Annotated in this window: 55 protein-coding genes (2 of these 55 running past the window's edge); 38 read left to right on the forward strand and 17 right to left on the reverse strand. The window is 46.5% G+C overall.

Annotated features, from left to right (window positions below; all coding sequences use genetic code 11):
• The 4 genes from GPK49_RS07480 to rpmH all read right to left on the reverse strand — a co-directional run.
• Window positions 1-668, reverse strand: partial view of a YidC/Oxa1 family membrane protein insertase gene (locus tag GPK49_RS07480; protein WP_016407220.1) — the 5' portion only. The gene continues 370 nt to the left of window position 1, outside the view; only the first 668 of its 1,038 coding nucleotides appear in the window; its start codon is at window positions 666-668; its stop codon lies beyond the left edge, outside the window.
• 48 nt (window positions 669-716) lie between these two features.
• On the reverse strand, window positions 717-986 hold the full coding sequence (yidD, locus tag GPK49_RS07485) for a membrane protein insertion efficiency factor YidD (RefSeq protein ID WP_016407221.1): 270 nt from the start codon (window positions 984-986) through the stop codon (window positions 717-719).
• Complete coding sequence (gene rnpA, locus GPK49_RS07490) at window positions 983-1,396, reverse strand: ribonuclease P protein component (protein WP_215677217.1); 414 nt, start codon at window positions 1,394-1,396, stop codon at window positions 983-985. The genes yidD and rnpA overlap by 4 nt, the downstream gene beginning before the upstream one ends.
• A 95-nt stretch (window positions 1,397-1,491) precedes the next feature.
• A complete protein-coding gene (gene rpmH, locus GPK49_RS07495; RefSeq protein WP_118581535.1) occupies window positions 1,492-1,626 on the reverse strand; it encodes a 50S ribosomal protein L34 in 135 nt (44 codons plus the stop codon).
• Window positions 1,627-2,222: 596 nt separating this feature from the next.
• On the opposite strand from rpmH, the gene dnaA reads away from it, so the two are divergent.
• The 21 genes from dnaA to GPK49_RS07600 all read left to right on the forward strand — a co-directional run bounded on the left by dnaA (window position 2,223) and on the right by GPK49_RS07600 (window position 27,411).
• Entirely contained in the window at window positions 2,223-3,551 is a 1,329-nt protein-coding gene (dnaA, locus tag GPK49_RS07500; protein ID WP_016407223.1) for a chromosomal replication initiator protein DnaA, read from the forward strand.
• Between the two features lie 646 nt (window positions 3,552-4,197).
• Entirely contained in the window at window positions 4,198-5,301 is a 1,104-nt protein-coding gene (gene dnaN / locus GPK49_RS07505; protein ID WP_215677225.1) for a DNA polymerase III subunit beta, read from the forward strand.
• A 15-nt stretch (window positions 5,302-5,316) separates the two neighbouring features.
• Entirely contained in the window at window positions 5,317-5,535 is a 219-nt protein-coding gene (locus GPK49_RS07510) for an RNA-binding S4 domain-containing protein (protein WP_016407225.1), read from the forward strand.
• 70 nt (window positions 5,536-5,605) lie between these two features.
• Window positions 5,606-6,040 (forward strand): hypothetical protein, encoded by a 435-nt coding sequence (locus GPK49_RS07515; protein WP_016407226.1) that lies wholly within the window; start codon window positions 5,606-5,608, stop codon window positions 6,038-6,040.
• A 31-nt stretch (window positions 6,041-6,071) separates the two neighbouring features.
• Window positions 6,072-7,169, forward strand: coding sequence for a DNA replication/repair protein RecF (gene recF / locus GPK49_RS07520; RefSeq protein WP_215677227.1), 1,098 nt, complete (start codon window positions 6,072-6,074; stop codon window positions 7,167-7,169).
• 308 nt (window positions 7,170-7,477) lie between these two features.
• A complete protein-coding gene (gene gyrB, locus GPK49_RS07525; protein WP_016407228.1) occupies window positions 7,478-9,379 on the forward strand; it encodes a DNA topoisomerase (ATP-hydrolyzing) subunit B in 1,902 nt (633 codons plus the stop codon).
• A 312-nt stretch (window positions 9,380-9,691) separates the two neighbouring features.
• Window positions 9,692-12,184, forward strand: a complete 2,493-nt coding sequence (gene gyrA / locus GPK49_RS07530) for a DNA gyrase subunit A (protein ID WP_016407229.1) — start codon at window positions 9,692-9,694, stop codon at window positions 12,182-12,184.
• Between the two features lie 84 nt (window positions 12,185-12,268).
• Window positions 12,269-12,976 (forward strand): ion transporter, encoded by a 708-nt coding sequence (locus GPK49_RS07535; protein WP_016407230.1) that lies wholly within the window; start codon window positions 12,269-12,271, stop codon window positions 12,974-12,976.
• 28 nt (window positions 12,977-13,004) lie between these two features.
• The gene (locus GPK49_RS07540) at window positions 13,005-14,138 is read left to right on the forward strand and encodes a hypothetical protein (RefSeq protein ID WP_215677230.1); all 1,134 of its coding nucleotides are present in this window, start codon (window positions 13,005-13,007) and stop codon (window positions 14,136-14,138) included.
• The gene (locus tag GPK49_RS07545; RefSeq protein ID WP_215677232.1) at window positions 14,138-14,974 is read left to right on the forward strand and encodes a TPM domain-containing protein; all 837 of its coding nucleotides are present in this window, start codon (window positions 14,138-14,140) and stop codon (window positions 14,972-14,974) included. Before GPK49_RS07540 ends, GPK49_RS07545 begins: the two co-directional genes overlap by 1 nt.
• A 79-nt stretch (window positions 14,975-15,053) precedes the next feature.
• On the forward strand, window positions 15,054-15,398 hold the full coding sequence (locus GPK49_RS07550; RefSeq protein ID WP_118581466.1) for a hypothetical protein: 345 nt from the start codon (window positions 15,054-15,056) through the stop codon (window positions 15,396-15,398).
• Between the two features lie 290 nt (window positions 15,399-15,688).
• A complete protein-coding gene (locus GPK49_RS07555) occupies window positions 15,689-16,420 on the forward strand; it encodes a FadR/GntR family transcriptional regulator (protein ID WP_016407234.1) in 732 nt (243 codons plus the stop codon).
• Between the two features lie 315 nt (window positions 16,421-16,735).
• On the forward strand, window positions 16,736-18,436 hold the full coding sequence (gene argS / locus GPK49_RS07560; protein WP_118581460.1) for an arginine--tRNA ligase: 1,701 nt from the start codon (window positions 16,736-16,738) through the stop codon (window positions 18,434-18,436).
• 138 nt (window positions 18,437-18,574) lie between these two features.
• Complete coding sequence (locus tag GPK49_RS07565) at window positions 18,575-19,540, forward strand: YegS/Rv2252/BmrU family lipid kinase (RefSeq protein WP_016407236.1); 966 nt, start codon at window positions 18,575-18,577, stop codon at window positions 19,538-19,540.
• 203 nt (window positions 19,541-19,743) lie between these two features.
• Window positions 19,744-20,517 carry a ParA family protein gene (locus tag GPK49_RS07570; protein WP_016407237.1) on the forward strand — a complete coding sequence of 258 codons (774 nt, stop codon included), beginning with the start codon at window positions 19,744-19,746 and terminating at the stop codon, window positions 20,515-20,517.
• Window position 20,518: 1 nt separating this feature from the next.
• Window positions 20,519-21,406, forward strand: a complete 888-nt coding sequence (locus GPK49_RS07575) for a ParB/RepB/Spo0J family partition protein (protein ID WP_215677234.1) — start codon at window positions 20,519-20,521, stop codon at window positions 21,404-21,406.
• Window positions 21,407-21,418: 12 nt separating this feature from the next.
• Window positions 21,419-22,333: a DUF4446 family protein gene (locus GPK49_RS07580; protein ID WP_118581451.1), complete on the forward strand. Its 915-nt coding sequence runs from the start codon at window positions 21,419-21,421 to the stop codon at window positions 22,331-22,333.
• Between the two features lie 207 nt (window positions 22,334-22,540).
• The gene (locus tag GPK49_RS07585) at window positions 22,541-23,347 is read left to right on the forward strand and encodes a Cof-type HAD-IIB family hydrolase (protein WP_215677236.1); all 807 of its coding nucleotides are present in this window, start codon (window positions 22,541-22,543) and stop codon (window positions 23,345-23,347) included.
• Window positions 23,348-24,142: 795 nt separating this feature from the next.
• Entirely contained in the window at window positions 24,143-25,438 is a 1,296-nt protein-coding gene (gene serS / locus GPK49_RS07590) for a serine--tRNA ligase (protein WP_118581449.1), read from the forward strand.
• A gap of 105 nt (window positions 25,439-25,543) precedes the next feature.
• Complete coding sequence (locus GPK49_RS07595) at window positions 25,544-26,389, forward strand: NgoPII family restriction endonuclease (RefSeq protein WP_215677238.1); 846 nt, start codon at window positions 25,544-25,546, stop codon at window positions 26,387-26,389.
• Window positions 26,390-26,400: 11 nt separating this feature from the next.
• On the forward strand, window positions 26,401-27,411 hold the full coding sequence (locus tag GPK49_RS07600) for a DNA cytosine methyltransferase (protein ID WP_215677240.1): 1,011 nt from the start codon (window positions 26,401-26,403) through the stop codon (window positions 27,409-27,411).
• A gap of 47 nt (window positions 27,412-27,458) precedes the next feature.
• Here the strand turns inward: GPK49_RS07600 and GPK49_RS07605 are convergent, their stop codons facing one another.
• Window positions 27,459-28,301 carry a stalk domain-containing protein gene (locus GPK49_RS07605; RefSeq protein WP_215677242.1) on the reverse strand — a complete coding sequence of 281 codons (843 nt, stop codon included), beginning with the start codon at window positions 28,299-28,301 and terminating at the stop codon, window positions 27,459-27,461.
• Window positions 28,302-28,455: 154 nt separating this feature from the next.
• Window positions 28,456-29,880, reverse strand: a complete 1,425-nt coding sequence (gene hydG / locus GPK49_RS07610) for a [FeFe] hydrogenase H-cluster radical SAM maturase HydG (RefSeq protein WP_016407245.1) — start codon at window positions 29,878-29,880, stop codon at window positions 28,456-28,458.
• 131 nt (window positions 29,881-30,011) lie between these two features.
• Between hydG and GPK49_RS07615 the strand changes: the two genes are divergently transcribed.
• From GPK49_RS07615 to GPK49_RS07625, 3 genes are all read left to right on the forward strand, one after another.
• A complete protein-coding gene (locus GPK49_RS07615; RefSeq protein ID WP_215677244.1) occupies window positions 30,012-30,236 on the forward strand; it encodes a hypothetical protein in 225 nt (74 codons plus the stop codon).
• 160 nt (window positions 30,237-30,396) lie between these two features.
• The gene (locus GPK49_RS07620; RefSeq protein WP_016407246.1) at window positions 30,397-31,206 is read left to right on the forward strand and encodes a substrate-binding periplasmic protein; all 810 of its coding nucleotides are present in this window, start codon (window positions 30,397-30,399) and stop codon (window positions 31,204-31,206) included.
• Complete coding sequence (locus tag GPK49_RS07625) at window positions 31,196-33,361, forward strand: ATP-binding protein (RefSeq protein ID WP_215677247.1); 2,166 nt, start codon at window positions 31,196-31,198, stop codon at window positions 33,359-33,361. The genes GPK49_RS07620 and GPK49_RS07625 overlap by 11 nt, the downstream gene beginning before the upstream one ends.
• A 173-nt stretch (window positions 33,362-33,534) precedes the next feature.
• On the opposite strand, the gene GPK49_RS07630 is transcribed toward GPK49_RS07625, so the two are convergent.
• A complete protein-coding gene (locus GPK49_RS07630; RefSeq protein ID WP_215677249.1) occupies window positions 33,535-34,416 on the reverse strand; it encodes a LysR family transcriptional regulator in 882 nt (293 codons plus the stop codon).
• Window positions 34,417-34,630: 214 nt separating this feature from the next.
• Between GPK49_RS07630 and aroE (GPK49_RS07635) the strand changes: the two genes are divergently transcribed.
• From aroE (GPK49_RS07635) to spoIIID, 8 genes are all read left to right on the forward strand, one after another.
• Window positions 34,631-35,497 carry a shikimate dehydrogenase gene (gene aroE, locus GPK49_RS07635; protein ID WP_215677251.1) on the forward strand — a complete coding sequence of 289 codons (867 nt, stop codon included), beginning with the start codon at window positions 34,631-34,633 and terminating at the stop codon, window positions 35,495-35,497.
• Between the two features lie 39 nt (window positions 35,498-35,536).
• Complete coding sequence (locus tag GPK49_RS07640; RefSeq protein ID WP_215677253.1) at window positions 35,537-36,739, forward strand: MFS transporter; 1,203 nt, start codon at window positions 35,537-35,539, stop codon at window positions 36,737-36,739.
• 59 nt (window positions 36,740-36,798) lie between these two features.
• Window positions 36,799-37,584 carry a shikimate kinase gene (locus GPK49_RS07645; protein ID WP_215677255.1) on the forward strand — a complete coding sequence of 262 codons (786 nt, stop codon included), beginning with the start codon at window positions 36,799-36,801 and terminating at the stop codon, window positions 37,582-37,584.
• A gap of 46 nt (window positions 37,585-37,630) precedes the next feature.
• Window positions 37,631-38,479 (forward strand): sugar phosphate isomerase/epimerase family protein, encoded by an 849-nt coding sequence (locus tag GPK49_RS07650; RefSeq protein WP_118581427.1) that lies wholly within the window; start codon window positions 37,631-37,633, stop codon window positions 38,477-38,479.
• A 15-nt stretch (window positions 38,480-38,494) separates the two neighbouring features.
• Window positions 38,495-38,782 (forward strand): putative quinol monooxygenase, encoded by a 288-nt coding sequence (locus GPK49_RS07655; protein WP_215677257.1) that lies wholly within the window; start codon window positions 38,495-38,497, stop codon window positions 38,780-38,782.
• Between the two features lie 74 nt (window positions 38,783-38,856).
• Window positions 38,857-40,782, forward strand: a complete 1,926-nt coding sequence (locus GPK49_RS07660; protein WP_215677259.1) for an oxidoreductase — start codon at window positions 38,857-38,859, stop codon at window positions 40,780-40,782.
• 31 nt (window positions 40,783-40,813) lie between these two features.
• Entirely contained in the window at window positions 40,814-41,686 is an 873-nt protein-coding gene (gene aroE / locus GPK49_RS07665) for a shikimate dehydrogenase (protein WP_215677261.1), read from the forward strand.
• Between the two features lie 408 nt (window positions 41,687-42,094).
• Window positions 42,095-42,352, forward strand: coding sequence for a sporulation transcriptional regulator SpoIIID (spoIIID, locus tag GPK49_RS07670; RefSeq protein WP_016407256.1), 258 nt, complete (start codon window positions 42,095-42,097; stop codon window positions 42,350-42,352).
• 43 nt (window positions 42,353-42,395) lie between these two features.
• Here the strand turns inward: spoIIID and GPK49_RS07675 are convergent, their stop codons facing one another.
• Window positions 42,396-43,040 (reverse strand): Crp/Fnr family transcriptional regulator, encoded by a 645-nt coding sequence (locus GPK49_RS07675; protein ID WP_016407257.1) that lies wholly within the window; start codon window positions 43,038-43,040, stop codon window positions 42,396-42,398.
• Between the two features lie 140 nt (window positions 43,041-43,180).
• Here GPK49_RS07675 and GPK49_RS07680 point away from each other — a divergent pair, with 140 nt between their 5' ends.
• Complete coding sequence (locus tag GPK49_RS07680; RefSeq protein ID WP_215677263.1) at window positions 43,181-45,715, forward strand: FAD-dependent oxidoreductase; 2,535 nt, start codon at window positions 43,181-43,183, stop codon at window positions 45,713-45,715.
• 47 nt (window positions 45,716-45,762) lie between these two features.
• Here GPK49_RS07680 and GPK49_RS07685 read toward each other — a convergent pair whose 3' ends face one another.
• From GPK49_RS07685 to GPK49_RS07695, 3 genes are read right to left on the reverse strand one after another with little or no spacing between them, the layout of a single operon-like run.
• Window positions 45,763-46,383: a heavy metal-binding domain-containing protein gene (locus GPK49_RS07685; protein WP_215677266.1), complete on the reverse strand. Its 621-nt coding sequence runs from the start codon at window positions 46,381-46,383 to the stop codon at window positions 45,763-45,765.
• Window positions 46,384-46,405: 22 nt separating this feature from the next.
• On the reverse strand, window positions 46,406-46,651 hold the full coding sequence (locus GPK49_RS07690; RefSeq protein WP_215677268.1) for a TFIIB-type zinc finger domain-containing protein: 246 nt from the start codon (window positions 46,649-46,651) through the stop codon (window positions 46,406-46,408).
• A 30-nt stretch (window positions 46,652-46,681) separates the two neighbouring features.
• The gene (locus GPK49_RS07695) at window positions 46,682-47,938 is read right to left on the reverse strand and encodes an ABC transporter substrate-binding protein (RefSeq protein ID WP_318283875.1); all 1,257 of its coding nucleotides are present in this window, start codon (window positions 47,936-47,938) and stop codon (window positions 46,682-46,684) included.
• A 264-nt stretch (window positions 47,939-48,202) separates the two neighbouring features.
• On the opposite strand from GPK49_RS07695, the gene thyA reads away from it, so the two are divergent.
• Together thyA and GPK49_RS07705 are read left to right on the forward strand one after the other, a co-directional pair.
• Window positions 48,203-49,033, forward strand: a complete 831-nt coding sequence (thyA, locus tag GPK49_RS07700) for a thymidylate synthase (protein WP_215677270.1) — start codon at window positions 48,203-48,205, stop codon at window positions 49,031-49,033.
• Window positions 49,034-49,054: 21 nt separating this feature from the next.
• The gene (locus tag GPK49_RS07705) at window positions 49,055-49,543 is read left to right on the forward strand and encodes a dihydrofolate reductase (RefSeq protein WP_215677271.1); all 489 of its coding nucleotides are present in this window, start codon (window positions 49,055-49,057) and stop codon (window positions 49,541-49,543) included.
• Window positions 49,544-49,766: 223 nt separating this feature from the next.
• Here the strand turns inward: GPK49_RS07705 and GPK49_RS07710 are convergent, their stop codons facing one another.
• From GPK49_RS07710 to nifJ, 5 genes are all read right to left on the reverse strand, one after another.
• Window positions 49,767-50,423: a hypothetical protein gene (locus GPK49_RS07710; protein WP_016407288.1), complete on the reverse strand. Its 657-nt coding sequence runs from the start codon at window positions 50,421-50,423 to the stop codon at window positions 49,767-49,769.
• Window positions 50,424-50,624: 201 nt separating this feature from the next.
• Window positions 50,625-50,927, reverse strand: a complete 303-nt coding sequence (locus GPK49_RS07715) for a DUF3784 domain-containing protein (protein WP_016407289.1) — start codon at window positions 50,925-50,927, stop codon at window positions 50,625-50,627.
• Between the two features lie 9 nt (window positions 50,928-50,936).
• Window positions 50,937-51,143: a helix-turn-helix transcriptional regulator gene (locus tag GPK49_RS07720; protein ID WP_118581362.1), complete on the reverse strand. Its 207-nt coding sequence runs from the start codon at window positions 51,141-51,143 to the stop codon at window positions 50,937-50,939.
• Window positions 51,140-51,469, reverse strand: a complete 330-nt coding sequence (locus GPK49_RS07725; protein WP_016407291.1) for a DUF6442 family protein — start codon at window positions 51,467-51,469, stop codon at window positions 51,140-51,142. Before GPK49_RS07725 ends, GPK49_RS07720 begins: the two co-directional genes overlap by 4 nt.
• Window positions 51,470-51,707: 238 nt before the next feature.
• Window positions 51,708-55,241, reverse strand: a complete 3,534-nt coding sequence (gene nifJ / locus GPK49_RS07730) for a pyruvate:ferredoxin (flavodoxin) oxidoreductase (protein ID WP_016407292.1) — start codon at window positions 55,239-55,241, stop codon at window positions 51,708-51,710.
• Between the two features lie 311 nt (window positions 55,242-55,552).
• Between nifJ and GPK49_RS07735 the strand changes: the two genes are divergently transcribed.
• Complete coding sequence (locus GPK49_RS07735) at window positions 55,553-56,482, forward strand: hypothetical protein (RefSeq protein ID WP_215677272.1); 930 nt, start codon at window positions 55,553-55,555, stop codon at window positions 56,480-56,482.
• Between the two features lie 79 nt (window positions 56,483-56,561).
• On the opposite strand, the gene GPK49_RS07740 is transcribed toward GPK49_RS07735, so the two are convergent.
• The gene (locus GPK49_RS07740) at window positions 56,562-56,840 is read right to left on the reverse strand and encodes a helix-turn-helix domain-containing protein (protein ID WP_277118986.1); all 279 of its coding nucleotides are present in this window, start codon (window positions 56,838-56,840) and stop codon (window positions 56,562-56,564) included.
• A 194-nt stretch (window positions 56,841-57,034) separates the two neighbouring features.
• Here GPK49_RS07740 and GPK49_RS07745 point away from each other — a divergent pair, with 194 nt between their 5' ends.
• Together GPK49_RS07745 and GPK49_RS07750 are read left to right on the forward strand one after the other, a co-directional pair.
• Window positions 57,035-57,229, forward strand: coding sequence for a hypothetical protein (locus tag GPK49_RS07745; protein ID WP_215677274.1), 195 nt, complete (start codon window positions 57,035-57,037; stop codon window positions 57,227-57,229).
• Window positions 57,230-57,240: 11 nt separating this feature from the next.
• Window positions 57,241-57,671: the 5' portion of a hypothetical protein gene (locus GPK49_RS07750; protein WP_215677275.1), read on the forward strand. Its footprint extends 298 nt past the window's final position; the window shows 431 of its 729 coding nt (coding positions 1-431); it begins with the start codon at window positions 57,241-57,243; its stop codon lies beyond the right edge, outside the window.

Genomic DNA, 57,671 nt, shown 5'->3' on the forward strand with positions numbered 1-57,671 from the left:
GCATCGCCGAGGTTTTGCAGGATAACATTCCAATCATCCGGCTTCAGATAGTTAACCAGCATAACCACCTCATTGACCTGCCTCATATCAATGCCATCCTTGATGATAGCAACATTCTTATAGGCATTGGCAAATTCCTGTGCGTAGGGATGGAATACCTCCATTCTCAAGGAAACGGGGATATTTACGATTGCATTTGCAATATCGGTATAATTATGACCGATAACGTCTACATAAACATAGGCATTCTGGAACAGATAGAACAGTGCATACAGAATCGGCAGCTGAATGAGCATCGGCAGACAGCCGCTGACCATGCTTACGCCGTTTTTCTTCTGAAATTCCTGCATTTCAAAAGCCATGCGCTGCTGTGACATCTGATCTGTTTTGCCTTCATATTTCTTCCTGATCTTCATCAGCTCAGGCTGCAGTGCCTGCATTTTAAAAGAAGACTTCTGCTGCTTCACCATCAGAGGAAACAGGATCAGTTTCACGATTAAAGTAAAGATAATAATTGCCAGACCCAAAGAGCCTGCGCTTGTGTTGCTGTGCAAAAGTTCAAACAGCAAATTATACACTTTCCCCATCAGATCGGCGAATGGTCCGACAATCTTACCGGGCTGTCTTACGGAAGGCAATGCTTCCAGCAAATAGGGTAAATAGGACATTTTTTCCTCCTTCAACAAACAATACGAGATCTTCGCCCCGAAGGACAGTTATTTTTCTTTCTTCTCAGGCACGGGATCATAGCCGCCCGCATGGAAGGGGTGGCATTTCAACAGTCTCTTAATGGCCAGATATGTGCCCTTTATCGGCCCAAACCGTGTGATGGCAATATACGCGTACTGGGAGCAGGTAGGGGTGAATCTACAGTTTTTTCCCAGATGCGGCGATATTGCTGCCTGATAGAAACGAATCATCAGCAGAAAGAGCTTCTGAAAAAATAAGGAAACCAGATTTACAAGAGAGATGATTTTCTCCTTCATTGTGTCCCTTCTTCCTTCTCTTCCTTTCTGCCTGCTTCTGATTTTTCCTGACGGTCCTTTCTTTCAGACGCGCTCAGCAGAAGCTGTTGTTTTTTGAAAAGATGCCGCAGGGAACGGCACACCTCATGATAGGACGCAGCAGCGCAGGAAACACGGGCAATGACAACAAAATCATAGCCGGACTTCACTTCCTCCTCCATGCTGCAGTAGCTTTCCCGAATCAGGCGTGTCACATGAGAGCGCACCACGCTCTTGCCCACCTTTTTGCTGACGGAAATCCCCAGCCTGTTGTGGTCATGTGTTCCGTTTTTTACCATATATAATACCAAATGGCGGTTGGCGATGGATTTGCCCTTCTGATATACATGGCGAAACTGAAAATTCTTCTTTAAAGATTCTGTAAACTGCATCACGCAACCCCCCTTTACGGCCGCCGAAAAATTTCTCCATCATGAACAAAAGGCCACACGAAATACGCTGCGGCCTTAAATACACATGAAAAAAATTATGCGGATAATACTTTTCTACCTTTTCTTCTTCTTGCAGCAAGCACTTTTCTGCCGTTTGCTGTTCTCATTCTTTTTCTGAAGCCATGTTCTCTGCTTCTCTGTTTTTTCTTAGGCTGGAATGTCATTTTCATGGTTGTTGCACCTCCTTCAATTTCCGGGTTCTGCTCACCCTTTTTATGAGCACTGCCCCTATTATAGTAAAAAAAGCATGGCACGTCAAGAAAAAATTTTTCAGAAAAGCCCTGTATTCTGCGGATTTGTCCACATTTCCACAGGAATTTCATAAAAAATTTTCGACAGAAAAGGTATATTTAGATTTTTTCAAAAAAGTTTTACTATATCTTGTATACAATATCTGTTTCTGATTTTTTTGGACAAGTTTTTCATTGAACCTGTGGATAACTTTTGCTATACTAAAGACAATCACGCCCTTCTGTATATTTCCACAGGATTCACAGCAACCAGATTATGTTATCCACAGCTTGTGTATAACTTTGTTGATAACTTTTTCTTTTTTGTAAAAAAACTGTGGACTTTCCGTTCGGTAAATTATAGGATAAGCCTGAAAAAGACAGGCTTTGCAGCATTGTGAATTCTGTGCAGAAGGAAAAGAAAGGAAGCTGTGTATAACATTGAAAAAAAAGAGGGTTTTCCCCGTTTTTCACAGGGATATCCCCTCTATCTGTGGATAAGCAGCAGGAAAAAAATAAAAAGAGGAGGTCATTGCATGGAACTGGAACAGATTTGGGAAGAAGCACTCAAAATGATTGAAGAAGAAACCTCTCCTGTCAGCTTCGCAACCTGGATTCAGCCGATTGTCCCCTGTGGCATTATCGGGAATAAAATTATTTTGCAGGTAAAGGAATCCTTTCTCAAGGAGATCATTGAAAAACGGCACCTGCCGCTGATTCGCACTGCGATTAAAATGGTAACAAAAAACGAATATGACATCATGATTACGACGGAGGAGGAGCAGAAGGCAGGCAATCTCCATAACCTCGCGGCGGAAAAGCCCGCAGAAAATGAGCTTGCAAGAAACCTGAACCCGAAATATGTATTCGATTCCTTTGTTGTCGGCAACAGCAACCGTATGGCGCATGCCGCATCCCTTGCCGTTGCGGAATCTCCGGCACAGGCGTATAATCCCCTGTTTTTATACGGCAATTCCGGGCTTGGCAAAACGCACCTGATGCACTCCATCGGGCATTTTATTCTGGATCGTAATCCACAGGCGAAGGTGCTGTATGTCACAAGCGAAACCTTCACAAATGAGCTGATTAATTCCATCCAGAACAATAAAAACGAGGAATTTCGGAATAAATACCGCAATATCGACGTGCTGATGATTGACGATATTCAGTTTATTTCCAAAAAGGAAGGGACACAGGAGGAATTTTTCCATACCTTTAATGCGCTTTATGAATCGAATAAACAAATTATCATTTCCTCCGACCGTCCGCCGAAGGAGATTAAGACACTGGAGGACAGACTGCGCAGCCGTTTTGAATGGGGTCTGATTGCAGATGTACAGCCGCCGGATTATGAGACAAGAATCGCGATTTTGAAGAAAAAAGCGGAGCGAGATAACCTGACCGTGCCGGATGATGTAATGGCGTATATTGCGAAGAATATCGCATCGAATATCCGAGAGCTGGAGGGTGCTTTAACCAGAATTGTTGCCTTTGCAACGCTGACAAATCAGGATATCTCCATTGCACTGGCGGAGAACAGCTTAAAGGATATCTTCAGTGAAAATTCCGCGACACCATTGACACCGGAGCTGATTCAGCAGGTGGTAGCGGAATATTATAACATTCGTGTGGAGGATATTCAGGGGAGTAAAAAGCCGAAGAATATCGCATTTCCGAGACAGGTATCAATGTATCTTTGCCGGAAGCTATTGGATATTTCCCTGCCGAAGATTGGCGAGAGCTTTGGCGGCAGGGATCATACAACGGTGATTTATGCCATCTCAAAGATTGAGAAGCAGCTGGAGAGTGACGAGGGCTTACAAAAAACCGTCCATGCGTTAGAGAAGGAAATCAAGGAATCGTAAAAGCTTTCCTTAGGGACGCTGTCCCTAAGAACCCTGGCAGGGGAATCATTCCCCTGCACCCCGATTTGCAGAAACTATCGTTTCTGCGGAATAAATAAATAAGAATAAAACGCCATAGGCAAATAATTCCTCAGGGACTCCGTCCCTAAGAACCCTGCTAAGGGGGTAACCCCCTTAGAACCCTATACTTTCACAAAACTGCGTTTTGTGAAGGGAGATAAATAGGAATAAAACGCCGTAGGCAAATGGGGTTCCAAGGGAATCATTCCCTTGGTGGGGTTTGGGGCAACGCCCCATAAAAAGCGCCTTCCAAGCGTGTTTTTGAAGGGTAGGTACGGAACGTACCGTAGGGAAACTTTTCACAAGTGAAAAAAGTTTCCCCAAAAAGAAATTCATCCACAATCATACTGTTAGCCGACTATGGACAACCTGTGGATAAATAAACGAAAAATCAACGTATTGTGGAAAACGTGGATAACCGAAGCTGTTGTTTTAAGTTGTCCACAGGGTTTTCCAAATATGGTTTTCCCTGTCGTTTCGGGCTAAAGCGGAGTTTTCCACAACTTCACAGCCCCTACTACTACGACTACGGATCAAATCTTTTATATCTTACTTACACATGTGAACAAAGGAGTTGTACACAACCATGAAATTAACATGCAGCAAGGATTTACTGTTACAGTATATCAATATTGTAAATAAAGCGGTCTCCAACCGCACAACATTACCCATTCTGGAATGTATTTTATTAACCGCCAACGAAAGAGGCTTTATTATGACAGGCAACGATCTGGAAATCGGCATCCGTACCGCACCAATCGAAGCAGAAATTCAGGAAGCCGGTGAGGTTGCCATTGAAGCGCGTATCTTCAACGAAATTGTCCGCCGTTTAAACGGGGAATCCGTGACGATTGCCACAGATGAAGACTACGCCGTAACCATTGTCAGCGGTTCCTCTGAGTTTAAAATTATGGGGCAGAGCGGCGAGGATTTCCCGACCCTGCCGGAGGTGGAACAGGAAAGGCTGTATTCTATGGAGCAGGCAAAGCTGCGCGACATGATTCGGCAGACGATTTTCTCCATTGCGCAGGATGGCTCCAAGCCTGTACTGACCGGGGAATTGTTTGAGCTGCGGAGCAATTCCGTTCATGTGGTTTCTGTGGACGGTTATCGTATTTCCTTCCGCAAAAACAGCCTTTTGACCGGCAGCGGAGATACAGATGTTATTGTACCCGGCAAGACCTTAGCCGAGCTGAACAAAATCCTCTCTCAGGAGGAGGATGATACTCTTTCCATCTATCTGACAGAAAAGCACATCCTTTTCGATTTAGGGACGGCTGTTATGGTTTCCCGCCTGATTGAGGGGGATTTCATCCGTTATGCACAGTCCTTCTCCGAGGACTATAAAACAAAGGTGGTTATCAACAAAAGCGAGCTGATTCAGGCATTGGAACGTGCCTCTCTGGTTTCCAGAGATAACCGCAAAACGCCTGTCCGTCTGATGATTCGCGCAAATGGCATGGATATCACCGCAAGAAGTGATATGGGGACCGCGCATGAAAACGTAACCGCAGAGGTCGAAGGAGATGATCTGGCAATCGCTTTCAACCCCAGATATCTGATTGAAGCGCTGCGCTCCATTGAGGAGGAAACCGTAAAAATGATTTTCATGGCATCCCTCAGCCCCTGCACGATTTTGCCGGAGGAAGGGGATTCCTTTAAATATCTGATTTTGCCGCTACGGATGTAAAAGGAGGAGAACAATATGAACAAGGTGTATATTCATACAGAATTTATCAAGTTGCAGCAGGTACTGAAGCTGGCAGGGCTGATTGACCAAGGCTCTGATGTGAAATATTTTCTTTCGCAGGGAAAGGTGCTTGTAAACGGCGAGGTTGCAACGGAACGCGGTAAAAAAATCCGCCATGGGGATATTGTGGAATTGAAGGGTGTCGGCTCTGTTGAGGTGGAGCTGGAAGCCTGAAAAGCAGAAAATCTTGATTTATGTCAAGAATAAATATGCATTAATTATGTATTTTTAGGAGTGAATCGGGATGTTTACAAGACCGAAAAACGGCTGGACGGAAATCCATCTGGAGGACTTCGAGGGACTGGGCAGTTATATACAGGACATCCCTGTTATGGTATTGGACAGGGGTGTCCAGTCTGTACAGGAGCGGACACCCTTAAAACTATGGTTTGACGAGGAGGAGTCCGTCTTTACACTGACAGCGGATGAGGAAACAAAAATCGTCACAGAGGGTGAATTCGGTGCGGAGGAATACAATATTAAGTGTTCTAAGCTGGATTTAATTCGTGAAATAAAAAACGATATCGAGAAATATTTTTCCGACTGGGTGACCTTTTCTGAGGACTATGCCTATGCCGAGGAGGAAGCCGAGGCGCAGGAAATTTATCAAAAACGAGAAAAAATGCTGAAGAAAAAGCTTGCTGCACTGGAGGCGGCACTGCAAAAATATACGGAATAAATTTATATTTATAAAAAATAGGTGAAGCAATATGTATATCACGGAGATTTTCCTACAGGGATTCCGCAATCTTTCACAACTGCATATCGAGCCTTCTGAGGGAATCAATGTGATTTACGGCAGCAATGCACAGGGGAAAACGAATTTTCTGGAATCGCTGTATTTCTGCGCGATGGGGCGCTCCATGCGCGGCAAAAGCGATCAGCAGCTGATTGCCTTTGATGCACAGGAAAGCCATATCCGCCTTCTGGTGCAGACGCAGAATCGCAGGGATAAAATTGATGTGCATTTAAAGCAGAATGAAAAAAAGGGTATTGCCGTTAATGGTCTGCCCGTCAAGCGTCTGGGAGAGCTGTTCGGCACGCTTTATGCCGTTATTTTTTCTCCGGAGGATTTATCTCTGGTAAAGGATGCTCCGACGGAGCGCCGCCGCTTTCTGGATATGGAGCTTTGCCAGCTGAGCAGGGTCTATTATTACGATTTGCAGCAGTATTATCGGATTCTGAAGCAGCGGAATAATCTGCTCAAGGAAATACAAAAAAAGCCATCCTTGCAGGAAACGCTTTTTGTCTGGAACGAACAGATGGTGGAATACGGCGAGCGCATTATTGCCGCCAGAAGGCGTTTTTTGGTGCGTCTGGATGAAATTGCGGCGGAAAAGCTTGCGCGGCTGACAGGCGGCAGAGACAGCCTGCAAACGCTTTATAAACCAAACTGCGAGGAGGGATCGTTTGCCGAGCGGCTGCACCGCAATCTGGAGCGCGATATTCTTTTCGGGGCAACCCAGAGCGGCCCGCATAAGGATGACATCAGCTTTCTGGTGAACGGCAGGGAGGCAAAGGTCTACGGCTCTCAGGGGCAGCAGCGGACAACCGCCCTTGCGGCGCGTCTGGCAGAGATTGACCTGATTCGGGAGGAAACGGGAGAATTACCCGTTCTGCTTCTGGATGATGTGTTTTCGGAGCTGGATGAAAGCCGCCAGAAATATCTTCTGGAAAGCATTGACGGCTTGCAGGCGTTTGTGACCTGCACAGGGATTGAGGATTCTGTCCGAAAATATATCAGCAGGGATAATTTATTTTATGTCGAAAACGGAAATATCATACCGCAAAAGGAAAACAGGCACTGAGAAAAAAATATCTCAATGCCTGTTTTTTGTTTTTTCTGATACGCTTTATAACAGAAAAAACAATGACATAACGGGAAAAAAACAGCAGGCTGAAAATTTTTCCGGCAGAGCGGCTATAATAAAGTAGGAATTTTGAAAAAAATAGTATAAAAATACACGCAAAACATTGAAAAATCAATGAAAAAATGCTATAATTTCACTATGTTATTTTGAGGCGGAATTGATGGAAAGAGAAAGTCATTTTTGTTCTTTCTTTTTTTCTTGCCAAAAAAATTATGCGAAAAAATGAATCGAAAGAGAGGGATTTGATGTCTTCTGAATATAATGCAAATCAAATTCAGGTTCTGGAAGGGCTGGAGGCGGTGCGAAAGCGCCCCGGTATGTATATCGGTTCCACCAGCGCAAAGGGTCTGCATCATTTGGTTTATGAAATTGTAGATAACTCCGTGGATGAAGCGCTTGCAGGGTTCTGTAACGAGATTACCGTAAAAATCCACCCCGATAATTCCATTTCCGTTATGGATAACGGGCGCGGCATTCCCGTTGATATCAATGACCAGAAAGGCATGAGCGCGCTGCAGATGGTATTTACGATTTTGCATGCAGGCGGTAAATTCGGCGGCGGCGGATATAAGGTTTCCGGCGGTCTGCACGGCGTTGGTGCGTCTGTTGTAAATGCGTTGTCCGAATGGCTTGTGGTGCAGGTGCATCGGGATGGGAAAATTCATGAGCAGAAATATACCCGTGGGGATGTTGCAGAGCCGCTGACTGTTGTGGGCGAAACCGAGATCACAGGGACGTATGTGCATTTTCTGCCGGATGATACGATTTTTGAGGAAACCGTTTTTGATTATGATGTGCTGAAGCAGCGGTTCCGCGAAACGGCTTTTCTGACAAAGGGGCTGAAAATTAACCTTGCCGATTTGCGCGAGGGCATGGAGCAGGAGCATTCCTTCCACTATGAGGGCGGCATCAAGGAATTCGTACATTTTCTGAATCATAGCCGTCAGCCGTTGTATGATACGATTTTCTATGCTTCCGGCAAGAAGGATGGCGTTCTGGTTGAGGTTGCATTCCAGCATAATGACGGCTATACGGAAAGCATTTTCACCTTCGTGAATAATATCAATACCCCTGATGGCGGCACGCATCTGGTGGGCTTTAAATCGGGGCTGACAAAGACACTGAACGATTATGGCAAGAAGGCAGGCATCATAAAGGATGCAGATAAAAAGCTTTCTGGCGAGGATGTCAGAGAGGGCATCACCGCCGTTGTCAGTATTAAGGTAGAGGACCCGCAGTTTGAAGGGCAGACAAAGGCAAAGCTTGGCACAAGCGAAGCGAAGGGCGCAGTGGAAAGCGTTCTGAGCGAATATCTGACCTATTTTCTGGAGGAAAACCCGAACATCGGCAAAACCATCATCGAAAAGGGCATGATGGCCTCCAGAGCCAGAGACGCTGCCAGAAAGGCAAGAGAGCTGGTGCGCCGCAAAACGGGTCTGGAAAATACGCGTATGCCCGGTAAGCTGACAGACTGCACGAGCCGCGACCCCTATGAATGTGAAATTTATATCGTCGAAGGGAACTCCGCAGGCGGCTCTGCCATTAAGGCGAGAGACCCCAGAACACAGGCGGTTCTGCCCCTGCGCGGCAAGATTCTGAATGTGGAAAAGGCAAGACTGGACAGAATTCTCAATTCCGAGGAAATCCGCAATATGATTACCGCCTTCGGTACGGGGATTTCAGATGATTTTGATATGTCTAAGCTGCGGTATCATAAAATCGTTATCATGACCGATGCCGACGTAGACGGCGCACACATCAGAACCCTGCTGCTGACATTCTTCTATCGCTATATGCCGCAGCTCATCGAGGGCGGTAAGGTATATGTGGCACAGCCGCCGCTGTATCGCGTGGAGAAGAATAAACAGCATTATTATGTGTATGACGATATGCAGCTTGAGGCGCTGTATCAGGAAATCGGCAGAACAGGGATTAAGGACGTACAGCGGTATAAGGGTCTGGGGGAAATGGACTTCGACCAGCTGAGAGATACGACAATGGCGGTGGAGCATAGAATTCTGAAATTGGTGACGATTGATGATGCAGTGCTTGCGGATCAGGTTTTCAGTATGCTGATGGGGGATGAGGTAGAACCCAGAAAGATTTTCATTGAGGAAAATGCGCAGTATGCTGAGATGGATTTTTAACGAGCATAGCTCGTAAGAAAAAAGCTCAGCCTTCGGCTTCAAGCCTTTTTCTTGTTGAAACAGAGGTTAAACTGATAAGTTCCGGCGGTGTAAACACCTTGAAACTTCCAGTTTTCCTCGAGTGGGCAAAGCCCCCCCTGCGGATTCCGGTTGGAAAACCCTTTGTTTTCCAAACCTTTCTGCGGCGTGATAAATCAGAATTAAATCTTATATTTCTGAAAGAAATGTAAGATTTGTATAAAGTTTAGGTCAAGCCTTTTCAAAGGCTTGCGGAGGGTGAGGCAGAGCCTCACGGTCTTAAGAGGTGAACGTATGAGTGACGAAAATAAAGAGATAGACAAGGTCATAACCATAGACATCAATAAAGAGATGCAGAAATGCTACATCGACTATGCGATGAGCGTTATTGTTGCCCGTGCATTACCCGATGTGCGTGACGGCTTAAAGCCTGTACAGCGGCGTATCCTGTACTCTATGAATGAAATGAATTTGGACCCGAATAAGGGCTATCGTAAATCCGCGCGTATTGTCGGGGATACTATGGGTAAATATCACCCCCATGGTGACAGCTCCATTTATCAGGCAATGGTGCGTATGGCGCAGAATTTCTCCATGCGCTATATGCTGGTAGACGGGCACGGGAACTTCGGCTCTATTGACGGCTATGGCGCAGCTGCCAGCCGTTATACCGAGGCGCGCATGTCCAAGATTACGGCGGAAATGCTGGCGGATATCGAGAAGGATACCGTTGATTTTGTGCCGAACTATGACGAAAACGAGAAAGAACCCACAGTCCTGCCTGCGCGTATTCCAAACCTGTTGGTAAACGGCTCAAGCGGTATCGCGGTTGGTATGGCGACGAATATTCCGCCGCATAACCTCGGCGAAGTCATTGACGGCGTAGTCTGCATGATTGAGAATAAAATCGAGGGCAGAGAAACCGATGTGGAAGAATTAATGCAATACATCAAAGGGCCCGATTTCCCCACAGGCGCAAATATCCTTGGGAAAAGCGGGATTCGTGCGGCGTACCGCACCGGGCGCGGTAAGATTATTGTGCGCTCCACAGCGGAGATTGAAACGCATAACGGCAGAGAACGTATTGTCATCACTGAAATTCCGTATATGGTCAATAAGCTGCGTCTGCTGGAAAAAATCGGCGAGCTGGCGAAGGAAAAGCGTGTGGAGGGCATCAGCGATCTGAACGATGCCTCTGCCGGCGATGATATCAAGATTATCATTGATATCAAGAAGGACTATAACGCAAATGTCATTCTGAACCAGCTGTATAAATATACATCCTTGCAGGAATCCTTCGGTGCAAATATGCTTGCACTGGTGGATGGCAAGCCTGTTGTTTTGAATTTGCAGCAGATGCTTGCGGAATATCTGAAGCATCAGGAAAATGTTGTTACCAGAAGAACACGCTTTGATCTGGATAAGGCGGAAAAAAGAGCGCATATTCTGGAGGGCCTGCGGATTGCGATTGACAACATTGATGAGGTGATTCGCATCATCCGCACAAGTTATGATAATGCAAAGGAGCGACTGATGGAACGCTTCAGCCTGTCTGATTTGCAGGCACAGGCGATTCTGGAAATGCAGCTGCGCCGTTTGCAGGGTCTGGAAAAGGAAAAAATCGATGCGGAATATGCAGAACTGCAAAAGAAGATTGCGTATTACAAGACCATTCTGGCGGATGAAAAGCTGCTGCTTGGTGTAATCAAGGATGAAATTACGGCGATTAAGGAGAAATATGCCGATGAACGCCGCACAAAGCTGATGCAGAATCCCGGCGAAATTGATGTGGAGGATTTGATTGAGGAGGAAACCTGCGTATTTACGCTGTCGAATCTGAATTATGTAAAGCGCACCCCTCTGGATACCTATAAGAGCCAGAACCGCGGCGGCAGAGGGATTATCGGGATGCAGACAAGGGAGGAGGATTTTGTAAAAGACCTGTTCCTTGCATCCACACATGATACCCTGCTGTTCTTTACCAGCCGCGGCAAGGTGTATCGCATGAAGGGCTACGAAATTCCCGAAGCCGGCAGAACGGCAAGAGGGGTTGCCATCGTGAACCTTCTGGAGATTGATGCGGATGAAAAAATCATGGCGGTGATTCCTGCAAATGAATTCCGCGAGGATCAGTATCTTGTGATGGTGACAAAGCAAGGCTTAATCAAGAAAACAGATATGACCAGCTTTGCAAATATCCGCAAGAGCGGTCTGATTGCGCTGAATCTGCGCGAGGAGGATGACCTGATTTCCGTAATGACAACAGACGGCAGGGATGAAATTTTCGTGGCAACACGCAGCGGTATGGGCATTAAGTTCTCCGAGGAGGATGTTCGTCCCATGGGTAGAACCGCAACAGGGGTAAAGGCGATTACACTGAAGGAGGACGATTATGTTGTTTCCGCAGTGAAGATTGACCCCGAAGGGCAGCTTCTGAATGTAACCGAAAACGGCTACGGCAAGCGCACCACAACGGATAAATTTAATTTGCAGCACCGCGGCGGCAAGGGCTTGAAGGTTCATCAGCTGACAGAAAAAACTGGACAGCTGACCGGCGTGCTGATGGTCGGTGAAAATGATGAGCTGATGCTGATTACCTCCGAGGGGGTTATCATCCGCCTGCGCGGCAGAGAAATTTCCAGCTACAACAGAGATTCGCAGGGCGTGAAGCTGATGAATCTGGATGACGGCGTGAGCGTGGTCGGCATTGCGAAGATTTCCGAGGAGGATATTGAGGAGGAAGCCGAAGAAACAGCCGCAGAAGCAGAGAAAACAGAAGTAGAATAAGCAAAAAAACAAAGGGATATCGGTGAAGTATGCCGATATCCTTTTTTACGAACAGAAGAAACGGCAGAAAAAGGAGGAAAGCCCATGCGGCGGCGGATTTATGAAATGATTGAAAAGGGAGAGCAGGAGGACAAAATCAGCCTGTATTATGACCGATTTATGATTTTCTGCATTATTGCAAGCGTACTGCCTCTTTGTGTGAAAAACAGCACAAATCCCGTATTTTATCGGATTGACCGCATAACGGTGTTTATTTTCATCATAGATTATCTGCTCAGATGGGGCACAGCGGATTTTAAGCTGAAGGGGGAAAAGCCCTTTTTGCGTTATCCGTTTACGTTTTTTGCCGTGGTTGACCTGATTGCGATTCTTTCCTCTCTGACACCGCTGTATTCGACGCTGAAGGCGGTGCGTATCCTGCGTCTGCCAAAGTGCATGAAGCCCTTAAAGATTCTGCGCTATTCCAAGGGATTTCATCTGATGATGCAGGTGATTCATAAGGAAAAGGATAACCTTTTCACGATTGGGCTTCTGGCAGTTGGGTATATCCTTCTGTCGGCGTTGATATTATTTCAGGTTGAGCCGGATACCTTCGCAAGCTTTCTGGATGCGGTCTATTGGGCGACCATCACGCTGACAACGGTCGGCTATGGGGATATTTGCCCTGCGACGAGCATCGGCAAAATCATTGCCATTGTGACCTCTTTTGTGGGAATTGCGGTGTTCGCTCTGCCGACAGGCATTATTACGGCAGGCTATCTGGCGGAGCTGAAACCAAAGCATAAACGATAACGGGAATCCGAAGGGATGTGAATAAAAAATGGAACAGACAGCATTGACCTACCTTTGCCCCGACTGCATGGCGTATCTGCGCTATGATGGGAAGGAGCAGAAATGGGTCTGCGATTACTGCGGTGGCAAATTTACCAGAGAGGAGCTGGAGCAGAGAGGGACCGAGACGAAGCAGGATGATTATGAAGTCAAGCCCAGAGCCGAGGCTGCGGAAAATACGGCGGAGATTTCCTATCATTATGAGGAAAATATTACTGAGACGGACGAAGATCTGAGCCATCTGCGCGCGTATCACTGCCCCTCCTGCGGCGGCGAGATTGTGACGGATGATGTAACGGCGGCAACCTTCTGCGTTTTCTGCGGCAACCCGACGATTTTGCCGACACAGCTGGAGGGGGAATACCGCCCCTCTGCGATTCTGCCGTTTGAGACGGATAAGGAGGACGCAAGAAAGGCGTTTTTGCAGCTTTGCAAGGGAAAAAGGCTGCTTCCGAAGGGCTATACCTCTGAGCAGCGGTTGGAAAAGATTACGGGCGTATATGTGCCGTTCTGGCTCTTTGACTGCAAAGCGGATTTTGATTACCATGCGACGGGCGAAAATGTCATCACATGGTCGGATACGCGTTTTATTTATACGAAAACGGATTTGTATCACATCCACCGCGCGGGAACGATGGAATTTGAAAATATTCCTTTGGATGCTTCGGAAAAAATGCAGGATAACCTGATGGATGCGTTGGAACCGTTTCATCTGGAAAAGAAAAAACCATTTGACATGAGCTATCTGAGCGGCTTTCTGGCGGAAAAATATACATACGAGCCGAAGGATTTGTATGACCGCATGACAAAACGCATTACCCCCGGCGTGGAGCATAAGGCGGCGGAGGGCGGCAAAAGCTATCAGCGTGTTTACGGCGTGAAATGTCATACGGATTTTTCCTCTAAGCAGCAAAGCTATATGCTCCTGCCCGTTTGGATGCTGATGAGCAAATATGATGGGAAGGAATATCTCTTTGCGATGAACGGACAGACAGGGAAAATCGTCGGGGAGCTGCCTGTCAGCAACAGCCGGAGCGCGAAATGGTTTGTGATTATTTTCTGCATTTCCTTTGTGATTGTTATGATTGTGCTTGCTCTGTTGGCGATGGGAGGTGTGCTGTGATGAAGAAAAAAGGATTTGTGCTTCTGATGATGGTGTTTCTCCTGCTTTCCGTTCTGCCTGCTTCTGCGGCGGAGCAGAGGGTATTTGACAATGCTGACCTGCTGACGGCGGAGGAGGAACAGAATTTGCAGCAGTTCTGCGAGGATGCAAAGGAGGAATATGATATTGATTTTGCATACCTCACCACGAAGGATACCGAAGGCTTATCAACAAGGGAATACGGCGCACAATTTTATATAGAACAGAATCTGGGCGTTGGGGAGGATTATAGCGGCGCAATTTTTGTTCTGGATATGGGCGAGCGAGAAGGGCAGCTTGTGACCTGCGGCGAAGCAATGGAAATGATTACGGATGCGGATGCAGATGCCATCTGGGACGAAATCAGCAGCTATTTTTCCAATGGAGATTATTATGGCGGCATGGAGCAGCTCTGGTGGGACGTGGATTCCCTTTGTGCGGATTATCAGACCTACGGCGCAGAAGGCAGACCAAAATCGGATGCGTTTTTCTCGGAAAGTCCTGTTTCGAGTGGTGGCGGCATTGCGATGATTATTCTGCTTGCGGCAGCTTTTTCCGCAGTGATTGCAGGGGTTTCGGTTATGAGCATGCGTAAGGCTTGCAAAAATGTGCATCCCTTTACGGACGGCAGAGCGTATCTGAAGGAAAACGGCTGTCATTTGCGGACGAATCAGGATACCTTTGCAAATACGCATACGACGATGGTGCCGATTCCACGGGATGATGACAACAATCACCACCACACAGGCGGCTTCAGCGGCGGCGGCTCCTTTTCCAGTGGCGGCAGAAGCTTCGGTGGTGGCGGCGGAAAGTTTTAAACCCAAACGATTTGACATTATGTATACGAAATGCTACAATATCTTTTAAGTGATAAAATTGAGAATTGAGGTGTTGGGTATGTTTTTATTTCCCGTTGATGGTATATTAGAGGTTGTTTTGTCCTATGGGCAGATGATTTCTTTGTTTCTGGTCTTTGTGATTTTTGAGGGCATGATTGCCGCAAAATCCGAAACGGCAAAGCCGGGTCTGGTGTTTATTTTTCTGGTATTCCTGCTGGCGGTCTTTGTCGGCGTTATGTTCCACGATATCAGCTTCTTCGTCTTTATGCTGATTCCTGTTGCGATGTGCTTGATTGCGTTTTTCGTTGCCAGAAAGACAAGAGAAAAAAATATTGCGAAGGGCATAAAATATAACAAGGACGGACTGATTGAGGAAGAGCTTAAAAAAATGGAAAAGAATTGAAATTTTTGTATAATAAGCCTTGGCTAATGAATACCAAGGCTTTTTTTATTGCAGAAAGGGGAGGAAGTCCTCTTTTTATCAGACAACAGGAAAAAATACAAACAGAAGGCTTTGTTTTTCGTGTAAACACAGTGTTTTGCAAAGATAGGGGTATTAGGAATTTTTTTGAAAACATAAGAGATATTTATAAAAAAATATGAAAAATTTCTTGTCATGCAAGTATATTTATGATACCATGAGGTATGTATAAAAATACAAAACACAAATGAGAAAGGGGAGGCGCATCCTGAATGGAAGAAAGAGACTATTTAGCAGAAAATGCCGCATATCTGAAAAAAGATTTGGGAAAAAATAATATCTCCCAGAATTTATTTCAGCGTTTTAAGGAGCTGATTACAAACGGACAGCTGCCGGCAGGCTATATGATGCCAAATGAAAACGTGGTGAGCGAGCAGCTTGGCATCGGCAGAAGTACGCTGCGCGAGGCATATACGGCACTGGCGGTGTTTGGTTTTATTCGCCGTTCAAAGGCAGGTACCTTTGTAAATGAAATTGATAATATCGTAAATATTGCGCCTTTCAGTATTACGGTTGAAAATTCTGACCTGAATGACCTACTGGAATTTCGCTATATGCTAGAGGGAGAAACGGCGAGCTATGCCGCGAAGCGCGCAACGCAGGAGGACATTGCCCAGCTGGAGTATTATTATGAAAAAATGAAGGAATTTCGCCATGACGTGAATCAGTTTGTGGATTATGACTCTATGTTTCACATGCAGGTGGCGGTGGCAACGCATAATAAGCTCTTGATGAGCACCATGATGGCTTCAAAGGATTCCTTTGAAAACGGGATTCGTCTGGCAATGCGTGAATCGCTGACGCAGAACCCCAGAGTCATTGATGTGACGATTGAGCTGCATGGGAAGATTATCGAAGCGATTAAGAGCGGAGATTATCAGACGGCGTATACCGCCATGCGGGAGCATATTTCTTATGTGAACCTGACGGTGAAGTATGGTTGATGGAAAAAGACCCGAAAAGGGTCTTTTTTTGTGGGGAAAAGTAGCAGTGCAAGCACCGATTGGGTTGATGAAAGTCGCATGGGCAAGTGAGAAAAGCAGCAGTGCTGCGCACTGATTGAGCGCAGTCGCGCTATGATTTTTCTTGGCGAAGACTTAGCTTCACCGAGAAATATTTTCGTCCGAAGGGACACAGATGCATTTTCTTATACAGCGAAAGCTGTAATTCCCTTGTAAACCCTTGTTTTTCCCCCTTTTTCATGCTATAGTAAATAGAAGTATGTCCCTTTTTTACAGGGCTTTTGGAGGTATCAATTTATGGATTTTAAAATAGAAATTGCAAAACTTTTGGCGGCGGCAGCGGAAATTTCCGTTGAGGATGCAGCGGCGGCAGTGGAAATTCCTGCCAAAAAGGAAATGGGCGATTTTGCGTATCCCTGTTTTCGTTTGGCGAAGGTATTCCGCAAGGCACCCCCGATGATTGCTGCGGAGTTAATCGAAAAAATCGAAAAGCCTGCGTTTATCGCAAAGATGCAGGTGGTCGGTGCATATATCAATTTTTTTGTGGACAAGAGTGTATACGCAGAGCAGGTGCTTTCTGCCGTTCTGGAGCAGAAGGAAAGCTATGGCAAGAGCGATATGGGCGCAGGCAAAACCGTTGTGATCGACTATTCCTCTCCCAATATTGCAAAGCCCTTCCATGTTGGGCATCTGCGTTCTACCGTAATCGGCAACGCGATTTATAAAATTCACGAGGAGCTGGGCTACCATTGCGAAGGCATCAACCATCTGGGGGACTGGGGGACACAGTTCGGCAAGCTGATTGTTGCGTATAAAAAATGGGGCAGCAAGGAAGCAGTAGAGAAAGACGGGATTCAGGAGCTGATGCGGATTTATGTAAAGTTCCATGATGAAGCAGAAAAGCATCCCGAGCTGAAAATGGACGATGAAGCGCGCCTGTGGTTTGTAAAAATGCAGGAGGGCGATGAGGAAGCATTGACGCTGTGGAAATGGTTCTATGATATTTCTATCAAGGAATTTGAGCGTGTATATGAAATGCTTGGCGTGAAATTTGATGCGTACACAGGAGAATCCTTCTATAATGATAAGATGGATGCGGTTGTGCAGGAATTAAAGGACAAAAACCTGCTCAAGGAATCCGAAGGCGCGATGATTGTGGATTTAGAGGATAAAAATATGCCTCCCTGCCTGATTATCCGTAAGGATGGCGGCACGCTTTATGCAACCAGAGATATCACTGCGGCGCTTTACCGCAAGAAAACCTACAATTTTGACAAGTGCATTTATCTGACTGCGCTTGACCAAAACCTGCATTTCGCACAGTGGTTTGAGGTCATTCATAAAATGGGCTATGATTGGTACAAGGATTTGATTCATGTGCCTTTCGGTCTGGTTTCTCTGGACAGCGGCAAGCTTTCCACCCGTCATGGGCATGTTGTGCTGATGGAGGATTTGTTAAATCAGGCGTGCGCAGAAACAAAGCGTATTATTGAGGAAAAGAATCCCAATCTGGAAAATAAAGAGGAAATCGCGAAGCAGGTCGGCATTGGCGCGGTTATTTTCAATGACCTGTATAACACAAGAATCAAGGATGTTGTGTTTAGCTGGGAAAGAATGTTGAATTTCGATGGTGAAACAGGCCCCTATGTGCAGTATACGCATGCGCGTGCCTGCTCCATTCTGAAGCGTGCAGGTGAACCGGATTTCAGTGATATCCATTTTGAGGCACTTTCTGACGAGGCATCTTTGGATGTCTGCAAGCTGCTGGAGGCATTCCCTGATAAAATTAAGGATGCGGCGGCAAAGCTGGAGCCCTCTGTTGTTACCAGACATTTGGTTGCGATTGCACAGGCGTTCAATAAATTTTATCACGATAACCCGATTCTCAGCAGTGAACCTGAGGTAAGACAGGCGCGTTTGGCGGTTGTTTTCTCTGTAAAAACAGTGCTGAAAAAGGGTCTGGCACTCTTAGGTATCGAAGCACCCGAACAAATGTGATATGCTATAAAAGCATTTTCAATCTTCTGAAACAAAAACTGCTTGCAGGATTTTGTTTTCAGAGATTAGAAAACTTTTAATCGAGGGGCTTTTAATTATCTTAAAATAGATATTCTCTTTATAAAGGAAGGTATTTGTATGAAAAAGTTGAAATTATTTTATAATCCCTTTTCGGGGAATAAAAGCTTTAAATTTGACTTAGATGTTTGTATTGGTATCTTTCAGGAGGGCGGCTATGAGGTGCATCCCTTCCGCACGCTCCATCCCGGAGACATTGACACGCATATTGCCACAATGGACCCGAATTATGATATTATTGTTGCCTCCGGCGGTGACGGTACAGTGAATATTGTGCTGAATGCTATGATGCGCCGTGGTCTGCATATTCCTTTGGGCATCATTCCTTCCGGCACGGCAAATGATTTTGCAACCTACCTTGGCTTTAAAAGCGGCGAGGTAGAGGATGTTTGCAGAACGATTGTTTCCACAAAGCCGGTGGATATTGATTTGGGTCTGGTGAATGATTCCATTTTCTTTATCAATGTCTGCGCAGGCGGCTTTTTCACAAATGTTTCACAGATTGTGGATAAGGATGTGAAAAACGCACTTGGCAGCCTTTCCTATTATTTAAAGGGCGTGGAGCAGCTGCCGCAGTTCAGAAAGGTGCCGTTTCGCATTACGACAAGCGAAGATGTCATAGAGGAGGATTTGTATTTCTATATGATTATGAATTCAGCAGGGACGGGTGGTTTTACGAACCTTTCCCCCGAAGCATCCATTACGGATGGGAAGTTTGAATTTATTGCTATCAAAGGAAAGCCTCTGATTGAAATGACACCTGTTTTGATGAAAATGCTGACTGGGGAACATATTCATGATAAGAATGTGTTGTATCTCAGAGACCATTATTTTAAGATTGAATGTTTAGATCCCGATTTCAAAATTATGGAATCTACGGTTGATGGGGAGCTGGGGCCGGATATGCCGTTTGAAATTAAGGTGATTCCGAAGGCAATCCCTGTTTTTGGGAAATTTGAAAAGGAACCGAAGGAGAATATTATCATGTCTCTTTTGAAAAGCCCCGCAAAGTCTGCAAAACTATAATTGTTTCACTATAATTGTTTCACGTGAAACATAGCGCATAACAAACAAAAAGCCATTTTATTTCACAAAATAGAGTGGCTTTTTCTATTTTTATATAAATTCCTGATGTTTCACGTGAAACATCGTGTTTTTGCATTGCTTTTTCATATTGATTATACTATTATATAAAAAGAAGAAAAAACGAGAAGGAAAGGCGGGAATTTATGAGCAAAGTTAGAGTCATTGCAGTGACGAATCAGAAGGGCGGCGTGGGAAAGACAACCACAGCCATCAATCTTTCCGCCTGCCTTGCCGCAGAGGGAAAGCGTGTGCTTGCCGTTGATGCAGATCAACAGGGAAATACCACCAGCGGACTTGGTCTGGATAAAAATGATGTCCCTCTGACGATTTACGATGTGTTTTTGGGCGAAGCCACGATTGCAGAGGTGAAGCAGCCGACCTGCATGGATGGCTTGGAGGTAATTCCTGCAAATATCAATTTGACAGGAGCGGAGATTGAGCTGATTGGCAACGACCGCAGGGAATATATTTTGCAGGAGGCGTTGGCAGAGGTGAAGGACGCATACGATTTTATTATCATCGACTGTCCGCCTTCCTTAAATATGATTACCGTCAATGCACTTGTGGCGGCAAATACGGTTCTGGTTCCTATTCAGTGTGAATATTTTGCGTTGGAAGGTTTGGAGCAGCTGCTGCATACGGTAAATCTGGTGAAAAAACGTCTGAATCCCGAACTGGAAATTGAGGGAATTGTTTTCACCATGTATGACGCAAGAACAAACCTCTCCTTGCAGGTTGTGGAGGAGGTTAAGCGTTCTCTGGGGCAGAGTGTTTACCGCACAATTATCCCAAGAAATGTGCGCCTTGGGGAATCTCCGAGCCATGGTCTGCCTATCAATCTTTATGATCCGAAATCCAAGGGCGCAGAGGCTTACGCATTGCTGGCAGAGGAAGTCATGGAAAAGGAGTGGAATTGATATGGCAGAAAAGAAAAGAGGTCTTGGTGCAAAAGGTCTTGGAATCAACGCCCTCATCAATACAGAAGTACAGGATTTGAAAACAGCAAAATCGAATGAAACGGTGACGGAGCTGGATTTGGATTTAATCGAACCCAACCGCAAGCAGCCGAGAAAATATTTTGATGAAACCGCTTTGGAGGAATTGGCGGCATCCCTAAAGGCATACGGTATGATTCAGCCCATTGTTGTGAAGAAAAACGGGGAATATTACGAAATCATTGCAGGGGAACGCCGTTGGCGTGCCGCAAAAATCGCCGGTATGGAAAAGGTGCCTGTTGTGCTGAAGGCATGGGAAGGCAGTGAAGCCTTTGAAGCCGCACTGGTGGAAAATCTCCAGCGTGAGGACTTAAATCCCATTGAAGAAGCCGAAAGCTATCAGCGTTTGCAGGAAGAATTTCAGCTCAGTCAGGAAAAAATTGCAGAAAAGGTCGGGAAAAGCCGTTCCGCGATTACAAATTCCCTGCGCTTGTTGCAGTTGGATGCCCGTGTGCGTAATTTTGTGACGGAAAATAAGCTGACAGGCGGACATGCCCGTTCGCTTCTGCCTGTATCCGATGGGGACGCACAGTTTGAATTGGCAGAGCATATCATCGAGGAAGGGCTGAGTGTGCGCGCAGTTGAGGCTCTGGTCAAGGCATATCTGGCGAAGGAAGATGCACCCGAGTCTGCGGAAAAAGCCGAAAAAGCGGATGAAACTGCCTATCGTGCGATAGAGGAGGATTTGAAATCTCTGTTTGCCACAAAGGTAAATCTGAAGCCTATCGGTAAGCGGAAAAAGGGTAAAATAGAAATAGAATATTATTCTGAGGAAGATTTGGAACGCCTTTTGGTGCTCCTGAAACGATAAGGAATGTGAAATATGATGGAATTGACGCAGCAAACGATATTGATTCTTTTTGCCGCTCTGGCGGCAGCAATATTCATATTATTTATACTCTGCATTGTTCTGTTTGTGAAGCTGAACGGGCAGAAGAAACGATATGATTATTTTATGGGCTCTAATCGCAGACCAACCCATAACCTGGAAATGAAAATTGAAGAATATTTTGAAACCTCAAAGAAAATTGAATCGCAATATTCTAAGCTGTTGGATATGGTGACGGATATGGATAAAACCGATAAATCCAAAATCCAAAAGGTTGGGCTGATTCGCTATAACCCCTTTGATGAAATGGGCGGCAATCTTTGTTTTGCTTTGGCACTTTTGGATGGGAATGACAACGGCGTGGTGCTGAACGGTATTCATAGCCGTACAGGCTCTTTTACCTATGCGAAGCCGATTGAAATGGGTGTCAGCACCTACATGCTTTCCGAGGAGGAATTAAAAGCGGTTGAGGTGGCAAAAAATAATACCTATCAGCCGGAGCATGAAAAGGTGGTTAAGGTGCGCTTTAAGCCGACCTTCCGCAAAAAGGATAAGGACAGAGCCATGGATGAGCAGATTACACTGGATCAGGTGGAAATGGTCGAAGTGGATGAAACGAAGGAAAAACAGGCGAAATCCTCTATCGGTGATGTAACAGAGGCGGAAAAAGAGCTGATTTTGAAGGAGGAAACGCTTGCAGGCAAGATTGCGGCGGCGGAATCCATTCTGAAAAAGAGAGAGGAAGCAAGAGCAGCTGCGGAAAAAGCGCATTTGCCTGAGGAGGAAAATCTGGGGGATGCCATGGAAAGTGCCGTGGAACGCGCGATTGCGGAAGCAAAAATCAGCGAACCGATTTTTCAGGAACCCGTTTTCGTGGAAAAACAGGAAGAAACAGACGAAGAAGAATAAAAATAAAAGCAAAAACAGACGAAAGGGAGGAGATTTTCCTCCTTTTTCCTTATCAGATACAGGAAAATTTCTGTGGATAAGTTGAAATCTTATCCACATTTTGTGGATAACTTGTGAAAAAGAAAAGTTGTCCAGAGGGTTTTCCACAATATCAACAGGTTATCCACAGGATGTGGGTAATGCATTATGTAAACAAAGGAGGAGAAAATGGGCTATAAAATGGTATTTTCCGATATGGATGGCACATTATTATGGAAAGGTGTACGGGTTTCTGTGGAAAACTCTGCTGCAATCCGAAAGGCTGTGGATAAAGGCGTGGAGTTTGTCATCTGCACAGGCAGAGGTGTTTTTGGCGTGGAAAAGCATTTGCAGGAATTGCATCTTCTGGACAAAAAGGGCTATGTTATCTGCCAGAATGGTGCGGCGGTGTATGATTTAAGGGATATGCATCTGGTGCTGAAAAGCAGCTTTTCACCGTCTGTGGTGCAACCAATCGCAGAGCGGGCGAGAGCACTTGGCTTGGAGCTGTTTTACTATGATGATCGCAATTTTATGATTGAAAAATTGACAGACGAGGTGAAATCCTATTGTTGGATGATGCAAGCAAATCCGCGTATTTTGCAGGAGCCGACCGATTATGCGGGCGAGTTTACAAAATGCTTAATCAGCGGAGAGCGGAAAAATCTTTCGGCGCTGAAGCGCTATGTGGAGAAAACGGCAGGAGATATCTTTGATTTGTTTTATTCCTCGGAAACCTATCTGGAGCTGGTGAAAAAGGGCGTAAGCAAGGGCAACGCGCTGGCTGCGACTGCGCAGGAGGCAAATGTGCCGCTTGCCGAAACGATTGCCATTGGTGACAGTGATAATGATCTTTCCATGATTTTGCAGGCAGGGCTTGGCGTTGCAATGAAAAACGGCGAGGCGCATGTGAAGGCTGCCGCGGATTACATAACGGAACGAAACTGTGAGGAAAACGGCGTGGCAGAGGTCATTGAGAAATTTATTCTGAAATAAAAAGGGTGCGGGAATTTTCATGATGGAAAAGTATAAAAAAAGGACAATCATGCTTGATTGTCCTTTTTGACTAGGGAAAAGAATGGTGCCAGGGGAGACACCATTCTATGGGGTTGTGCGCACAAACCCCGGGGCATATTGTGGTACAGGAAAAGGGGTTTTCTTGTACTCACATAGTATACCACAATGGACGCTATTTTGCACATAGAAAAAAATATAATTTTTTTAACATTTTCTATATATTTTAGCAAAAAGATAGGATTTATGGAAAAAATTGTACAAAAAAAAGAAAAAAATTTAGGCTTGCAATTTTAAAATAATATGATATAATATACACCAAAAAGTCAAACAAGACAAAATAGCGCAGGCGAAAGCCGAAAGGAAAGCTAAGTTCTTGTAAAACTCCCACAGAGAGCCGGTGGTTGGTGCGAATCGGCGGAGAAAAGAGAATGTTCCACTTTCCAAGCTGCCGATGAAAGTCGGAAGGGTAAGCCCTTTATAGCTGTTCAAGAGGTTCGGAGGATGCTCCGAGCAATCTGGGTGGCAACGCGGGAAATATACTCTCGTCCCTGTTTTATTACCGGGATCGGGAGTTTTTTTGTTATGAAAGCGTGAGCGATTGCAACAGAAAAGCATATCTGTAAGCGGTGATGAAAAAATAGCTGCTTGCAGATATTTTTTATTGCTGTTTACAGAGAAGAATTGCTTACAATTCTTTTTTCTGATTGAAAAACCTTTCATAAGATATACGAAAAACTTCCATCCGAAAAAATACTATTTTTAGGAGGTCATGAAATGTTAGACATTAAATTTGTAAGAGAAAACCCTGATATCGTAAAGGAAAACATCCGCAAAAAATTTCAGGATGCAAAGCTGCCTCTGGTAGATGAGGTTCTGGTGCTGGATAAGGAAAACAGAACCATCAAGCAGGAGGTTGAAGCACTCAGAGCGCAGAGAAATAAGCTTTCCAAGCAGATTGGTGCGCTGATGGCAAAGGGCGAAAAGGAAGAAGCCGAAAAGGTAAAAGCACAGATTGGCGCAGACGCAGAACGCGTAGAAACCCTTTCCGCAAGAGAAAAAGAGGTTGAGGAACGCATCAAGGTTATCATGATGACCATTCCCAACATCATTGACCCTACCGTTCCCATTGGTAAGGATGACAGCGAAAACGTAGAGGTAGAAAGATTCGGCGAACCCGTTGTTCCCGATTTTGAGATTCCTTATCACACAGATATTATGGAAACCTTCGACGGTATCGATCTGGATAGCGCAAGAAAGGTTGCAGGCAATGGCTTCTATTACCTGATGGGCGATATTGCGCGTCTGCATTCCGCAGTTCTGGCTTACGCAAGAGATTTCATGATTGGCAGAGGCTTCAAATATTGTATTCCTCCCTTCATGATTCGTTCCAACGTTGTAACAGGTGTTATGAGCTTTGCGGAAATGGATGCAATGATGTATAAAATCGAAGGCGAAGACCTGTATCTGATTGGTACATCCGAACATTCCATGATTGGTAAATTCATCGATACGCTGAATAAAGCAGAAGACCTGCCGCAGACCCTGACAAGCTACAGCCCTTGCTTCCGTAAGGAAAAAGGCGCACACGGGATTGAAGAAAGAGGCGTTTACCGTATCCATCAGTTCGAGAAGCAGGAAATGATTGTTGTATGCAATCCTGAGGAAGCGCCCATGTGGTATGATAAGCTGTGGCAGAACACTGTAGATCTGTTCCGTTCCATGGATATCCCCGTAAGAACACTGGAATGCTGCTCCGGCGACCTTGCTGACCTGAAGGTAAAATCTGTTGACGTTGAAGCTTGGTCTCCCAGACAGAAAAAATACTTTGAAGTTGGTAGCTGCTCCAATCTGGGCGATGCACAGGCAAGAAGACTGGGTATCCGCGTACAGGATGCAGAAGGCAAGAAATACTTCGCTTACACACTGAACAACACTGTTGCAGCACCCCCTCGTATGCTGATTGCTTTCCTTGAAAACAACCTGCAGGCAGATGGTACTGTAAATATCCCTGAGGTTCTGTGGCCTTATATGGGCGGCACAAAGAAGCTGATTCCTAACAAAAAGAAATGATTATATATTTCCCCATCCGTGAGGGTGGGGATTTCTTTTTAAAAGGGTATTGTGAGATATCCTTTTATTATAGTATGATAGAAAAAGAAAAGAGGGGGGAATGAAATGAGTAATATTATAGATGCAATTATAAATCTGTTGAATCATCCTGTTACAGAGTTGAAGGAAACCTATGTACGAAAAAATAGAGCAAACAGTGCAGGGGATGCACTGGAGGAATATGTAAAGGATTTATTTGCAAGCACCTTTGATGAGCATGATGAAGCAAATAGATTGCAGAAAATTTCCGATACTTTTTCTTATTTAGGAAATGACAGTAATCCGCCGGATGCTATGCTTAGAAATGGGGATGCAATTGAAGTAAAAAAGATTGAAGCAGATAATTCAGCACTTGCGTTAAATTCCAGCTATCCAAAACAGAAACTGTATGCTTCTTCGCCAATGATTTCAAATGCATGCAGAAATGCGGAGGATTGGGAAGAAAAGGACATGATTTATGTGGTTGGTATTCTGAAAAGGAATAAACTGAAGCATTTATGCATGGTATATGGTTTGGATTATTGTGCATCTGTTGAAACCTATGAATCCTTAAAACAAAGGATTAAGGATGGAATTATGCAGATTCCTAATATTAGCTTAACTGACACAAGAGAATTGGGAAAATTGAATAAAGTAGATCCTCTTGGGATTACATATTTAAGAATACGAGGTATGTGGGGAATTGAAAATCCTTTTCAGGTCTTTAAATATATTTTTATTCGTGATATGGAAAAAGAGTTTAACTTTATGGCGGTAATTAACAAAGAAAAATATGAAACCTTTCCAAATAGAAAGAATTTAGAAGATCTGGCTAAGGAAAAGAAAATGTTGTGCATTTCAGATGTTAAAATAAAAAATCCAGATAATCCAGCACAGTTAAGAGATGCAAAACTGATTTCCATTAGGTTTTAGGAGGTTTAATAATGAAAATAATTAGTTTGTTTTCCGGTGCAGGGGGGCTTGATTTAGGATTTGAAAAAGCAGGATTTACAATTGCTATGGCAAATGAATACGACCCCACAATCTGGGAAACCTATGAAAAAAATCATACTGCGCCACTAATCAAGGGGGATATCAGAAATATACAGGAATCTGATTTTCCAGATGAAATAGACGGTATTATCGGTGGTCCGCCTTGCCAGAGCTGGAGCGAAGCTGGTTCGCTAAGAGGAATTAACGATGAGAGAGGACAGCTATTTTTTGATTATATTCGAATTTTAAAAAGTAAAAAGCCAAAATTCTTCTTAGCAGAAAATGTTTCCGGTATGCTGGCAAACAGACACTCTGAGGCCGTGAAAAATATAATAGGATTATTTGAAAAATGTGGCTATGATGTTACAATTAACTTAGTAAATGCGTCAGATTATGGTGTACCTCAGGATAGAAAAAGGGTTTTTTATATCGGATTTCGGAAGGATTTAAATATCAGATTTCAGTTTCCTGCACCTACTACACCTAAAAAAGAGGATAAAAAGACGTTTTTTCAGGCGATTGGTGATTTAGATGGAACAGCAGTACCAGCGCTTCCGAGGAATAAAACAAATGGTAAGCTGGAGATTCTAAATCATGAATACTTTACAGGTGCGTATTCTACGATTTTTATGAGCAGAAACAGAGTAAGGGCATGGGATGAACAGGCATTTACTGTGCAGGCGAGCGGAAGACAATGTCAGTTGCATCCACAAGCACCAAAAATGCTTTTTATTGAAAAAAATAAACGGATTTTTGTTCCTGGCAAAGAAGATTTGTATAGAAGATTATCAGTAAGAGAATGTGCAAGAGTACAGGGGTTTCCGGATGATTTTGAATTTATCTATACAGATGTAGATAATGGATATAAAATGATAGGGAATGCAGTTCCTGTTGAGTTGTCTTATATTATTGCAAAGGAAATACGAAAACAATTGGAATTATGTAGTTCTACAGTAGAATAAGAACAAAAAATAAGAGGATATCTTTTCGGATATCCTCTTTCTTATGCTTAAAACAGGTTTTCGATTGCTTTTACCAGAGCATCCTGTGTCATTGCCTTGTCACTGCTGAAGGAATAGGTAAAGCCATCCTTCTGCCATGTTGCGGTATTGATGCCGTCATTACCCTTCACGGAAACAGAAACGTCCTTTACGGCAATGGTTTTGTTTTCCTTATATGTTTTGTTGTCACCGCTGATATCATCAGAGCCTTTTGCCTTACGGAAGGTGATGGTATCCTCGCCGTCTGCAAAGCGCACATCTGCTGTTGTGCCGCTGATGTCGATGAAAGCGGTTTCCTTATATGCCTTATCAAGTGTAGGCAGAGTCACATCAAAGCCGACTGTTTTTGCAAGGTCTGCAAGGGTTTCATGCTCGGTCAGAGGGTTGGGAATCTGTACATCCTCGTTTTTAGTATCAGCCTTTTTGCTGATGGAAATGGCAGAGCCGTCTGTTTTGATGATGCTGCTGTCATTGCCTGTCAGAGGAACAAACAGCTCAATGGGCACATAGGTTTTGCCATTTGTCATCACAGGTGCACTGGAAAGAGAGAAGGGTGCGCTCATGCCAACCAAATCGGGATTGCTTGTCACAACCTGATAGGTATTTTCACCGATGGTCAGATTGGTATGCATGATGCCGTCATCCACCAGAATCGTGCCTTTGTTGTAGCTTACCTTGAAGCCAAGCTGCTCTGCGGTTTCTCTCAGAGGAACTAAAACCAGAACCTCCCCATTGGCTGCCTTGCCGTTGATGTTGAGGCTGTAGGGGGAGGAGGTGCCTGCAAAGGCGGTTGCAGAAAATGCCATTGTTGCTGCTGCTGCGATTACCATTGGTTTCAATAATTTTTTCATATTCATTCAAATCCTTTCTCAAGATATGATTTTTTCATTTTCCATAAGCGCTTACAGGTAGTTAAACGAGAGAAGGAGGAAAAAAGTTCCAAAAAAAGATAAAAAAATTAAAAAAAGAAAAGGCACTGAAAACAGCACCTTTCCTGTTATCGTTTCAGAAGCGGAAATCCCGATTTCCTTTTTCAATCTCAACCAGATTTTTCCGTACAATCTCCTGAATTTTTTCCTTCGGGATGGATTTGATTTCCTTTAAAATCAGCTTTTCCCCGATTTCCTTTGTTTCCGGTGCGGCATAGTCAATCAGATATTCCTTGAGCGTCATCAGCGCATTGGGCAGGCAGCAGTTTTGGATTTGTCCGCTTTTGCAAAGGCTCATGAAGCGGTCGCCCGTCCTGCCCTCGCGGTAGCAGGCGGTGCAGAAGCTGGGGATATAGCCCAAATCCATCAGCCATTTCACGATTTCATCCAGTGTGCGGTTATCGCTGACATCAAACTGTGCGGAATTATCCTCCTCTGCTTCTTTTTCATAATAGCCGCCGACACTCGTGCTGGAGCCGCCGCTGATTTGGGATACCCCAAGACTCAGTACACGTTCTCTGCTTTCCTGACTTTCTCTGGTGGAAACAATCATGCCCGTATAGGGAACGGCAACACGGATGCAGGCAACGATTTTTGCAAAGGTATCATCATCAATGCCGTTATCGAAGGCGGAGGGGTCAATATCGTCGGCATGGCGGATTCTGGGTACGCTGATGGTATGCGGGCCTACGCCGAATACGCTTTCCAGATGCTCTGCGTGCATCAAAAGCCCTGCAAATTCATAGCGATACAGCTCCAAGCCGAACAGAACGCCAATCCCGACATCATCAATGCCGCCCTCCATGGCTCTGTCCATCGCTTCGGTGTGGTAGGCATAATCATGCTTAGGGCCTGTGGGATGCAGGTGCTCATAGCTTTCCTTGTTGTAGGTTTCCTGAAAGAGGATATATGTCCCGATGCCGGCATCCTTCAGCTTACGGTAATTTTCCACCGTTGTTGCCGCAATATTGACATTCACGCGGCGAATCGCGCCGTTTTTATGCTTGATGCTGTAAATCGTTTGAATACTTTCCAGTACATATTCGATGGGGTTATTGACGGGGTCCTCGCCTGTTTCCAGTGCCAGACGCTTATGCCCCATATCCTGCAAAGCCGTTACCTCTCTGACGATTTCCTCCTGTGTCAGCTTTTTTCTGCGGATGTGCTTATTTTTCGCATGGTAAGGACAGTATACACAGCCGTTGACGCAGTAATTGGAGAGATACAGCGGCGCAAACATCACAATACGGTTGCCGTAAAAATCCTGCTTAATCTGCTTTGCCAGCGCGTAAATTTCTTCGTTTTTTTCGGGAATATCGCAGTCCAGAAGCACCATTGCCTCTCTGTGAGAAAGTCCCTTTCTGAGCCTTGCCTTTTCGATAATGCTGTCAATTAAGGGGATGTTGTGCTTATTTTCCTCTGCATAGGCAAGGGTTTCCAGAATTTCCTCGTGGTTGATGAATTCCTCTGCCTTTTGGGAGTGGGGGTTGTAGGGATACATTGCTTTATCTTCCTTTCTTTTTATCTCTTTTTTTGCAGACAATAAAAAACGCCCCGAAAAAATATGGAGAAAGGGCGCAGAAATTCTGTAAAATGTATGTATGACCCACCCTTTCACGCAGAAGCCTTTCTTTGTGTCAGCAGCTGTTTGATTTTTATTTTGTCTCCTTGCAGAAAGCGCGTGGCTTGCTGTGCGGAGGAATTTACCACATCATACCATATCTGCGCGCGGCGGACAACGCTAAATTAGAAGGTTTTGTCAAAAAAACCGCTGAAGACGATGAGTTTTTGCAAAACATGATATTGTATTTGATAAAAATCCTCCTTTTCTGTCTGTTTTTGACAAGAAATACTTGAAATAGACAGATTTCTTTCATATAATTTTAATATACACGAACTGTGATATATATGGGCAGGGGAAGCGGACAAATCGCAATCCTGTGGATAATAAGGCAGTCAGCAGTCCGCTGACTGCCTTATTATTTATAAATGGGCATAAAAAAGAGGAGAGGGTGTTATGCAGAAACAGAAAATCAGGGGCATGGTTTTGGCGGCTGTGGTCTGCTGTGTCAGCCTGTCCGGCTGCGGCGCGGCGGAAAAAACGGCACAGCAGACAGATTTGCCGGATATTATCATCGGCAGTGATAATTATCCGCCTTATAATTATGAGAATGTGGACGGCAAACCAACGGGGATAGATGTGGATTTAGCGACAGAAGCCTTTCGCCGCATGGGATATCAGGCGGTGTTTACCTATATCGACTGGGAGAAAAAGAAGGAGCTGGTTGACAGCGGAAAAATCGACTGCATCTGGGGCAGCTTTTCTATTGATGGGCGCGAGGAGGAATACCGTTGGAGCGCGCCCTATATGATGAGCCGTCAGGTGGTGGCAGTCAATCGGGACAGCGAGATTAAAACACTGGCGGATTTGGAGGGCAAGCGCATTGCGGTGCAGTCCACCACAAAGCCGGAGGCGCTTTTTCTTTCGCATACGGATGCAAGACTTCCTGTCCTGCGCGAGGTGTTTTCCATGCAGAATCGGGAATTGATTTATCCCTGTCTGAGCAAGGGCTATGCGGATGCGATTGCCGCGCATGAAACGGCAATTTTGCAGTGCATGTCCGATTATAAGCTGGATTATCGGATTCTGGAGGAGCCGCTGCTGACGGTCGGCTTGGGCGTGGCGTTTTCCAAGCAGGATGATCGCGGTCTGGAACAGAAGCTTTCCGAAACCTTTGAAGAAATGCGTGCGGATGGCACGATGGAGGAAATCATCGGGAGATATCTGGAAGAAAACGATATGGGGGTGATTGCGGATGTGGAATGAAGCCTCTGCAAAGCCCTGCACGCGTATCCTTTTTTTACAGCTTTTACTGGGCGTTTTGCTTTTGGGCGGCGTATTTTTGCTTGCCGTAAATGAGGATATCGCTGCTACACAGCGCACCATGGTGAATACGGTCAATTATGTGAAGGAGCAGTGTAACCGCTATAGCCGCATTGGGCTTGCGGATGAATCCAAGAGCCTGATGCGGATTGTGGAAAGCGCAAACCAGACGGCGCACCGATTGGAGGAAACCACAAGGCCTGTCAGTGCGGATTTTCTGCATACCTGTGTGAAGGACTGCTACGTTTCGGGGATTCTGCTTCTGGATGAAGCAGGAAATATTACTGCCGCAAGCGAAGCAGCGGATATGGCAGCTTTCGTGCATGAAAATCTGGATTCCGAAGCCCTTCTGAATACGGCACAGTATCCAGAAAAGCGCTATGCCGTGCGGCTTTTCTGCCCTGAGGGATGTTATCTGGATCTGGCGGCAGTGCAAAGACTGGATGCACCCGGCATTGTTGTTGCCTATTATCATACACCTCTGGATTATATCAATTCCTTCAGTCTTTCGATTTCTTCGCTTCTTTCGGGCTATGACCCTGCGGAAAACGGGACGATTGTGGTCAGCAGTGGGAATGAAATCATTGCTTCAAACGAGGAAAGCTTTATTGGCGGAAATACGGATGCATCCGCAGTGCTTGAAGAAATCAGAGCCGCCGCTGTAAGCGACAGGCTTGTTTCTGCGCGGGAGAACGGCGTGCGCTATTTTGGGCTGATGGAGCATGGGCGGAATGTGTATGTTTATGCTTACCTGCCGCAACGCGCTGTTTTTCGCACCACGCCTGAAAATATGCTTTTCGCCATGGTGATTTATCTTGTTATTCTTGCGGCTATTCGCATGGTGCGCTGGAAAACGGCACAAAGCTATCGAGAAAAGCAGCTTGCCATCCAAAAGGAATATACAGAGCAGCTGCAGCTGAAAAATGAACAGCTTTATGCAGCGGTGGAGCAGGCAGATCGTGCCAATGCCGCAAAGACAAGCTTTCTTTCGCGCATGAGCCACGATATCCGCACGCCCTTAAACGGCATTATCGGTCTGCTGGAGATTGATGAAGCGCATGCGGAGGATCATGCCCTCATCCGTTCCAATCAGAAGAAAATGAAGGTTGCCGCCAAGCATCTGCTTTCTCTCATCAATGATATTTTGCAGATGAGCAAGCTGGAAAGCGGCGAGGTTATCCTTTCCCATGAAATCATTGATTTAAATCAACTGACGAGGGATATTCTGACCATTATGGAACAGCGTGCCGCGGAAGCAGGCATCACGCTGCGATATGAAGGAGGCTTCGCGTGCATGGAAATCAGTAGAGTCTATGGCAGTCCCCTCCATCTGCGGCAGATTTTCCTGAATATTTATGGCAACTGCATCAAATATAATAAAAGCTGCGGCAGGGTGGAAACGGCTGTCAGCTGTCTTGGCATTGCGGACGGAAGGGTTACCTATCGTTGGGTCATCCGTGATACGGGTATCGGCATGAGCAAGGAATTTTTACAGCATATCTTCACGCCCTTCTCGCAGGAGCGCAGCGACAGCACCCGTCAGGGAACGGGGCTTGGCATGGCGATTGTGAAAAGCCTGATTGATGAAATGCAGGGAACGATTACGATTGAAAGCGAGGAGGGCGTAGGCTCTGTTTTCACCATCACGCTGCCCTTTGAAATTGCAGCAGCGCAGCCGCAGACAGAACAGCCTGCCCCTGCCAAGGCGGCGGATATCAGCGGTCTGCACCTGCTTCTGGTGGAGGATAATGCACTGAATGCGGAGATTGCCGCAGCACTTCTTGCTGATCGCGGTGTCAGCGTGGAGCTTGCGAGGGATGGCAGTGAGGCGGTGCGGATGTTCCGTGAAGCGCCTGCCGGCACCTACGCAGGCATAATTATGGATATTATGATGCCTGTGATGGATGGGCTGACCGCAACCAGAGCCATTCGCGCACTGGAACGTGCGGATGCAAAAACCATCCCCATCATTGCCATGACCGCCAATGCCTTTGAGGAGGATGCCCGAAAATGCCTCGATGCAGGGATGAATGTGCATTTGGCAAAGCCGCTCTGCATGGAGGAGTTGGTTGCCACTTTAGCGCAGCTATGCGCTTAAGTCGAAATTTTCACTGCGGAGGGGTTCGGGAACCCTGTTTTCAACTTATGTGTGCCGACACACGTCAAAGCAGCACTTTTTGATAGAAAGTATCTATTCTTTCATAGACACCTTCGATATGTCAAAAAAGTGCTGCTTTTTCTGTCTATTTTTATCCCGCTTTTAGCTGCTTTTTATACCCTGCAATGCGTAATCACGAACTGCTTAAATCTCTGTACCACAGGGGGGAGATATCTGTCCTTGAGGGTTGCCATATAGAAATTTCGCTCCCAATAGGGGTAGGAAATCTGGATGATTTTGACATTCAGCCGCAGCAGCTCCTCCATGTAAGGCACAACGGCAATGCCAAACCCCTGCGCTACCAGCCCTGCGATTACCTGATCCTCTTGAATCTCATAGGCAATATTCGGGCGTTTTCCGATTTTTTCAAACAGACGGTCAATGACGATGCGCAGACCCGATTTTTCCGCAAAATAAACATGCGGATAGGGCAGGGTTTCCGTCAGATCAACGGTGTAGCGGTTCGCCAGAGGGTGATTTCTCGGCACGATGAGGACTAAATCCTGCTTGGAAACAGGGATAAATTCAATGGTTTTCTCGTTTTCCAGCTGTGTGCAGAAAACCATGTCGTATTTTTCATCCTTTAGGCCCTGCAAAAGCGGCTGTGTCACGTCTGTGTAGAACTTGAACTGGATGTGCTTGTCCCTCTGCTCCTGTAAAAAGCCGTTTGCCAGCTCCGGAATGAGCGAAAGCCCCAATGTACGCAGAAAGCCAAGCTCAATGCAGCCCTCCCCACGGGAGATATGCGCCATGGTTTCAATGCCGTTATCCAGAATTTCCAAGGATTTTTCCACATAGGAAAGGAACTGCATACCCTCCTTTGTCAGCGTGGAGGAGCGGTTTTTGCGCTCAAAAAGCACCACCCCAAGCTCCGCCTCCAGCTGTGCAATGGCATGGCTCAGACTTGGCTGTGCGATACACAGACGCTCCGCCGCTTTGCCGAAGTGCTTCGTTTCCGCCAGCGTGACAAAATAGCGCAGCTGATACAGATTCATAGAGATCCCCCCATTTTTCAAATAATTTTAGAATCAGCAAATAATATGCCATCTGATTTTTCTATTTTCAGTATACCATACGCTATAGACAAAATCTATCAAAACATATAAAATAATCAATTTGTGCTTTTTTAATTTCTGCGATACACTGAGCCTGTAAGACAAAGCGCGCAAAAAAAGAATTCAAAACACGAAAGAAAAGGAGAATCCTCTCATGGAGATTTCAGGAAAAACAAGGCTTTTCGGGTTAATCGGTTCTCCCGTAGAACATTCAAAATCCCCTGCCATGTATAATTATTGCTTTGATAAGTGGAAATTGGATTATAAGTATCTTGCATTTGATGTAGACAAAAATCAGACAGCGGATGCCATCCAAGCCTTCCGTACCTTTCAAATGAAGGGGGCAAACATCACGATGCCCTGTAAGCAGGAGGTACTCAAGTATCTGGATGAAATTTCCCCGGCGGCACGTCTGGTCGGCGCGTGCAACACCATTGTGAACCACGACGGTGTTCTGACAGGCTACATCACAGACGGCGAGGGCTACATTGAAAACCTGCGCCACGAGGGCGTAGAGGTCAAAGGAAAGAAAATCACCCTTTTGGGGGCAGGCGGTGTTTCCTCCGCCATTCAGGCACAGGCATTGCTGGACGGCGCAAGAGAGATTGCCGTTTTCAATAAGAAGGATGCCTTCTGGGAGAAGGCGATTGCGAAGGCGGCGGCATATCAGAAGGCCTTCCCTTCTCAGAAAATCACGGTATATGATATGGACGATGCCGAAAGGCTGGCAGCGGAAATCCGCACAAGCGATATCCTTTCCAATGCCACAAGGGTTGGGATGCACCCCTTGGAGAATATCAGCATCATCACAGACCACTCCTTGTTCCGTAAGGAGCTGGTAGTCACCGATGTGGTCTATGAGCCCGAAAAAACAAAGCTTTTACAGGATGCCGAAGCGGCAGGCTGCAAAACAGTCGGTGGTCTGGGGATGCTCATCTATCAGGGCGCGGCGGCAGCAAAGCTGTATACCGGTTTGGATATGCCTGTGGCAGAGGTGAAGGAAAAATTCTTTCAGAAATAAGATGTAAGAAAAAAGAGAAATTGAGAAAAGAGGGAAGAAATGAATCAGAAAAAGTATTATCCTACGGCGGTGGCGTTATACATCACCTACTTCATTCTTGGTATTGCCGTAACGATTATGGGTCAGTATAAGCAAAGCTTTGCAGCCATGTGGGGTGCAAATCAGCTGGCAGACGGCAGCTTCGATGTCAGCAAGGTTATGGCAATCATTGCGGCTGTCGGTCTGGGGCGGTTAATTGCCTTTCCGTTTGCAGGGCCCTTTTCCGATAAATACGGCAGACGACTGAGCGCATTGGTCGGCGTTGTGTTCTTTGCCATCTTCTTTATCGGCATTACCTTTACCACAAACACAGCACTTGCATATATTCTTATGATTTGCAGCGGCATGGCAAACTCCTTTTTGGATACAAGCATTACGCCCTCCTGTATGGAAATCTTCAAGGAAAACGGCGCGATTGCAAACCTGTTTACAAAATTCGCAATTTCTATGGCACAGTTCCTGCTGCCATTTTTAATCACCTTCGTTGCAGCAAGAGATATGTCCTTCCGCACACTGTATTTCCTGGCGGCAGGCATCATCATCGTAGATGGTATCTTCCTTGCCATTCTGCCGTTCCCTCCCAAGGAGGAGGCACCTAAGGCGGCAGACGGCACAGTGGAAAAGAGAAAAATGAAGCTGACACCCTCCGCAATTTTGCTGGTTTGCATCGGCTTCACCGCATCCACAACCTTCATGCTGTTCATGAACTGCAATCAGGAGCTGGGCAAGCTTTATGGCATGGCAAATCCCTCCATGATTCAGTCCTTCTATTCCGCGGGCATCATCTGCGCAGTCCTTCTGACAGCGGCACTGATGAAAAAGGGTTTGAAGCCCATCCGCGTTCTGGTTATCTATCCTTGTGTTGCTTTCTGCGCACTGCTGCTGATGTATTTCGTGCAGATTCCGCAGATTTGTATGATTGGTGGCTTCTTAATCGGCTACTTCGCAGCAGGCGGCGTATTGCAGCTGGCAACCTCTACGGCGAATGAAATGTTCCCCAGAGATAAGGGGAAAATCACAGCAGTTGTTATGATTGCATCCTCCATTGCAAACTATGCGGTGCTGAATGTCGCAAGCCTGCTTTCCAAGGTGGGCGGCGTAGAGGGCCCCAGATATATTCTGCTGTTCAATGCAGTAGTAACGGCAATCGGTATTGTGTTTGCCATCATTCTGAACCTGCGCTTTGAAAAGGACGCACAGTAATCACCTTTTACAAAAGATAAAAATTACAGAAAAACCTTGCAGCAGAAAAGAGGAACCAAATGGAAAAAGAGCTTACCTGCCTGAGAAGCATTATTGCGGATTGCGATGAGCGCATCACCGCCGCACTGAAAACCAGAATGGAATGTATCGAAGGCATCATTACATACAAAAGAGAAAACGGTCTGCCCGTTTTGCAGCCGGAGCAGGAGAAAAAGCAGCTGGAACGGGTTGCCGCTGAGGTAGCAGGTACCATATTTGAGGAGGAAATCCTGCATATCTTCGAGGGCATTATCGAAAACAGCAAGCGGATTCAGGCGAAAACGCTGTTTGATAAAAATATCCTGCTCATCGGCTTCATGGGTGCAGGCAAAAGCACTGTTTCCGCCAAGCTGAGCGAGCTTCTGGCAATGGAAATCATGGAAATGGATGCCCATATTCAGGAAAAGGAGGGCATGAGCATCAAGGAAATCTTCGCAGTCAACGGGGAGGAATATTTCCGCAACTGCGAAAGCAATACCCTCATCGAATTACGAGAGAAAAAGCACATGGTTGTCTCCTGCGGCGGCGGCGTACCCCTCAGAGAGAAAAACGTGGAGCTGATGAAAAACAGCGGCTATGTGGTCTGGCTGACGGCAACGCCCGAAGCCATCTACGATAGAGTAAAGGACAGCACGGAGCGCCCTCTTTTAAATGGCAATATGAATGTGCCTTTCATTCAAAACCTTATGGAAAGCCGCAGAGAGAAATACGAAAGAGTGGCAGATATCGTGATTGATACTACCGGAAAGGAAATTGAGTCGATTTGTGAGGAACTGCTGCAAAAGCTTTCCGCACTGAGAAAATAAAGAAGGATAAGAGAAAAAAAGAGAACTACAAAGGAGGAACTATCTCATGTCTAAAAAATATCCCATCACAGTCAGCTCCTGGACACTGGGCGATCAGTGTACCTTTGAGGAAAGAGTAAAAGCAGCCAAGGAGGCAGGCTTTGAAGGTATCGGTCTGCGTGCGGAAACCTATGTGGATGCACTGAATGAAGGCTTGTTTGATGCAGATATTCTGGCAATTCTTGAAAAATACGATATGAAGGTTACAGAAGTGGAATATATCGTGCAGTGGGCGGAGGATCACCGTTCCTATGAACAGAAATATAAGGAACAGATGTGCTTCCACATGTGCGAGCTGTTCGGCGTGAACCACATTAACTGTGGTCTGATGGAAAACTATTCTGTTGCACATACTGCACAGAAGCTGAAGGAGCTGTGCCACAGAGCAGGCAAATACACCATCGGCGTAGAGCCTATGCCTTACAGCGGCCTGCCCGATGTGAAAAAGGCATGGGCAGTGGTAAAGGAAAGCGGCTGTGAAAATGCAAAGCTGATTCTGGACAGCTGGCATTGGCTGAGAGCAAATCAGCCCGTTGACCTCTCTGTTTTGGAAGGGATTCCCGCAGAAAAGATTGTTTCCGTACAGATTAACGACGTTTATGAAAGACCCTATGCAGCATCCATTCTGAGAGATGAATCCATGCATGACAGACTGGCACCCGGCACAGGCTGCGGCAATACAGCAGCATTTTGCCGTATGCTGAAGGAAAAGGGCATCGAACCCAAGGCAATGGGTGTTGAGGTTATCAGCGATGCGATTCTGGCAAAGGGTGTAGCGGCAGCGGCAAAATTTAACTTTGACAATACCGTAAAGGTGCTGCAGGAGGGCTGGCCTGAGGCAATGCCCGAAAAATAAGAGGAGGAACCATACATGGTTGTACTGATTGCAAAAAACACCGTAAAGGAAGGCTTACAGCAGGAGTTTCTTAAGCTTGCGAAGGAAATGACTGTAAAAACAAGACAGGAAAAGGGCTGCATCAGCTATGATCTGGCAAGCGACCAAAGCGATGCACAGGTGTTCTACTTTATCGAAAAATATCAGGATGAAAAGGCGGTGGAATTTCATCGGGCAACCGAGTATTTCCAGACCTTAGTGCCACAGATTGGTGCGCTGCGTGTGAAGCCCTCCGAGGTCAGCACCTGCACCGTTGTGGAATAACAATAAATAAAAGAAAAACGGAAATGAAGCACGAAGGAAAAAACAAAAAGAGAGTAAGAAACGGAGGAGAAAACATGAAATTTGAAGCTATGTTCCAGCCCATTCAGATTGGTCCCATGACAGTGGCAAACCGCTTTGTTATGTCTCCCATGGGCAATAACTTCGCAAACACAGACGGCACCATGAGCGAACGCTCCGCATCCTATTACGGCGCAAGAGCAAAGGGCGGCTTTGGTCTGATTACATTCGAGGCAACCGTTGTTTATAAAGAAGCAAAGGGCGGCCCCAGAAAGCCCTGCCTGTATGATGACAGCACAGTCAGCAGCTTTCAGGCAGCCATCGCAGCCTGTCATCAGGCAGGGGCGAAGGTTTCCATCCAGCTGCAGCACGCAGGCCCCGAAGGCAATACAAAAATCACAGGCTACCCTCTGAAGGCAGCAAGTGCTATCCCTGCCTCCTGCGGCAGAGAAACACCCGAAGCCATTACAAAGGAAGAGCTCTATCGCCTGATTGAATGCTATGGTGATGCAGCAGTCAGAGCAAAAAAAGCAGGCGCAGATGCCGTAGAAATCCATTGCGCACATGGCTATCTGGTTAGCACATTTATCTCCGCAAGAACCAATAAGCGTGTGGATGAATTCGGCGGCTCCTTTGAAAACCGTATGCGTCTGCCCAAGCTGATTATCGAAAATATCCGTAAGAAAGCAGGCGATTCTCTGGCGATCCTCTGCCGTATCAATGCAACAGATGACGTTGAGGGCGGTCAGACTGCACAGGATGCCGCAGCAGTTGCCTCCTATCTGGAAAAGGAATGTGGCGTAGACGGTCTGCACCTTTCCAGAGCCGTACATCTGCATGATGAATGTATGTGGGCACCCAGCCTGATTCATGGCGGCTTCAGCGCAGATTATGTCACAGAAATCAAGCGCGCGGTTTCCGTTCCCATTATTACAGTCGGTCGTTATACAGAGCCCCAGTATGCAGAGCTGATGGTTGCGGAGGGCAGAGCAGACCTGGTTGCCTTCGGCAGACAGAGCATCGCAGACCCCGAAATGCCCAATAAGGCAAAGGCAGGCAGATTGGATCTGATGAACCCCTGTATCGGCTGTTTGCAGGGCTGTGTTCCCAATATGTTCAAGGGCGAACCCATCACCTGTCTGGTCAACCCTCTGGCAGGCAGAGAAGCAGACTTTAAGCCTGCACAGACAAAGAAAAATGTTATGGTTATCGGCGGCGGCCCCGGCGGTCTGTACGCAGCATTTACCGCAGCGCAGAGAGGCCATGCTGTAACACTGTATGAAAAAGGTGACATTCTCGGCGGCAATATGCGTCTGGCTGCATACCCTCCCGGGAAGGGCGATATCACAAATATGGTAAGAAGCTATATCGCAAAATGCGAAGAATATGGCGTAAAAATGGTTATGCACACGGAAGTGACTCCTGCTATGGTTGCAGAAGCAAAGCCCGATGCAGTTATCGTTGCAACAGGCTCCAATCCTCTGGTGCTGCCTATCCCCGGCATCAATGATACAGGTGTCATCCATGCAGGCGACCTTCTGGATGGCAAGGCATCCGTAGGCAAAAAGGTTCTGGTTGTCGGCGGCGGCATGGTTGGCTGTGAGGTTGCAGACTTCCTGGGCGAGCTGGGTCACGAGGTATCCGTAATCGAACTGAGAGATCAGCTTGGTCCCGATGTCATTCCCGAACACCGCAAATTCCTCATGAAGGATTTTGAAGCATATAAAGTACAGGGTGTAACAGGTGCAAAGGTAGCGCAGTTCTTCACAGATGGCGTATCCTACACACTGGCAGACGGCACCGAGGGCAGATTGGAAGGCTTCGACAATGTGGTTCTGGCAATGGGCTATCGCAATAACGATACCATCAGCGAGGAAATCAAAAAAATCGTTGCGGAGACCTATGTCATCGGTGACGCAGTGAAGGCAAGAAAGGCATTGGATGCAACCGCAGAAGGGCTGAATACCGCACTGGAAATCTAACAAAAGAAAAAAATAAAGGAGGAAAAATACAATGGAAAAAAGAATCACAGGCAGAACAGGCATGTTTTGTTTGATTGGTACCCCCGTAGGGCATAGCGGCTCTCCCGCCATGTATAACTACAGCTTCGCACAGACCGGTCTGGACTATGCTTATCTGGCATACGATGTGCCTCTGGAAAAAACAGAGGAAGCAGTCAATGCACTGAAGGTGCTGGGCTGTAAGGGCTTCAACGTAACCATGCCCTGCAAAACAAGAGTTGCAGAGCTGGTGGACGAGCTTTCCGATGCGGCAAAGCTGATTGGTGCCTGCAATACCGTTGTGGTAAAGGATGGCAAGTTTTACGGCAATAACACAGACGGCATGGGCTTTGTCAGAAACCTGAAGGAAAACGGCGTTGATGTCAAGGGCAAGAAAATCACCGTGATGGGTGCAGGTGGTGCCGCAACCGCAATTCAGGTGCAGTGTGCATTGGATGGCGCAAAGAAGCTTTCCATCTTCAACAGAAAAGATGAATTTTACGCAAACGGCGAAAAAACAGTGAAAAAAATTCAGCAGATGGTGCCCGACTGCGAGGTCAGCATCCATCCTCTGGAGGAAACAGATGCACTGTATGCCGCAATCAAGGATAGCGATATTCTGGTAAATGCAACAAAGGTTGGCATGAAGCCTCTGGATGACCAGTCTCTGGTTGAGGATGTATCCGTATTCCACCCCGATTTGGTGGTTGCAGATGCGGTTTATAATCCCAAGGAAACAAAATTCGTGCAGTCCGCAAAGGCGGCAGGCTGTAAGGTCGCTGTCGGCGGCACAGGTATGCTGATGTGGCAGGGTGCTGCGGCATTCAACCTCTTTACAGGTAAGGATATGCCCACCAAGGAAGTATACGAACTGTTCTTCAAATAAAAAAGAACGGAATTTGCGGAGGGGTTCGGGGAAGTTTTATTCCCCGAATGGAATCCGCAGAGGGGGCTTTGCCCACTCGAGGAAAACTGCAAGTTTCTAAACATTTATGCTGACGGAACTTGTCAGTTTATGCCTCTGTTTCAACAAGTCGAAATCCTGATTTCGACTTAAGGTGTTGATTCAGTCGACACCGCAATGAAATACCTTCTCCATTCAAATTTAAAGATTTAAAATAAGAAACAAAAACCTCAAAAACATAATGCTTGTGTATAAACAATAAAGAAACGAAAACTATTCTAAATTCCCTAATTCATATAAAAAGCGGCTATCTCCTCGGATAGCCGCTTTTCATATCTTTCCTACTGCCTGCATATACATAACCAAGCGATAATCAGAGGAGTGCTTGGCTTGAAAACGTATATTGAGGAAAGGGCGGTTGAGGTTGCGAAATTTATGATACACACCAATGCAACAGTGAGAGAAACGGCGAAAAAATTTGGTATTTCAAAATCTACCGTGCATAAAGACATCACCGACCGTGTGGAGCGCATTGATCCGGAGCTGGCAAAATCCGTCCGTGCGGTTCTGGAGGTCAATAAAGCGGAGCGGCATATCCGCGGCGGCTTAGCCACGAGAGAGAAGTACCTGCACAATAAAACGAAATAAAAAATAAGGCTATCTCAGATTTTTCTGATATAGCCTTATTTTTTCACAGCAGTGTCACCCGTTTCCCTTCTATTGCAATCAGCTCCTCCTCCTTCATCTTTTTGATTTCGCGCATCATGGCGCTGCGGTCGATGCAGAGATAATTCGCAAGCTTGAGCAGAGAAAAGGGCAGTGAAAAGCTCAATTCCCCCGTCTTTGTGCTCTGGATGCGGAAATAGCTCATCAGCTTGCCGCGAATGGAGCGATGGCTGAGGATATCCACCTTTTCCGTCAGCATGACAACCTTATTCCCCATCAACTGCAGCATATTTTCCGCCACCTGCGTATGGTGCGGACAGGCATTCCGGCACCGCTTGGAAATATGGTGCTTTTCGATAAACAGCACCGTGCAGTCCTTTTCGCAGATGGTCAGAAACGCATCCTCCTGATTGGCAAAGGCAAACGCTGCCCCGAATACGCCCGTATCCTCCAGATATTCCAGTAAGTCCAACGAGCCGTCTATGCTGATGCGGTTGACAGAAACTGTCCCCGAAAGCAACAGGCAGATATAATTTTTTCCCCCCTCGTGCGTGGGAATGATGTCCTTTTCCCGAAAGCTGCGCTTCGTCATTTCAAAGCAGGGAATCATTTTTTCCAGCTCTTCTGCCGAAACGTGCGTAAAGAGTTCATTTTTCAATAAATTTTCCATATTTTTTCGCTCCTTGTTGCAAATGCAACACTTCTTTTTCTGAAACCATGATATCATATAAATAAACAAAAGAAAAGCAGAAAATAAAAAAAGAGAAGATAGACGGAGAAAAAACACGTATTTGAAAGGAGAGCGGCAGCATGAAAACCTTACAGCTGAAACAGGATTTTTATTGGGCAGGGATTTTGGATAAGAACCTGCGCGTATTTGACATCATTATGTATACGGAATTCGGCACCACCTATAATTCCTACATTCTCAAGGCGGGGGATGAAACGATTCTTTTTGAAACCGCGAAGGAAAAATTCTTCGGAGATTACAGAGCGGCATTGTCTGAGCAGTTGGATATCGCGCAGATTGATTATATTGTTGTAGATCATACCGAGCCGGATCATGCCGGTTCCATCGCCCATATCATTGCGGAAAACCCTCAGGCGAAAATCATCGCGACCCCTACGGCAATCAGCTTTCTGAAAAATATCGTGAATGATGATTTCTACAGCATCCCCGTCAAAAACGGAGATGAGCTGAAAATCGGCAATAAAACCCTACAGTTCTTCCTTCTGCCGAATCTGCATTGGCCCGATACCATGTATACCTATATCAAGGAGGATAAAACCCTTGTTACCTGTGATTCCTTTGGCTCTCATTATGCCCATGAGGGGATTCTCAGAAGCACCGTAACCGATACGGAGGGCTACCTCAGAGCAACAAAATATTATTTTGACAACATCCTCGGCCCCTTCAAGCAGCCCTATATGACAAATGCGCTGGAGCTGGTGCATTCCCTGGATATCGACATGATTTGTCCCGGGCATGGTCCCGTTCTGGATAGCCATATTCCGGAGCTTCTGGCAATCTATGCCGAATGGTGCAAAATCCCCACGAATGAGAAAACAACCGTTGTCATCCCCTATGTCAGTGCGTATGGCTATACAGAGCAGCTGGCGGAAAAGATTACCGAGGGCATCCTTGAGGCGGGCGACATCGCGGTCAAACGCTACGATTTAGTTACGGCAGACGCGGCAGAGGTTGCGGCAGAAATCGGCGCAGCAGATGGGATTCTCTTTGGTACGCCGACCATTCTGCAGGAGGCATTAAAGCCCATCTGGGATTTGACAACAGGCATGTATCCGCCGATTCATGGCGGCAAGCTGGCATCTGCCTTCGGCAGCTATGGCTGGAGCGGCGAAGGTGTGCCGCATATCATTGCACGTCTGAAGCAGATTCATCTGCGTGTGGTAGATGGGTTCCGCGTGCGCTTCAAGCCCTCTGAGCGGGAATTGGCAGAAGCGGTTTCCTTCGGCTATCAGTTCGGTCTGAAGCTGTTAAAGGGCGAGGAAAAGAAAAAGCCTTCTGCAAGAGGGACGCTCGTGAAATGTCTGGTCTGCGGTGAAATTTTCGATTCCTCTATCGAAACCTGTCCTGTCTGCGGCGTTGGGGCTGAAAATTTCGTGCCTGTGGCATCGCAGGATACAGATTTCTGCAGGGATACAGAGGAACGCTTTGTGATTCTGGGCGGCGGTACAGCGGCGCTGCAGGCGGCAAAGGCGATTCGTCTACGCAACCGAACCGCAGAAATTACCATGCTTTCCGAGGAAAAGGAGCTGCCCTATGATCGCCCTATGCTGACAAAGAACCTGTTCGGCGCAGTCAGCGGCGGCGCGATTGCAAGCGTTTCTGCAAAATGGTATCAAGAAAATCGCATTAACCTGCAGCTGGAAAGCAGGGTTGCAGCTCTGGATGCGGAGAAAAAAGAGGTTGTCCTCACAGACGGCACGGTTTATCCCTTCGATAAGTGCATCTATGCACTCGGCGCGCATAGCTTTGTGCCGCCCATCAAGGGCAATGATTTGCCGCAGGTAGCCGTTGTGCGTTCCATTGCAGATGTGGAAAGAGTCAATGCGTTGGTGCAGGACGCAAAAAATGCCGTTGTCATCGGCGGCGGCGTGCTTGGGCTGGAGGCGGCTTGGGAGCTGCGTCGCTTCGGTCTGGATGTTACGGTTCTGGAAAGCGCACCTGTGCTGATGGCAGGCAAGATTGACGCGCCTACAGTCAGAATGTTGACAGGCATTGCGGAATGTAAGGGTATTTCCATTCTGACAGGTGTACAGATTGCGGAAATTAGCGGCACGGAGCGTGTGACAGGCGTGAAGCTGGCAGGCGGCGAAACCGTAGCGGCGGATCTGGTGATTTTCTCCACCGGTGTGAGAGCAAATATCGCAGTGGCGCAGGCGGCAGGATTGGCAGCAGACAGAGCCGTTATCGTAAATGAAAATATGGAAACCAACGTGGCAGGCATTTATGCCGCAGGGGACTGTGCGCAGTACGCAGGCGCAAATATTGCCCTCTGGCCTGTAGCGCAGGAAATGGGGCGCATTGCAGGGGCGAATGCGGCAGGAGAAGCCCTTTCCTATCAGCCTGAGATAAACGCACTCAGCTTCCACGGCATGGGTACTTCCCTTTATGCCATCGGAGATATCGGCACAAGGGCGGAAATCCCCTATAAAACCGTTGAAATCAAGGATGAACAGAATCAGGTTCTGAGAAGAGCCTATTTCCACCACGGAATTCTTTGCGGTGCAATCCTCTTGGGAGATACCTCCCGCATGGCAGAGGTAACAACCGCAATTCAGGAAAAGAAAACGCTGAAGGAAATGCTTGAAAAGGTATAAAAAAGAAAAGGGAGTTCGCAATTTCTGCGAACTCCTTTTCTATGCTTTTACGCTTCATCATCCTCAATTTTTTCAATAATAACGGCATTGCCGTTTGCCGTTACACCGAATACATAGGGTAAGTAGGTTGTACCACCACTGGAATTCGCTGTTTGAGGGTCTAAGGTCAGATAATCAAAGTCTACACCGATAACTGCATTACAGCCTAAATCGTATGCAGCCTCCTTTAATTCCCTGAGCGCATTTCGTCTGATTATGGTTAAGGACTGCATGAGTTTTTCGCCGACGTTTGTGGGGTCAGAGAAGAAACCGGCTGTTCCTCTGTTCACCTGTACCGCATCGTCACCAGAGATATAACCAGAATATTTTACAATTCTGTATCCTTCAAAGCTGAAGCCGGATGTAATTAGCATTTTGGGTAATGCTAGATTTTTTTCTTTATTGTACTCTTGTGTTAATTCTATTTGTTTTTCTCTTTGAATTTTTTTCTCTTCTTCTGTTTTTAAATATAAATCATATTTTGTTAGCAGTTCGTTTATATCACTATCCTTAACAATTTTTTCGCCGGTAAACGCGGCGGCAGAATAAGGATAGCGAGTGTCTACTAAAAATTTTTCAAAGCTTTTTTGAACAACATTATACTTTGAAGCTAATTCACTTACCTTCATAAAAATTCCCCTTACTATAAATTCATAGATATTTCATAGCCTCTTTATTATTAGGATCAATTTCTAAAATCAAATTTGCATATCTGCGAGCATTCGCAGGATTCATCTTACATTTTTGCAATAGCTGTTGTACATCATCTTCTAAAGATACTGCTACCTTTGTTTTATTCTTGATTTCAAATTTTGTATCGCAATAGCTACATACTTTGTAGCCATCCTTTATCACGAAATCATTCGCACCGCAGTTTGGACAAACAATCTGTTTCATAATGAAGCCCCCTAATGTTTCTACCGGTACTTACTCTGTTTCATCCACCTGTTTTTTCAGGAACACGAATTTTCCGTTCTGAATCTGTTTCAGATAAGCCGTATCGCGGATGGCATCGCCGTTATCGTCGAAGCTGATATCCCCCGTCACGCCCTCATAATCCACCTCATACAGTGCGTTTCGCAGATCCACGCTTGTCAGCACATCCTTCGTCCCGTCCAGACTTTCCAGTGCCGTCACCATCGTCATATAGGCATCATAGCCCAGCGCGGAAACCGCCGCAACCTCGTCTGTGCCGCCGTTCAGCGCAATGCGCTCCGCGTTCTGCCGCAGATAGGACTGAAAGCCGCGGACGAAGGTTTTCGCCTGCGTGGTCGCGCTTGCCTCGAAGGGGGAGGAGAATACAACGCCCTCTGCCGCCTCGCCGATTGCCTTTACCATGGAAAGGTTTTCCCAGGTATCTGCCGCAAGAACGGGTGCAGTAATGCCGCTTTCGCGAATCTGGGGCAGCAGAACCTCCGCCATAGCCGTGGAGCAGGGCAGGAAGATGCAGTCGGGATTGGTTTTCTGAATTTTCTGCAAAATTTCGTCGAACTCGGTTTCTCCTGCGTGGTAGGCCTCGTCTGCAACCACCTTGCCGCCGATTTTTTCATCTGTAAATGCCTGTCGGAAATAAGCCGCAATCCCTGTGGAATAATCATCCCCGTTCTGGCTGATAACAGCCGCAGTCCGATATCCCTGCTCTGCCGCATAGGATGCGATTACTCTGCCCTGAAAGGGGTCCATGAATGTTGTGCGGAAATAATATTTATTGCCTGCGGTTACCTGCGGATTCGTGCAGGATGCGCCGATGGCAGGCACGTTTGCGTCCGCAAAGGTTTGTCCTGCGGCATTGGAAACACCCGAGCCGTAGGAGCCGATTACCCCTGCAACGCCTTCCGCAATCAGGCTTTCCGCCGCAGCAACAGCCGCTACCTTGTCGGATTGATTGTCTGCCTCCACCAGCTCAATGTTGTATACCGTACCGTTCAGCTCCACGGTTGGCACGATTGCATTGGCATAGCGGATGCCCAGAACCTCCTGCTTGCCGCCGTTGCTGTTTTCGCCTGTGGTTGGCTCAAATACGCCGATTTTGATGGTGTGCGTGGCTTCGGTTTCATCCGTCTCTGCCGCCGTAATCTGCGTGCCGGGGCCGGAAGAAGCCGCATCGTCATCGTCATTGCCGCCGCATGCCGCCAGAGAAGCTGTCATCACAGAGGCAAGCAGAAGCGCAGTCATTTTTTTCATTTTTACAACCTCCCATAAATGGATTCCGGAAAGCATCAAACCGGAAAATGTCGTTTTTGAAAGGAACCGAAGGGCCTTCTTTGCCCAAACCGGAAGAAGGGATGCTTTTGTGTTCCTAAAAATATTACCATAAGATGTCCTTCGGCGCAAGAAACGGATATCTTGGGACTGGTAAAGTTCATTTTTTTTCAGTATAATAAAAGGGGAGTTTAGTCGGTTTTTTGTAAACGACAGAGATGAAAAGGAAAAAAGGAGGAATTGCTTTTGGCTAAGGTAGATGAAATTTTTAAGGCAAACTGCAGACAGATTCTGGAGCATGGCTTTTCAACGGAAAATGAAAAGGTGCGCGCTGTCTGGGAGGACGGCACCCCTGCCCACACGATTAAGACCTTTGGCGTGGTGAATCGCTATAATTTGCAGGAGGAATTTCCGCTGATGACGCTGCGTTATACCAACTGGAAGGCGGCGATTGATGAAATCCTCTGGATCTGGCAGAAAAAATCCAATAATGTAAACGATTTGAACAGCCATATCTGGGATTCCTGGGCGGATGAAAGCGGCTCCATCGGCAAGGCGTATGGCTATCAGCTTGGCGTGAAGTATAAATTCCCTCATGGTGAAATGGATCAGGTGGATAACGTGCTGTGGCAGCTCAAAAATACACCTGCCTCCAGACGTATCATGACGAATATCTATAATTTTGCCGATTTGACGGAAATGGGTCTGGAGCCCTGCGCCTATAGCATGACCTTTAATGTAACGGGCAATCGTCTGAACGGGATTCTCAATCAGCGCTCGCAGGATACGCTGACCGCAAATAACTGGAACGTGGTACAGTATTCCGCATTGCTGATGATGTTCGCGCAGGTGAGCGGCTTAGAGCCGGGCGAGCTGGTGCATGTCATCAGCGATATGCACATTTATGACAGACATATTGATATGGTAAAGACTATGCTTGACCGTGAGCCATTGCCTGCACCCAAGGTGCGCCTAAATCCGGAGGTAAAGAATTTCTATGATTTCACCGTGGACGATTTCATTGTGGAGGATTACGAGTACGGCAAATCCATGGGGCGTGTGCCTGTTGCGATTTGATTGCCGATAAGGAGGAAAAACATGGATATAATTGTTGCCGTTGATGTAGACTGGGGTATTGGCAAGGATGGAGACCTTTTGCAGCGCATTTCTGCAGATATGAAATATTTTCGTGAGAAAACGACGGGAAATGTGCTTGTGATGGGACGGAAAACGCTGGAATCCTTTCCGAATAAAAAGCCCCTGCCGAATCGGGTGAATATTGTGCTGACGAAAAATAAGGACTATCAGGCGGAGGGCGTTGTGCTGTGCCATGATTTGGCAGAGCTGCCTGCCATTCTGGAACATTACGCCGGGAAGCAGGTTTTTGTTGCCGGCGGCGGCACGGTTTATGCACAGCTTTTGCCACAGTGCGAACGTGCCTATGTCACGAAGATTTATCAGACCTATCCCGCGGATACTGCCTTCCCGAATCTGGATGAAAACCCCGATTGGGAGCTGGAGGAAAAGGGTGAAATGCAGGAGGAGAAGGGAGTAAGGTTTTCCTTCGATGTGTATAAAAAGAGATAAAGAAAAGGAGTCGAAAGACTCCTTTTTTGATGGGCGCAAATGCGCTCAACCAGTGCGAAGCACTGCCAGTCTTGGCGCGACTGCGCCCAATCGGCGCTTGCGCCGCTGCTTTTTCTTGCACACGAGAGGTGCTTCCCCTGCGCCCAATCGCCGTTTCCCCAAAACAAAAATGACTTGAGCATTTTGCTCAAGTCATTTTCTCATAAAGGGGGCTATATCAAAATCAGAAGAACAGATGGAAGGTATTAAATCTCCAGCCTGCATCTTCCTTCCAGAGTACAAACAGAAATTCCTGTGTGGTATAATCTTCGGGATTGTCCGGGGCGGTGTAGAAATAATCACCTTTGTATGCCTCGTTGCTGTTGGTGTAATATGCGGTTGCTTTGAAGCCGATTTCGTCATCGCTTTCCTTATCAATTTCAAAGGTGTGCCCTGCATAGAAGATATTCGAGCCTCTGCCGCCGCCCAGGTAATATAGACCGCCGTCCTCGCCCTTGGTGAACATCAGGTTATCCTTGCTCAGGATGCTGTTGTCTACGAAAAATTCCGTGAAATACTGCAACAGATAGGTACGGAAATCCTCATAGGTCGGGAAACGGGGATCGGTGATTTTGTAGTATGTCAATTCATCCTTTTCGTATGTGGCATTTTCATCATAATCAAATGCGCCAAAGCTAATCTGGTAATAAATTTTATAAGCACCTTCGTAAATTTCCTGTAAATCCTCACTCAGTGGGGGCAGGCTCTCCTTATCTACTGTAATATCGGCGGCAACGGAATCCTCCGGCAGTTCCTTTGCAGAGGTATTGCCTCCGCAGCCGGAAAGCGCGCCAATGCCGACAGCAGCACAGAGCAAAAGGGTGATAAATTTCTTTTTCATGGGGTGTTTCTCCTTTCAGGTTTTCTTTTCGGATAACATAGTAGCACAAAGTTTCCTCAAAGAAAAGGGGCTTTCGGAAATTGAAAGAAAGTCTTAAGAATTAAAGCAAAAGGGCGAAACCGAGAGATTTCGCCCTTTTGTTAGATATATTCTGATTGATGTTTGTGAAAATTGAAATTATCTTTGAAATTACCTATATTCTCAAAAAATACCTTTGTTATATTTGAATTGTCCATATAGCATAAAGCCTAATCCGACAACAACTGCCGGATGGGTGATATAAGCTATCATTTCTTCACTCCAAAACGAAACTATGAAACCTAACACAAGAGATACTCCGATTATAAGCGTTCCTGTGCCGACGGCTTTTCCGTACTTCGGTATATCTTCTTCCTTTACTTTTCGTCTGTTATAAGAGTGAATGGTGCTGATATTGCCTTTGATATTTACAATTCCCATAACAGATATGAACACTCCCAAAATCAATAACACAATATTTTCCATAATAACCTCCTAAAAATAAAACAAATCTTCAAACTTCTTATCTAATGCAATACAAAGGATAAGAGCCAATTTTGCAGTTGGATTGAATTGCCCTGTTTCAATGGAACTAATCGTGTTTCTTGACACGCCTACCATTTCTGCAAGTTGAGCTTGAGAAAGGTTTGCTTCTGTACGAAATTCCTTCAAGTGATTTTTCAGTTGTAATTGTTCTTTCATACCCTCACCTCTAAAAGGCGGCAAACAAATCCAACAAATGCCAAAATTGCAAGAATGAAAAATAAAACGCTCAGTACCAAATCGCTCTTTCGTTTCATTTTGATAAAACGAACTAACCATTGTGTTGCAAGAATGCTAAAGTATATAACCCATGGACTATAAATCATAATATGGACAAGCATAGATGATAACCAAGAAAGCAGACAACACACTAAGGCACCAACTCTGCTTGCGTGACATCCTGCTTGATATGCCACTTCCATTTCAGCCAAATCTTTGTTGCGATGCTCTTTTCTGCTTGCATTTAAAATTTCTTCCTTTTTCATAGAACACCTCCGTTCCAAGTTTTCTTTGCATACTTTCATTATATTCATACCAAGTTTTCTTGTCAATAGAGTTGATAAAAAAGTTACACAATATGATAGATAACTTTTTCATCGCTTCGACTATACTCGCAACGTAATGACTTCTTGAAAACTTGCCGAAAAGGAAACGCTGCCCTCTATCGACACACTGAAAAGGGCGAAACCTTTCGGTTCCGCCCTTCGTTTTTTTAATTATTTTTTAAGCCTCTGCCAGCTTCTTATAGGATGCGTATTTATCCTTTGCATTTTCTGCTGCTTCCTTCAACAGAACCTCTGCGGTTTCGGGGAAGGTACGAACCAGAGAAGCGTAACGTACTTCACCCATCAGGAATTCATTGAAGTCCAGTGTAGGCTCCTTGGAATCCAGAATGAAGGGATTCTTGCCTTCCTTCTTGAGGTCGGGGTTGAAGCGATACAGGTGCCAGTAGCCTGCCTGAACAGCCAGCTTTGCTTCCAGCTGTGCATTTGCCATGCCCTTGGAAATACCATGGTTGATACAAGGTGCATAAGCAATAATCAGGGAAGGTCCTTTGTATGCCTCTGCTTCCTTCAGTGCCTTGATAAGCTGGTTGGGGTCTGCGCCCAGTGCAACCTGTGCAACATAGATGTAGCCATAGCTCATTGCCAGCATACCCAGATCCTTCTTTACAGTAGGCTTACCGCCTGCGGCAAACTGTGCCACAGCGCCGATGGGGGTTGCCTTGGAGGACTGACCGCCTGTGTTGGAGTAAACCTCGGTATCTACAACCAGTACGTTTACGTCACGGCCGCTTGCCAGAACGTGATCCAGACCGCCGTAGCCGATGTCGTATGCCCAGCCGTCACCGCCGTACATCCACATGGATTTCTTTGTCAGGTGTTCGCTGTTTTCCAGAATGAAGTCCTTCAGCTCTGCTGCTGCACCGTCAACCTGCAGCTCCTTCAGTGCTGCGATAACCGCACGGCTGTCAGCCTTGCTTCTATCGCCGTTATCCCAGTTTTCCAGCCATGTTTCAGCTGCTGCCGCAAAATCTGTGCCTGCGGTCAGTGCCAGCAGATCCTTCACCTTCATGGTTACGCGGTCTCTCTGCTGCTCTACAGCCAGAACCATACCAACGGAGAACTGTGCGTTATTTTCAAACAGGGAGTTGCTCCATGCGGGGCCCCAGCCTTCCTTGTTTGTGGTGTAAGGTACACAGGGAGCTGCTGCACCCCAAGCCTGTGTACAGCCTGTTGCGTTTGCCAGATACATTCTGTCGCCGTAAAGCTGTGTCATCAGCTTCGCATAAGCTGTTTCGCCGCAGCCTGCACATGCGCCGGAGAACTCCAGCAGAGGCTGTTCGAACTGAGAGCCCTTTACGGTGAATTTGCTCATGGGGTTTTTCTTATCAGACAGGGTCAGGGAGAAGTCCCAGTTGTCCTGTTCGTGCAGCTGTGTTTCCAGAGGCTGCATCACAAGTGCCTTTTCCTTTGCAGGGCAGGCTGTTACGCAGACACCGCAGCCCTGACAATCCAGAGGGTCAACCTGCATACGGAATTTGTACTGCTTGATTTCGCCTGCGCCGTTTGCATCCAGAACTGCGTAGGATGCGGGAGCATTTGCTGCTTCTTCTTCTGTCAGCAGGAAAGGACGGATTGCAGCGTGAGGGCAAACGTAGGAGCACTGGTTACACTGGATACATTTTGTTGCATCCCATGCGGGAACGTCAATCGCAACACCGCGTTTTTCAAATGCGGAGGTGCCAAGAGGAACTGTGCCGTCCTCTCTGCCTGCGAATACGGATACAGGCAGCAGGTCGCCCTTCAGTGCGTTCATGGGAACCATCAGCTTTTCAACATATTCGGGAAGAACCTTCTTGATTGCTTCCTGATCTACGTCCTTTGCATCCTTCCAGCTTGCGGGAACGTCAATCTTTGTCAGACCGGAAAGCCCTGCGTCAACAGCGGCATAGTTCATGTTGACAACCTTTTCGCCCTTCTTGCCGTAGGATTTTACGATAGCCGCCTTCATGTATGTAACTGCGTCATCAACGGGGATGATGTTTGCCAGCTTGAAGAATGCGGACTGCAAAATTGCGTTTGTCTTGTTGCCCAGACCGATTTCCTTACCAATCTTGATTGCATCAATGGTGTAGAAGTGGATGTTGTTGTTTGCGATGGTTCTCTTTACCTCCGCAGACAGGTGATGATCCAGCTCCTCGGGTGTCCATGTGCAGTTCAGCAGGAAGGTGCCGCCGGGTTTGATTTCGGAAACGATATCATATTTTTCCATGTAGCTCTGGTTATGACAAGCAACGAAGTTTGCGTTCTTTGTTACCAGATAGCTGGAGCGGATGGGCTTGTCGCCGAAACGCAGGTGAGAACGTGTGATACCGCCGGATTTCTTTGTGTCATATTCAAAATAAGCCTGTGCGTATTTATCTGTGTGGTCACCGATGATTTTGATGGAGTTTTTGTTTGCGCCAACCGTACCGTCGGAGCCAAGACCCCAGAATTTGCAGGATACGGTGCTTGCGTCAGCCAGATCGGGCTCTGCGCCAACCTCGATGGAGCTGTTGGAAATATCATCAATGATACCAACGGTGAAGTGGTTTTTCTGTGCGCCCTTCATGTTGTCAAATACTGCGATAATCTGTGCAGGAGTCACATCCTTGGAGGACAGACCGTATCTGCCTGCCAGAACCTTTGTGGTTCTGCCTGTTTCGATCAGTGCGGAACAAACATCGCCGTAAAGAGGCTCGCCCAGTGCGCCGGGTTCCTTTGTTCTGTCCAGAACGGTCAGAACCTTTACTGTTTCGGGCAGAGCTGCTGCGAAGTGTGCCAGAGAGAAGGGTCTGTACAGGTGAACCTGCAGGAAACCAACCTTTTCGCCCTTTGCGGTCAGGCTTTCCACAACCTCCTGCGCAACGCCTGTCACGGAGCCCATCGCTACGATAACATGCTCTGCATCAGCTGCGCCGAAGTAGTTGAACAGCTTGTAATTTCTGCCTGTAATTTTGTTGATTTCGTTCATGTATTCCTCTACGATTTCAGGCAGTCTGGTGTAGAAGGGTGTGCATGCCTCTCTGTTCTGGAAGAATACGTCGGGGTTCTGTACGGTGGAGCGCTGTACGGGGTGTTCGGGATTCAGTGCATTCTTTCTGAATTTCTTCAGTGCATCCTGATCCACCAGCTTTTCCAGATCCTCATAGTCCATTACTTCGATTTTCTGCAGCTCATGAGAGGTGCGGAAGCCATCGAAGAAGTGGATGAAGGGAACGCTGCCCTTGATTGCGGAAAGGTGTGCCACACCTGCTAAGTCCATAACCTCCTGTACGGATGCGGAGGAAAGCATTGCGCAGCCAATCTGACGGCAGGACATAACGTCGGAGTGATCGCCGAAGATGGAGAAGGCATGTGTACCAACGGTTCTGGATGCAACGTGGAATACGCCGGGCTTCAGCTGCCCTGCGATTCTGTACATCGGGGGAATCATCAGCAGCAGCCCCTGAGATGCGGTATATGTTGTTGCCAGTGTGCCTGCCTCCAGAGCGCCGTGCATTGCGCCTGCGGCACCTGCTTCGGATTCCAGCTCCAGCAGACGCACGGTCTGGCCGAAGATATTCTTTTTGCCGTTTGCAGCCCAGCTGTCTACGTGCTCCGCCATAGGGGAGGAGGGAGTGATGGGGTAAATCGTTGCGACCTCTGTGAAGGCATAGGAAACGTATGCCGCAGCTTCATTACCATCCATGGTTTTCATCATTTTTGTGTTCATGGTGTGGACTCCTTTCATATAAATATAAGGGATAGAAATAGTGATTTGTTATCCTGTATCGGGTTCCCGTCTGAATGGGAAATTGCTATCTTTTGTATAATTTTATGTTAGATTATTGAAATTTTATTGTCAATACTGTACGAGAAAAAGAACCTGTATTTTGTGTACAAAATTAAATACTTGTTAGTTTTGCATTAAGAAAAGTACAAACGGATGTAATTTTTTGGAATCGTATGGAATTTTAAGGAAAAAGCAGGCGAATTTCTCTGACAAAACAGGGAAAAAGCCTATCGGAAAAGGGGGAATAGAGCATGGAACCGGCAAGAGTGCGATTTCTGGAAGAGGGGGAGGAGCCTGTCCTTCCTAAGTGGACAAAACTGCTGCCGCAGCGGTGGAGACAGAGAAAAACAGTGGACACTTACCCGTACACACTGACACGAGTGGACGGGGTACTGACAGGCATTTTGCAGGCAGAGCGGACAGCCGTACTGACAGCAGATTGGAGAAGGGGGGCATCACGCCTTCTGGCAGCCCTGGAGGAAGCGGGTGCCGCCATCATTGTGCCGCCTGCCGAGGGAGAATTTCCCAGAGAACGGCTTCCCTTTGCCGAGGGGCGCAGGCTGGCACAGCTTTTTGCCTTCGCAGGTGCGGCAGAGGCATTGCACCGGCAGGGCAGAAATCCGGAGGAATCGGCATTTCTTCTGGCAGGGGGCGAGCCGCATATCTGGGGGAGGGTGCTTTCCTCTCTGGGAAATGAGGTGAACCGCCTTGCCATTTTTACGCAGGAGCCGGAAACGGCAGAGGGTGTGGTGCAGCGGCTTTATGCGGAGCGCGGCTTGATGGCGGAGGTCTTTTCCTCCCCGAAAAATGCTGCGCTTGGGGCGGCGGATGTGGTGCTTTCCTGCGGCATGGAGCAGCGTGCTTATGAGCATATTCTGAAGCGAGGGTGCATCTGGCTGGATTTCGCAGGCAATCGCCCTGTTCTGCGGCGGCTTAGGAGCCTGCGTCCGGATATTTCGGCGGCGGAGGGGTTCTTTTTCCGCATGGCGGCAGAGGGAGGAGAGCAGGCGGAGGGCAGGCTTGCCGAGGCAAGGGCATACCTTGGCTGTGAGGCGTTTCGGGAAGGCTTTTCGGCAGAGGATTGGGACGGGGAGCGGCTGTTTTCCGCCTTGCAGGAGAAGGGCTTTTCCGTTTCGGGCTTTTCCGCCTTCGGCAAAAGGGTAAAAATAAAGAGAAAATGAAGGGAATGTTTGTGCTTAAAAAATATAAGCCCTCGAAGGGAATGGGATATTCCTTCGGGGGCAGTTTTTATTGTGAAATTCAGTGATTCCGGCGAAATTTATCCGCAATCTGTGAAAGCAATTCAATCTCTTCCTCATCCAGACCGGTAACATCAATGTTTCTTTTATTGGTTATACCAAGAAGATAATCGGTGGATACATGAAATATACGGGCGAGCTTGATCAATACTTCGTATGACGGATAACGATTATTCGATTCATAGGAGGAAACCGCGCTGATAGCCAGTCCGATTCGTTCAGCGACCTGTTTTTGCGTTAACTTTTTTTCCATCCGAAGGGAACGGAGTTTATCTCCCATATCTACCAACTGTATCACCCACCTTTACTGTCAGTGTATCAGTTATTATTTCTGCAATGGTGAAATAAATTACACAAAAACGGAAATTTTTATTGAAAACGGGTCAGACGGGTGCTACAATGAAAGCGATACAAATGAGTATCGAAAAAAGTTGTTTGAATGACGAAAATGGTTTTAAAGAGGGGGAGATTTTTATGACGAAGGATTATTACGGAAAATGCGGTTCCTGCATTTATTGTGAACTGGGGACAGCCTATACTCTTGCGTATTCTATGAGTTTCAAGTGCAGCCGCAACGGATACAGCGTAAAGGCGGATGAAAAGCGTTGTGACCGATATGAGCCGGCACCGGGGCGGTGCAATGATGATATTGCACGTTATGACCGTTAAGGAGGGGACGTATGGGAGCGATTGGCATAGTTGCATTAGTGATAGTGGTACTTATCGTTTCAGCAATCGGTTTTCAAAACCTTCTTGCGGCTATCGGTGTTGCGATTTTTTTTGCATTATTTCTTCGGTATATTACGGACGAGTATTATAAATTTTCAGAGGGACTTTCTGGAGCGATAGTAAGTCTTGGTATAGCGGGCATTCTGTCGATTTTTATAGATGTGGAGTTTTGGGGCTTTTGGATTGCTTATATTGTGGTGCTTCTTTTTTGGGGCTTTTCTCTTAAACACAATGTTGTTAAATTTGAAAAAGAGGCACAGCCCGTATTAAAGGACTTGCAGGATTTTCTGGAGGATTATGCGCACTTTATGCCGGATCATGACCGCAATGCAAGTTTCTATTGGGAAGAAATGGGGATTCAAATTAAGCTTTGGACTTGGGA

Origin of the sequence: Clostridium sp. MCC345 (genome assembly GCF_018785345.1) — a bacterium.
Lineage (GTDB): Bacteria > Bacillota > Clostridia > Lachnospirales > Anaerotignaceae > Anaerotignum_A > Anaerotignum_A faecicola.

Coding starts and splice junctions, on each gene's coding strand:
- argS (WP_118581460.1), top strand. CDS start 16,736: ATGGATTTTAAAATAGAAATTGCAAAACTTTTGGCGGCGGCAGCGGAA.
- GPK49_RS07710 (WP_016407288.1), bottom strand. CDS start 50,423: ATGAAAAAGAAATTTATCACCCTTTTGCTCTGTGCTGCTGTCGGCATT.
- GPK49_RS07575 (WP_215677234.1), top strand. CDS start 20,519: ATGGCAGAAAAGAAAAGAGGTCTTGGTGCAAAAGGTCTTGGAATCAAC.
- GPK49_RS07580 (WP_118581451.1), top strand. CDS start 21,419: ATGATGGAATTGACGCAGCAAACGATATTGATTCTTTTTGCCGCTCTG.
- GPK49_RS07645 (WP_215677255.1), top strand. CDS start 36,799: ATGGAAAAAGAGCTTACCTGCCTGAGAAGCATTATTGCGGATTGCGAT.
- GPK49_RS07585 (WP_215677236.1), top strand. CDS start 22,541: ATGGGCTATAAAATGGTATTTTCCGATATGGATGGCACATTATTATGG.
- GPK49_RS07715 (WP_016407289.1), bottom strand. CDS start 50,927: ATGGAAAATATTGTGTTATTGATTTTGGGAGTGTTCATATCTGTTATG.
- GPK49_RS07640 (WP_215677253.1), top strand. CDS start 35,537: ATGAATCAGAAAAAGTATTATCCTACGGCGGTGGCGTTATACATCACC.
- GPK49_RS07725 (WP_016407291.1), bottom strand. CDS start 51,469: ATGAAAAAGGAAGAAATTTTAAATGCAAGCAGAAAAGAGCATCGCAAC.
- rnpA (WP_215677217.1), bottom strand. CDS start 1,396: ATGCAGTTTACAGAATCTTTAAAGAAGAATTTTCAGTTTCGCCATGTA.
- GPK49_RS07705 (WP_215677271.1), top strand. CDS start 49,055: ATGGATATAATTGTTGCCGTTGATGTAGACTGGGGTATTGGCAAGGAT.
- serS (WP_118581449.1), top strand. CDS start 24,143: ATGTTAGACATTAAATTTGTAAGAGAAAACCCTGATATCGTAAAGGAA.
- GPK49_RS07685 (WP_215677266.1), bottom strand. CDS start 46,383: ATGAAGGTAAGTGAATTAGCTTCAAAGTATAATGTTGTTCAAAAAAGC.
- GPK49_RS07535 (WP_016407230.1), top strand. CDS start 12,269: ATGCGGCGGCGGATTTATGAAATGATTGAAAAGGGAGAGCAGGAGGAC.
- GPK49_RS07595 (WP_215677238.1), top strand. CDS start 25,544: ATGAGTAATATTATAGATGCAATTATAAATCTGTTGAATCATCCTGTT.
- recF (WP_215677227.1), top strand. CDS start 6,072: ATGTATATCACGGAGATTTTCCTACAGGGATTCCGCAATCTTTCACAA.
- aroE (WP_215677251.1), top strand. CDS start 34,631: ATGGAGATTTCAGGAAAAACAAGGCTTTTCGGGTTAATCGGTTCTCCC.
- GPK49_RS07690 (WP_215677268.1), bottom strand. CDS start 46,651: ATGAAACAGATTGTTTGTCCAAACTGCGGTGCGAATGATTTCGTGATA.
- hydG (WP_016407245.1), bottom strand. CDS start 29,880: ATGTATCCCTACAACCCCCACTCCCAAAAGGCAGAGGAATTCATCAAC.
- GPK49_RS07625 (WP_215677247.1), top strand. CDS start 31,196: ATGTGGAATGAAGCCTCTGCAAAGCCCTGCACGCGTATCCTTTTTTTA.
- GPK49_RS07545 (WP_215677232.1), top strand. CDS start 14,138: ATGAAGAAAAAAGGATTTGTGCTTCTGATGATGGTGTTTCTCCTGCTT.
- nifJ (WP_016407292.1), bottom strand. CDS start 55,241: ATGAACACAAAAATGATGAAAACCATGGATGGTAATGAAGCTGCGGCA.
- GPK49_RS07605 (WP_215677242.1), bottom strand. CDS start 28,301: ATGAAAAAATTATTGAAACCAATGGTAATCGCAGCAGCAGCAACAATG.
- rpmH (WP_118581535.1), bottom strand. CDS start 1,626: ATGAAAATGACATTCCAGCCTAAGAAAAAACAGAGAAGCAGAGAACAT.
- GPK49_RS07680 (WP_215677263.1), top strand. CDS start 43,181: ATGAAAACCTTACAGCTGAAACAGGATTTTTATTGGGCAGGGATTTTG.
- gyrB (WP_016407228.1), top strand. CDS start 7,478: ATGTCTTCTGAATATAATGCAAATCAAATTCAGGTTCTGGAAGGGCTG.
- GPK49_RS07570 (WP_016407237.1), top strand. CDS start 19,744: ATGAGCAAAGTTAGAGTCATTGCAGTGACGAATCAGAAGGGCGGCGTG.
- dnaN (WP_215677225.1), top strand. CDS start 4,198: ATGAAATTAACATGCAGCAAGGATTTACTGTTACAGTATATCAATATT.
- GPK49_RS07510 (WP_016407225.1), top strand. CDS start 5,317: ATGAACAAGGTGTATATTCATACAGAATTTATCAAGTTGCAGCAGGTA.
- GPK49_RS07735 (WP_215677272.1), top strand. CDS start 55,553: ATGGAACCGGCAAGAGTGCGATTTCTGGAAGAGGGGGAGGAGCCTGTC.
- aroE (WP_215677261.1), top strand. CDS start 40,814: ATGGAAAAAAGAATCACAGGCAGAACAGGCATGTTTTGTTTGATTGGT.
- dnaA (WP_016407223.1), top strand. CDS start 2,223: ATGGAACTGGAACAGATTTGGGAAGAAGCACTCAAAATGATTGAAGAA.
- GPK49_RS07675 (WP_016407257.1), bottom strand. CDS start 43,040: ATGGAAAATTTATTGAAAAATGAACTCTTTACGCACGTTTCGGCAGAA.
- yidD (WP_016407221.1), bottom strand. CDS start 986: ATGAAGGAGAAAATCATCTCTCTTGTAAATCTGGTTTCCTTATTTTTT.
- GPK49_RS07720 (WP_118581362.1), bottom strand. CDS start 51,143: ATGAAAGAACAATTACAACTGAAAAATCACTTGAAGGAATTTCGTACA.
- GPK49_RS07555 (WP_016407234.1), top strand. CDS start 15,689: ATGGAAGAAAGAGACTATTTAGCAGAAAATGCCGCATATCTGAAAAAA.
- gyrA (WP_016407229.1), top strand. CDS start 9,692: ATGAGTGACGAAAATAAAGAGATAGACAAGGTCATAACCATAGACATC.
- GPK49_RS07600 (WP_215677240.1), top strand. CDS start 26,401: ATGAAAATAATTAGTTTGTTTTCCGGTGCAGGGGGGCTTGATTTAGGA.
- GPK49_RS07565 (WP_016407236.1), top strand. CDS start 18,575: ATGAAAAAGTTGAAATTATTTTATAATCCCTTTTCGGGGAATAAAAGC.
- GPK49_RS07655 (WP_215677257.1), top strand. CDS start 38,495: ATGGTTGTACTGATTGCAAAAAACACCGTAAAGGAAGGCTTACAGCAG.
- GPK49_RS07550 (WP_118581466.1), top strand. CDS start 15,054: ATGTTTTTATTTCCCGTTGATGGTATATTAGAGGTTGTTTTGTCCTAT.
- GPK49_RS07650 (WP_118581427.1), top strand. CDS start 37,631: ATGTCTAAAAAATATCCCATCACAGTCAGCTCCTGGACACTGGGCGAT.
- GPK49_RS07745 (WP_215677274.1), top strand. CDS start 57,035: ATGACGAAGGATTATTACGGAAAATGCGGTTCCTGCATTTATTGTGAA.
- GPK49_RS07695 (WP_318283875.1), bottom strand. CDS start 47,938: ATGAAAAAAATGACTGCGCTTCTGCTTGCCTCTGTGATGACAGCTTCT.
- GPK49_RS07515 (WP_016407226.1), top strand. CDS start 5,606: ATGTTTACAAGACCGAAAAACGGCTGGACGGAAATCCATCTGGAGGAC.
- GPK49_RS07620 (WP_016407246.1), top strand. CDS start 30,397: ATGCAGAAACAGAAAATCAGGGGCATGGTTTTGGCGGCTGTGGTCTGC.
- GPK49_RS07630 (WP_215677249.1), bottom strand. CDS start 34,416: ATGAATCTGTATCAGCTGCGCTATTTTGTCACGCTGGCGGAAACGAAG.
- GPK49_RS07540 (WP_215677230.1), top strand. CDS start 13,005: ATGGAACAGACAGCATTGACCTACCTTTGCCCCGACTGCATGGCGTAT.
- GPK49_RS07740 (WP_277118986.1), bottom strand. CDS start 56,840: ATGGGAGATAAACTCCGTTCCCTTCGGATGGAAAAAAAGTTAACGCAA.
- GPK49_RS07660 (WP_215677259.1), top strand. CDS start 38,857: ATGAAATTTGAAGCTATGTTCCAGCCCATTCAGATTGGTCCCATGACA.